We start from the raw sequence: 56793 nt of genomic DNA, 5'->3' as shown, positions 1-56793 counted from the left end.
CCGGCAAGCTGCCGCTGACGGCCGTCATCCTGGCGGCGGCGTCGGTGCTCATCGCCGGATGCGTACGACTGGCCCGCTTCGCCTGCGTCAAGACCAAGAGCGGCGACTTCATGGGCCTGCCGATCCCGATGGGCGCGATGACGGTCGTCTCGATCGTGCTGCTGTTCCAGCCCAACTGGTTCTCGCTGGCCGCCGTGCTCGGCGTCGCGTGGCTGATGGTCAGCCGCATCGAGTACCCCAAGCCCAAGGGCCAGCTCGCGGCCGTGGTGCTCGCCTGGATCATGATCAACGTGGCCTGCCTCACCGCGTGGGCCGCCTGGCCGCAGGGTGGCGACACGCTGATCCAGGTCGGCGCCACCATGCAGATCGCGCTGGTCGCCGCGATCCCGCTCCGGGTGTTGCTGTTCAAGCGGGAGCAGCGCAAGGAACGCAAGGAAGCCGCCCGCGTCGGCGACTGATCAAGGTCTGTCCCTCCTGCGGGTGGGCTCGCCCGGGTTTACTGGAACCATGCGCGAGCACACCCGCACCTATTTTCTCGGCCGGCTGGCCAGGGAGCTGGAGCGGCGCGGCCTGACGGCGCGCCTGCGCGCCGACCCGCCGTCCCTGCGGGTCGGCGGGGAGCAGGGCCCGGGTCTGCTGACCGAGACCGTTGACTGCGTCGCGCTGGCGGAGGGCTGGTTCTACCGGTGGTCGTGGGGCGAGGTGCTGGCCAGCACCGCCGACCCGGCCGTGGCGGCCGACAAGGTCGTCCGCATCCTGGCCACACCCGACGCCGGCTCTCCGTGACCTCGCTCCCGAGCGTGGGCGTCCGGCCGTGCGGCGGCCGCCCCGGTACGGCGGATGCTTGCCGTACCGGGAGAGCTCACCAGCCGCGGGCCTTCCACTCCTGCAGTGAGGGGCGCTCGGCGCCGAGCGTGGTGTCCTTGCCGTGGCCCGGGTACACCCACGTCTCGTCGGGCAGCCGGTCGAACAGGCGCTCCACGACGTCGGTGTAGAGCTGCTCGAAGCGCACCGGGTCCTTCCCCGTGTTGCCCACGCCGCCGGGGAACAGCGAGTCGCCGGTGAACAGGTGGTGGCCGTCCTCCTCGCCCCCGTCGTACAGCAACGCGACCGAGCCAGGCGTGTGGCCGCGCAGGTGGATCACCTCGAGCGTGAGCACGCCCACGGAGATGCGGTCACCGTGCTCCACCAGCCGGTCGACGGGCACCGGCAGCACGGGCGCGTCGAGCGGATGGGCGATCGTCGTCGCGCCCGTCACCTTGACCACCTGCTCCAGCGCCTGCCAGTGGTCGCCGTGCTGGTGCGTGGTGACCACGGCCGAGATCGGCTGGTCCGACATCAGCGCCAGGATCCGGTCGGCGTCGGCCGCCGCGTCGATGATCAGCCCGTCGCCGGTACGCGTGCACCGCAGCAGGTAGGCGTTGTTGTCGAACGGACCCACGGCGAGCTTGGTGATGGTCAGCCCGGACAGCTCACGTACGTCGGCTGGGCCGCCGACCTGGACATCGCCGGTGTAGCTCATGGGCTCTCCTCTGGATAGGTGTCAGGAGGCGCCGAAGGCAGATCCGCCGGAGCGGGCATGGTCAGCCACGGCGGCGGCGGAGGTACCTCCGCGGGGGCGGCGCCCGGCTCCTCCGGCACCACCCTAATGCCCTGCCCCGCCGACCGGCCGGTCAGCCAGGCGAGCACATCACGCGCCTCGCCTCGCACCACCGGCCCCTTCCCCAGGTCGCTCCACTCACCCACGGGGGCGGTCACCACGATGCCGCCGACCGTGCTCTCGCCGTACGGCCAGCAGGCCAGGCTGTCGTGCAGTTCCCTGCGCACGAACGCGTCCGGCCAGTCGGCGGGGGTGTATCCCGCCCCCAGGTCCACATGGTGGAGCTCCAGCTCTCGCACCCGCCGTACCAGGACGTACCAGGCGGGATGCGGGGGTGGCATGAGCGCCGAGACCCGTGCCGACCACGCCTGCTCTGGCAGCTCCTCGATGGCGGCGGCCAGTCGCGCGGCGCCGGCGGCCAGGTCGGCGCGCTGCTCGGCGGCGGGGCGGCCGGCACCCGCCTCGATGTCGGCCGTCCGCCTGGCGCGATCGGGGTACTGCGGTGTCTCGACGCCGGTTCTGGCCCAGGTCAGCAGGTTGCCGAGGCCGTCGGCGTTGCGGGCGACATGGGTGATGACGTGGCCTCTGCTCCAACCGGGCAGCAGGGACGGCGCGGCGACCTCGGCGTCGTCGAGCGCGCCGACCGTGGCGAGCAGACGGTCCGTGGCGGCGGCGAGCTCCGCGCGCAGCGCGGCGAGAACGGTCATGCGGGCATAATGCCGCAGCTCCCGTGGTTGACCATGCAAGGACCGGTACCGGCTCGGCAGAAAGCCGTACCCTGGTGAGGGAAGTTTCCGGCGGGGCAGAGCGGACCCCCGAAAATTGTCGGACCCTCCCTCTACCATCCCCCGTGGACCTATCAACACCTTCGACGTCGGGATCACCGTGGCAGACCGTTTGATCGTGCGTGGCGCACGAGAACACAACCTCAAGGACGTCTCGCTCGACCTTCCGCGAGACTCCCTGATCGTCTTCACCGGGTTGTCCGGCTCGGGCAAGTCGAGCCTGGCCTTCGACACGATCTTCGCCGAGGGCCAGCGCCGCTACGTGGAGTCCCTGTCCTCCTACGCCCGCCAGTTCCTGGGTCAGATGGACAAGCCCGACGTCGACTTCATCGAGGGTCTTTCCCCCGCGGTCTCCATCGACCAGAAGTCCACCAGCCGCAACCCCCGCTCCACGGTCGGCACGATCACCGAGGTCTACGACTACCTGCGACTGCTATGGGCGCGCATCGGCAAGCCCCACTGCCCGGCCTGCGCCCGCCCGATCGCCAGGCAGACGCCGCAGCAGATCGTCGACAGGGTGATGGAACTGGAAGAGGGCACCCGCTTCCAGGTGCTCGCCCCGGTCGTCAGGGGCCGCAAGGGCGAGTACGCCGAGCTGTTCCGCGAGCTGCAGACCAAGGGGTACGCCAGGGCCAGGGTCGACGGCACGGTGATCCGCCTGGAGGAGCCGCCGACGCTGAAGAAGTACGAGAAGCACGACATCGAGGTCATCGTCGACCGGCTGTCGGTGAAGGAGTCCGCGCGGCGGCGGCTCACCGACTCGGTGGAGACGGCGCTGCAGCTGTCCGGCGGCACGATCACGCTGGAGTTCGTCGACCTGCCCGACGACGACCCTGGTCGCGAGCGCTTCTACTCCGAGCACCTCTACTGCCCTTACGACGACCTGTCGTTCGAGGAGCTCGAGCCGCGCTCGTTCTCCTTCAACTCCCCCTTCGGCGCCTGCCCCGAGTGCACGGGGCTCGGCACGAAGATGGAGGTCGATCCCGACCTCGTCGTGCCCGACCCGGAGAAGACGCTGGGTGACGGCGCGCTCAACCCGTGGGCGGGCGGCCACACCAGCGAGTACTTCATCCGCCTCATCGAGGCGCTCGGGCTGGCCATGGGCTTCAACCTCGACACCCCGTGGGAGCGGCTGCCGAAGAAGGCGCAGAAGGCGCTGCTGTACGGCCACGACGAGCAGGTCCACGTCCGCTACAGCAACAGGTACGGCCGGCAGCGCTCGTACTACACCACCTACGAGGGCGTCATCCCGTGGGTGCAGCGCCGGCACGCCGAGGCCGAGAGCGACTCCATGCGCGAGCGCTTCGAGGGCTACATGCGGGAGATCCCGTGCCCGGCCTGCAAGGGCGCCAGGCTCAAGCCCGTCTCGCTGGCCGTCACGGTCGCCGACAGGTCCATCGCCGAGGTCTCGCGCATGTCGATCGGCGAGTGCGCCAAGTTCCTGGCGGGGCTGCGGCTGTCCGAGCGCGACATGCACATCGCCGAGCGGGTGGTCAAGGAGATCAACGCCCGCATGGGCTTCCTGCTCGACGTCGGCCTCGACTACCTCACCATGGACCGCGCCGCCGGCACGCTGGCCGGCGGTGAGGCGCAGCGCATCCGCCTGGCCACGCAGATCGGCTCGGGCCTGGTCGGCGTGCTCTACGTCCTCGACGAGCCGTCCATCGGCCTGCACCAGCGCGACAACATGCGGCTGCTCGACACCCTCATCAGGCTGCGCGACATGGGCAACACGCTGATCGTGGTCGAGCACGACGAGGACACGATCGCCGCCGCCGACTGGGTGGTCGACATCGGCCCCGGCGCGGGCGAGCACGGCGGCCAGGTCGTCGTCTCGGGCACCGTCCAGGACCTGCTCGCCAACGAGGAGTCGCTGACCGGCGCCTACCTGTCGGGCCGCAGGTCGATCGCGATCCCCGGCAAGCGCCGCCAGCGCGACAAGAAGCGGCAGATCACCGTGAAGGGCGCGCGCGAGCACAACCTGAAGGGCGTCGACATCGACTTCCCTCTCGGTGTGTTCACCGCCGTCACCGGCGTGTCGGGCTCGGGCAAGTCGACGCTGGTCAACGACATCCTCTACAACGCCCTGGCCAAGGAGCTCAACGGCGCCCGCACGGTGCCCGGCCGCCACTCCAGGGTCAACGGCATGGACCTGGTCGACAAGGTCGTCCACGTCGACCAGTCGCCGATCGGCCGTACGCCCCGCTCCAACCCGGCGACCTACACGGGCGTCTTCGACCACATCCGCAAGCTGTTCGCGGCCACCACCGAGGCGAAGGTGCGCGGCTACCAGCCCGGCCGTTTCAGCTTCAACGTCAAGGGCGGCCGCTGCGAGGCGTGCGCCGGCGACGGCACCATCAAGATCGAGATGAACTTCCTGCCGGACGTCTACGTCCCCTGCGAGGTCTGCCACGGCGCCCGCTACAACAGGGAGACGCTGGAGGTCCACTACAAGGGCAAGACCATCTCCGAGGTCCTCGACATGCCGATCGAGGAGGCGCTGTCGTTCTTCGAGGCCATCCCGGCGATCAAGCGGCACCTGCAGACACTCAACGACGTGGGCCTGGGCTACGTACGGCTCGGCCAGCCGGCCACCACGCTGTCGGGCGGTGAGGCGCAGCGCGTCAAGCTCGCCTCCGAGCTGCAGCGGCGCCAGACGGGTCGCACGATCTACGTCCTCGACGAGCCGACCACGGGCCTGCACTTCGAGGACATCAGGCGGCTGCTCGGCGTGCTCGGGCGACTGGTCGACGGCGGCAACACGGTGATCGTGATCGAGCACAACCTCGACGTCATCAAGACCGCCGACTGGATCATCGACATGGGCCCCGAGGGCGGCTCCCGCGGCGGCACGCTGGTCGCGTCGGGCACGCCAGAAGAGGTGGCGCTGGTGGACGAGAGCCACACCGGCCGCTTCCTGCGGAAGATCCTGTCCGTCTGACGGGACGGCGAGGCGAGGGGGCGGCGGGGCGCCGTCCCCTCCTCTCAGCGGGTGGCGCGCCTGGCGGTGCGGCCGCGCTGCAGCCACCATTCAGCGACCAGCAGCGGGATGGTCCAGCCCAGCCACGCGCCCAGGCCTGCGACCGTCTGCATGAGCTGCTCCTCGCCGCCCGCGGGGGCCGAGGGGAGCAGCAGCACCATCGCGACGAGTCCCCAGATCCGGTTCGTGATGATCGACATGGTGAGGGCGAAGCTGCGGATCATCCAGCGCCGATGCTCGGCGAACCGGCGCTGCCTGGCCATCCGCCATCCGGCGATCGTGCAGCCCAGCCACAGCGGCGCCATGAGCAGGGAGCTGGCCATCGCCACCGGCCCGAACGGTGTCACCCACGCCAGCACCAGCGCCAGCACGCCCGCCGGCAGTTGGGCCAGCACGTACACGCGGCCGACGATGCGGTGCGCGCGCCGGTACCGCTGCCGGAACCACGGCCACACCTGCAGGCAGCAGGCCAGCATCGCGATCGACCCGAGCACCACGTGCACGGACAGCACGGCGTAGTACCAGAGATGCGGTGAGGGCACCCGGGAGAGCGCGGGATCGAGCGAGACGTACGGCGGCAGCGAGAACGCGACGAACGTGAGGGCCACGACGCCGAGCGGCGCCACCCAGGGCCGCCGCCACCAGCGCGGCCGGGAGGCGTGCTCCCCGCGCGGGCGAGGAGTGGTTGTGATCGTCATGGCCACACCATCAGGGCAGCCGCTGACCATCGGCGCACCATCCGCTGACCGCTGACCGCTGACCGCAGTGCCACCTGCCCGCGGCCGGGGCCGGATGCGGGACCGAGGGGTGGTCTCAATAGGCTTAAGAACAGGTAAAGGCCCGGCCTGACATGGGCGACGGGGGAAGGTGGAGGGGGCACATGGCAGGCGAGGAGCAGGGCGGCGGCATGCCCGCGATCGGGCGGCGCGAGATGCTGGGCGTGACGGGCGTGGCCGTGTGCGGCGTCGCGCTGGCGGGCTGCGGCACCTCCGACGGGTCCGCGAAGGCGGTGGTGCCGCCGGGTATCAAGGGCAAGGTCATCGCCAAGAAGGCCGACGTGCCCGTGGGCAGCGGCAAGGTGATCCAGGAGTGGAAGATCGTGATCACCCAGCCCACGTCGGGGGTGTTCAAGGCCTTCACCGCCAGGTGCCCGCACCGCGGCTGCTCGGTGAACCGGCCCCAGGACGGCGTCATGACCTGCCCCTGCCACGGCAGCGAGTTCGCCGCCGACACGGGCAAGTGCCTGAAGGGCCCCGCGACGGGCCCGCTGGCGGAGTTCGCGGTCAAGGTCGAGGGTGACGGCATCGTCATTCTGTAGGGGAAAACGGTAAATGTGCATGGACCCGAGCGCTGGTTGAGGAGAGGCTGAACCGGTGCGGTCGCGCCGGCCGTACCTGACAGAGACAGCGATTCCCGGGAGGGTGACCATGGCAGAGACGACACGCCGCGCGGTGGTGCTGGGAGCCGGAGGGGCCGGCCTGGGGGTGTTGCTCACCGCGTGCGCGGGATACGGCCAGCCCTCGGGCGACGTGGTGGCCGAACCCGCGGCGAGCGGAGCGGGCCAGGAGCAGTCGGCCGAGCCGGGATCGGCCGCCTCGCCCGGCAAGAAGGCGGGCGGCGGCGAGCTCACCGGCACGGCCGACATCCCCGAGGGCGGCGGCAAGGTCTTCGCCGACAAGAAGGTCGTGGTCACGCAGCCCACGGCAGGCGAGTTCAAGTGCTTCACGGCCGTGTGCACCCACCAGGGATGCACGGTCGACGACGTCTCGGACGGCACGATCAACTGCCCGTGTCACGGCAGCAGGTACAACATCGCCGACGGCTCGGTCGCCAACGGCCCGGCGACCAAGCCTCTGGCCGAGAAGAAGATCACCGTCGACGGCGGCAGCATCTCGTTGGCATAACGCACCTTCTTTCACAATTTTCTCAGCAGTCTGCGGTTGGTTGGGCCGCATGGCAGAAGACCTTCACAGCCGCAGGACCGTCATCGCCGGCGTGGGAGCGGGCGGCCTCACCATGGTGCTCGCCGCGTGCGGTGGCGACGGCGGCGCGACCAGCGCGGCGCCCCAGGCGCAGGAAAGCTCGGCGGCCCCGTCGGCGTCGGCGTCGGCCTCGTCAGCGGCACCGGCGTCGGCACCGGCGTCGACCGGCTCGGGCGGCGGTGCCCTCACGACGGCCGCCGACGTCCCGGTCGGCGGAGGGGCGATCTTCAAGGAGCAGAAGGTCGTCGTCACCCAGCCGGCCGCCGGGCAGTTCAAGTGCTTCAGCGCGATCTGCACCCACAAGGGGTGCCCGGTGACGTCGGTGGGCAACGGGACGATCGACTGCGCCTGCCACGGCAGCAAGTTCAGCATCGAGGACGGGTCGGTCAAGAACGGTCCGGCGACCGAGCCGCTGGGCGAGGTGCCGATCAAGGTCGACGGGGACTCGATCGCGCTGGCGTGAGGTGTCGCCCGCCGTACCCGAAGGGCCTTCGGGTACGGCGGGCGCCGCGTCCGGCGCGCGGTGCCATTACGACGGTGAGCGGCACGCTCGGGGCGCGGCGGACCGGGCCGCTCCCTCGGCGGGGCGGCTGGACGCCAGGCCCCAAGACCGCGCCGTCGACGGGCCGCGGTTGACCGTCCGCTGGGCGGAGGCTGGATCGCGCTTGGTTGTCGGTGGCGGCCTATAGGCTCTTGAACGTGGCGAGCACCTTGAGTTTCCGTCCCAAGCCGGGATCGATCCCCGATTCCCCCGGGGTCTACCGGTTCCGGGACGCCAACGCCCGGGTGATCTACGTGGGCAAGGCCAAGAGCCTGCGCCAGCGGCTCAACTCCTACTTCGCCGACTTCGCCGGGCTCCATCCGCGCACGCAGACCATGCTCACCACCGCGGCGAGCGTCGACTGGACCATCGTCGGCACCGAGGTCGAGGCTCTCCAGCTCGAATACTCCTGGATCAAGGAGTTCGACCCGCGCTTCAACGTCAAGTACCGCGACGACAAGTCCTACCCCTATCTCGCGGTCACCATGGGCGAGGAGTTCCCGCGCGTGCAGGTGATGCGCGGCGCGAAGAAGAAGGGCACCCGCTACTTCGGCCCCTACTCCCACGCCTGGGCCATCCGCGAGACCGTCGACCTGCTGCTGCGGGTCTTCCCCGTGCGCACCTGCTCGGCCGGGGTCTTCAAGCGGGCCGGCCAGATCGGCAGGCCGTGCCTGCTCGGCTACATCGACAAGTGCTCGGCCCCCTGCGTCGGCAGGGTGAGCCCGCAGGAGCACCGCGATCTGGCCGAGGACTTCTGCGACTTCATGGCCGGCAACACCGGGCGCTTCATCAAACGGCTCGAACAGGAGATGCGCGCCGCGGCCGCCGAGCAGGAGTACGAGCGCGCCGCCCGCATCCGCGACGACATCCAGGCGCTGCAACGCGCGCTGGAGAAGCAGGCCGTCGTGCTCGGCGACGCCACCGACGCCGACGTGATCGCCCTGGCCGAGGATCCGCTGGAGGCGGCCGTCCAGGTGTTCTACGTACGCGGCGGGCGCATCAAGGGCCAGCGCGGCTGGGTCGTCGACAAGGTCGAGGAGACCACGCCAGGCGAGCTGGTCGAGCACTTCCTGCTGCAGATCTACGCCGAAGGCGACATCCCCAGGGAGGTGCTGGTGCCGGCGCTGCCGCCGGACGCCGCGGCCGTCACCGAGCTGCTGGGCGAGCAGCGCGGCGCCAGGGTGGAGCTGCGGGTGCCACAGCGGGGCGACAAGAAGTCGCTGATGGAGACCGTCGAGCGCAACGCCAAGGAGGCGCTGGCCCAGCACAAGCTGCGCAGGGCCGGCGACCTGACGACGCGCAGCCAGGCGCTGCAGGAGATCGCCGACGCGCTCGACCTCGACCAGGCGCCGCTGCGCATCGAGTGCTACGACGTCTCCCACCTGCAGGGGGAGAACGTCGTGGCGTCGATGGTGGTGTTCGAGGACGGCCTGGTCCGCAAGAGCGAGTACCGCCGCTTCGCCGTACGGACCAAGGAGGGCGACGTCGCCTCGATCCACGAGGTGATCACCCGCAGGTTCAAGCGCTACCTGGAGGAGCGTTCGGCCACCGGTGAGCTGACGGCGGAGGACGATCACGGGCACGGGCCGATCGACCCCGAAACCGGCAAGCCGCGCAAGTTCGCCTACCCGCCCAACCTGGTCGTGGTCGACGGCGCGGGCCCGCAGGCCGCGGCGGCGCAGCGGGCGCTCGACGAGCTCGGCATCGACGACGTCGCGGTGTGCGGCCTCGCCAAGCGGCTCGAGGAGGTCTGGCTGCCCGGAGACGACCAGCCGGTCATCCTGCCGCGCGCCAGCCAGGGTCTCTACCTGCTGCAACGGGTGCGTGACGAGGCGCATCGCTTCGCCATCACCTACCATCGATCCAAGCGGTCCAAGACGGTGAAGGAGAGCGCGCTCGACGGAGTGCCTGGCCTCGGCCCGGCGCGCAGGCAGGCGTTGCTCAAGCATTTCGGCTCCGTGAAGCGGCTACGTGAGGCCACCGTGGCCGAGATCTGCGAGGTCCCCGGCATCGGCCGCGCGACCGCAGAGGTGATCGTGTCAAGGTTTGCCCAGGAGTGAGGGTTATGAGCAGCCCAGAACATCAAGGACGCGCCGAGACCGCGTTCGTCATCGTGACCGGCATGTCAGGCGCCGGACGTAGCACCGCGGCCAAGGCGCTGGAGGATTTGGGCTGGTTCGTCATCGACAACCTGCCGCCTGGTCTGCTGTTCGCCATGGCGGAGGAGGCGGGCAGGGTGAAGCTGGCCGCCGACAAGGTGGCGGCCGTGGTCGATGTGCGGAGCCTCGCTTTCACCACCGACCTCAACGCCGCGATCGAGGAACTGGAGGCCCGCGGCGTGCGCGTCCGGGTCGTCTTCCTCGAGGCCAGCGACGAGGAGCTGGTGCGCAGGTTCGAGAACGTCCGCAGGCCGCACCCGCTGCAGGGCGAGGGCCGGCTGGTCGACGGCATCGCGCGCGAGCGCGGCATCCTGCGCGAGGTGCGCGCCAACGCCGACCTGGTGATCGACACCTCCGCCCACAACGTCCACGAACTGCGCAACAAGATCGTCGCCTACTTCGGCGGCGACGACCGGCCGGGGCTGCGGGTGAACGTCGTCTCCTTCGGTTTCAAGTACGGCCTGCCCGTCGACGCCGATCTCGTCGTCGACTGCCGCTTCCTGCCCAACCCGCACTGGGTGCCTGAGCTGCGGCCGATGAACGGCCTCGACGTCCCGGTGCGCGACTACGTCCTCGGGCAGGCGGGCGCCAAGGAGTTCCTCGACGCCTACGAGGAGGCCTTCAAGATCGTCGCGGCCGGATACGCGCGTGAGGGCAAGAGCTACGCGACGCTGGCGGTGGGCTGCACGGGCGGCAAGCACCGCAGCGTGGCCATGGCCGAGCAGTTCGGCGCCCGGTTGCGTGACCGCGGCATGGAGGTCCAGGTGAGTCACCGGGATGTGGGCCGGGAGTGACGGATGGGCGGGCGAGCGTAGCCGGTCGCGAGACCAGGGCCCCGGATGCCGGGGCCCGGCCGCCCTCGCGGGGGCCGGGTGGCCGTGCGGGGGTGTCCGCACGGGGTGAGGGCGACCTGGCGTCGCCGCCCCTGCGGGATCGCGGTGCTGGGACGGGGTCGTCCGTGGGTGATTCCGGTGGGCAGGTGTGGTCGTCCTGGTGGGGCTCCGGTGGCCGGGTGCGGTGGTGGCCTGCCCGGGATTCCGCCGGCCGGGTGCGGTCGTCCGGGTGGGGGCCCGGTGGCTGGACAAGGTGGTGTGCAGGGGATCCCGGTGGCCGGGCACGATGGTCCTTACGGGAGCACGGTGGTCGGGTGTGGTTGTCCCTGCGAGGTCCGGGTAGTGAGGTGCGGTTGGCGGCGCAAGGTACTGATGGCGAGGTTCGGGCGGATATGCGCGGTCCGGATGGTGACCTTCGAGAGGACCCGTGGGCTCCCGCCGCCGGGCGGGCGGGCCGCGGGCCGAAGGTGGTGGCACTCGGCGGCGGGCACGGCCTCTACGCCTCGCTCTCGGCGCTGCGGAGCGTGACCGACGAGCTGACCGCCGTCGTGACCGTCGCCGACGACGGCGGCTCCAGCGGCAGGCTCAGGCGTGAGCTCGGCGTGCTGCCGCCCGGAGACCTGCGCATGGCGCTGGCCGCGCTGTGCGGCGACGACGAGTGGGGCAGCACCTGGAGCGAGGTCGTCCAGCACCGGTTCAGGAGCGAGGGCGAGCTGCGCGGGCACGCCGTCGGCAACCTGCTGATCGTGGCGCTGTGGGAACTGCTCGGTGACCCCGTGGCGGGCCTCGACTGGGTGGGGCGGCTGCTCGGCGCGCACGGCAGGGTGCTGCCGATGGCCTCGGTACCGCTCGACATCGTCGCCGAGGTCGAGCTCGACGGCGTGATCTCGACCGTCCGCGGCCAGGTGGCGTGCGCGCTCACGCCCGGCAGGGTCCAGGCCATCTCGCTGGTCCCCGAGGATCCTCCCGCGCGTCCCGAGGCCGTCCGAGCGATCCGCGAGGCCGACTGGGTGGTCTTCGGCCCGGGGTCGTGGTTCACCAGCGTGCTGCCGCACCTGAAGGTCCCCGAGCTGGCCGAGGCGCTCCACGTGACCAGGGCCAAGCGGCTGGTGACGCTCAACCTAGCGCCGCAGCCCGGTGAGACCGACGACTTCTCCCCTCAGCAGCATCTGGAGGTGCTCAGGCAGCACGCGCCCGACCTCACGGTGGACGTGGTCCTGGCCGACACGGGCGTGGTCGACGACCGCGACGCGCTGGAGAAGGCCGCGGCCGCGCTCGGCGGAAGGCTCGTGACAGCCGTCGTGGCGGCCGAGGACGGCTCGCCGAGGCATGACCCACGACGTCTTGCCTCCGTCCTGGACGAGATTTTCCTCCAGAAGCGTTGATCCTGGTCGGCGCCGTGCGAAGGTGCGAGAGACTTCTTGGGAGCCGGTCTGTATGGGGGAGGACTAACGCTTATGGCAATGACAGGTGTGGTGAAGGACGAGCTGAGCCGACTGCCGGTGCTCAAGCCCTGCTGCCGCAAGGCCGAGGTGTCCACGCTGCTGCGCTTCGCGAGCGGGCTGCACCTCGTGGGCGGGCGCATCGTGATCGAGGCCGAGCTCGACACCAACGCCACCGCACGCCGGCTGATCAAGGACATCGGCGAGGTCTTCGGCCACAAGGCCGAGGTGCTGGTGCTCGCCCCCGCCGGGCTGCGCAAGGGCTCGCGCTACGTCGTGCGCGTCTACCGCGACGGCGAGGCGCTGGCCAGGCAGACCGGCCTGATCGACAACCACGGCCGCCCGGTACGGGGTCTGCCGCGCCAGGTGGTGGCCGGTGCCTCCTGCGACGCGGAGGCAGCCTGGCGCGGGGCCTTCCTCGCCCACGGCTCGCTGACCGAGCCCGGCCGTTCGATGTCGCTGGAGGTCACCTGCCCGGGGCCCGAGGCGGCGCTCGCGCTGGTGGGCTCGGCGCGACGGCTCAAGATCCACGCCAAGGCGCGCGAGGTGCGCGGTGTCGACAGGGTGGTGGTGCGGGACGGCGACGCGATCAGCGCGCTGCTGACCAGGCTGGGCGCCCACGACAGCGTGCTGGCGTGGGAGGAGCGGCGGATGCGCCGCGAGGTGCGGGCCACCGCCAACCGGCTCGCCAACTTCGACGACGCCAACCTGCGGCGTTCGGCGCGCGCGGCCGTGGCCGCCGGCGCGCGGGTGCAGCGGGCACTGGAGATCCTCGGTGACGACGCCCCCGAGCACCTGGTCGTCGCGGGACGGCTCCGCGTCGAGCACAAGCAGGCCTCGCTCGAGGAACTGGGCCAGATCGCCGACCCGCCGCTGACCAAGGACGCCATCGCGGGCCGCATCAGGCGGTTGCTGGCGATGGCCGACAAGCGCGCCTCCGACCTGGGGATCCCCAACACCGAGGCCAACCTCACGGTGGAGATGATGGCTCCGTGACCCGGGGGCGCCGCGGGTCGGCGTCCGCGGTTTGCCGGTCTCCACGGCGCGGTGAGACTGCTCGCTGGGCGTGACCTGCCCGTCCGGAGGCGACGTGTGAGGTGCCAGGTCGCGTCGAGGGTGTCGCGGGGGCCCTCAGGTCACGGGGTGAGGCCGGCCGCCGATGGCCGTGTGGACGTGTGGCACTGTGGCCGCGGCGCAGGATGCCCAGCTTGAAAGCGCCTCCTGTCCGCGCTGGAGGGCCGTGCGTCGGGGGTCAGGCATGCCCGGGCCTGGGAGCGGGCTGGGGCCACGCACATGGGCCGGCGGGTTTCGGAGTGGGGCGTTCACCTGGAGGCCGGCGGGCTTCGGTGGCGGGGCCGGCGACGTGGAGGTCCGTGGGGTTCGGATTGGGGCGTTCACCTGGAGGCCGGCGGGCTTCGGGAGCGGAGTCGCTCACGTGCAGGCCAGCGGGCTTCGGGGTGGGCGTTCACCTGGAGGCCGGCGGGCTTCGGGAGTGGAGTCGCTCACGTGCAGGTCCGTGGGCTTCGGGGTGGGGCGGCGGTGGCCGGTGGTGTCGGGGCTCCGGGTGGAGCTTCGCGATCCGGGGTGACTTCGGCGGTTCTGGGGTGAAGCGGGCGGAGCCTCCCCGGACCGGGGCGAAACCGGGCGGAGGAGCTCAGCGGTTCCGCGGCGTGAACAGGTCGACCGGCTCCTCGGCGGGTACGGCGGGCGGCTGCGACGCGGCGGCCTCCCGGGCCGCCCTGACCGCCTTGACCCGCTTGTGCACGAACGCGAAGGCCGCCACCGCGCTGATCACCCAGAACAGCGCGATCACCGGGTCCTTCTGGATCACCTGGTCGAACCGCGTGACGACCGTGCGGGCGGCGGCCAGGTAGCCGGTGCCGGGGGCGGCCTTCACGGTGAGCACGGTCACGCCGATCGTGGTGCCGAGGGCGGCTCCGGCGGCGCCGTACAGGGCGGCCAGGACGGGCAGGACCGCGCTGGACGGTTGGACGGCCGTCATGCCGAGCCCGACGAGCACGCCTACCAGCACCGCGACGACGCCGAGGTTGTACTCGGTGATGCCGATGACCGTCCCGTGGAGACCGGCACCGACGAGCATGGCCATCAGGCCCATGAGGGTGCCGGGTACCAGGCCTGACTTCTGCTGGCTCATGGTGATGAGGTCCTAGGAAATGAGGGGATTTGACGGTAACGAGTCGGGCACTTTACTCGACCGGGGCAAATGACGTGTGGTGATCGAGGAAAAACCGGACGGGACCTCACGTGGTCTAAACCAATTTGGGTCCGATAGTGTTTGCAGAGGTTTCAGCCCGCCATTCATGTACGAGGAGACGGTTCCGTGAGCATCCGCGTAGGCGTCAACGGCTTCGGTCGCATCGGCCGCAATTTCTGGCGCGCGGTCGCCGCCAGCGGCAAGGACATCGAGATCGTCGCGGTCAACGACCTGACCGACAACGCGACGCTCGCCCACCTGCTGAAGTACGACAGCATCCTGGGCCGCCTGCCGTACGAGGTGAAGGCCAGCAGTGACGAGATCACCGTTGATGGCAAGGCCATCAAGGTCTTCGAGGAGCGCGACCCCGCCAAGCTGCCCTGGGGCGACCTTGGCGTCGACGTCGTGGTGGAGTCGACCGGCCTGTTCACCGACGCCGCCAAGGCCAAGGTGCACGCCGACAACGGCGCCAAGAAGGTGATCATCTCCGCGCCCGCCAAGGGCGAGGACATCACCATCGTGATGGGTGTCAACCACGACAAGTACGACCCCGCCGCGCACACGATCATCTCCAACGCCTCCTGCACCACCAACTGCCTGGCCCCGATGGCCAAGGTCATCCACGACTCCTTCACCATCGAGAAGGGCCTGATGACCACCATCCACGCCTACACGCAGGACCAGAACCTGCAGGACGGCCCGCACAAGGACCTGCGCCGCGCCCGCGCCGCCGCGCTCAACGTGGTCCCGACCTCGACCGGCGCCGCCAAGGCCATCGGCCTGGTGCTGCCCGAGCTGAAGGGCAAGCTCGACGGTTTCGCGATGCGCGTGCCGATCCCCACGGGCTCGGCCACCGACCTGACCGTCGACCTGGCTCGCGAGGTCACCGTCGAGGAGGTCAACGCCGCCGTCAAGGCCGCCGCCGAGGGCCCACTCAAGGGCATCCTGACCTACACCGAGGACGAGATCGTCTCCAGCGACATCGTCACCGACCCGGCCTCCTGCATCTTCGACGCCGGCCTGACCAAGGTCATCGGCAACCAGGTGAAGGTCGTCGGCTGGTACGACAACGAGTGGGGCTACTCCAACCGCCTCGCCGACCTGATCCAGCTGGTGGGCGCTGACCTCTGATGCGCACGCTCGACGATCTCGACGTGAAGGGCCGGCGCGTCCTGGTGCGCGCCGACCTCAACGTCCCCCTCGACGGGGAGACGATCACCGACGACGGCCGCATCCGCGCGTCGGTGCCGACGATCAGCACCCTGGTGGAGCGCGGCGCGAAGGTCGTCGTCTGCGCCCACCTGGGCCGTCCGAAGGGTGAGCCGAACCCCAAGTACTCCCTCGGGCCGGTCGCCAAGCGCCTGGGCGAGCTGCTGGGCCAGGAGGTCGCCTTCTCGCCCGAGGTGATCGGCACCGAGACGGTCGAGCGTCTCCAGGACGGCCAGGTGGCCCTGCTGGAGAACCTCCGCTTCGACCCGGGCGAGGAGTCCAAGGACGACGCGGTCAGGCGCGCCTTCGCCGAGCGGCTGGCCGCCCTGGCCGAGCTGTATGTCGGCGACGGCTTCGGCGCCGTGCACCGCAAGCACGCCAGCGTCTACGACGTGCCGCAGCTGCTGCCGCACGCGGCGGGCAGGCTCATCGTGGCCGAGGTCGAGGTGCTCAGGAGGCTCACCGAGGACGTGGCGCGGCCCTACGTGGTCGTGCTGGGCGGCGCAAAGGTCTCCGACAAGCTCGGCGTCATCGCCAACCTGCTCACCAAGGTCGACAGGCTGCTCATCGGCGGCGGCATGGCCTACACCTTCCTCAAGGCCCAGGGTCACGAGGTCGGGGCGTCGCTGCTGCAGGAGGACCAGCTCGACCAGGTGCGCGGCTTCCTCGACGAGGCGGCCAAGCGCGGCGTCGAGCTGCTGCTGCCCGTCGACGTGCTGGCCGCCACCCACTTCGCCGAGGACGCCGGCCACGAGGTGGTCGACGACGACAAGATCCCCGCCGACCGGCAGGGGCTCGACATCGGCCCGCGCAGCCGCGAGCTGTTCGCGAGCAGGCTGGCCGACGCGCGCACGGTCTTCTGGAACGGCCCCATGGGCGTGTTCGAGTTCGACGCGTTCGCCGGCGGAACTCGTGCGGTGGCCGAGGCGTTGGTCGCTTCCGAGGCCTTCACCGTGGTGGGCGGCGGCGACTCGGCGGCAGCCGTACGCCGGCTCGGCTTGCCGGAGGACGGCTTCTCCCACATTTCCACCGGTGGTGGGGCTAGCCTCGAGTATCTCGAAGGCAAGACCCTGCCCGGTCTGGCCGTCCTGGAGGACTGACGTGCAGCGAAACCGACGCGCCGAGAGCGGATGCGTGGTGAGCGGGCGTTGACCACACGCAAGCCGCTCATCGCCGGCAACTGGAAGATGAACCTCAACCACCTCGAGGCCATCGCGCTGGTCCAGAAGCTCGCCTTCGCGCTGAACGACAAGGACTTCGACAAGGTCGAGGTGGCGGTGCTGCCGCCGTTCACCGACCTGCGCAGCGTGCAGACGCTGGTCGACGGCGACAAGCTGCGCATCGTGTACGGCGCGCAGGACCTCTCCCAGCATGAGGCCGGCGCCTACACCGGCGACGTGTCCGGCGCGATGCTGGCCAAGCTCGGCTGCACGTACGTGACGGTCGGCCACTCCGAGCGCCGCCAGTACCACGACGAGGGCGACGGCGTCGTCAACGCCAAGGTCCTGGCCGCCTACCGGCACTCCCTGACGCCGATCCTGTGCGTCGGCGAGGACCTCGGGGTACGGCACGCGCAGGGCCAGGTGGCCCACTGCGTGTCACAACTTGAAGCCGCTCTGCGCAGAGTCACCGAAGAGCAGGCAAAATCGATAGTGGTGGCCTACGAGCCGGTCTGGGCGATCGGTACCGGCGAGGTGGCCACCCCGCAGGACGCACAGGAGGTGTGCAGCGCGCTCCGAGCACGACTCGCCGCGCTCTACACGCCCGAAGTGGCCGCCGGCATCCGTATCCTTTACGGAGGCTCGGTCAAGTCTGACAACATCGCCGGGATCATGGCTCAGCCCGACATCGACGGCGCCCTCGTGGGCGGCGCCAGCATCGATGCAGGGGAGTACGTCAAGATCTGCCGTTTCGGCGAAATGTCTGGCTAACTGGAGCGTTCGGAGGGTGCGACTTGACAGCAGGTCGTACCCTCTAGAAGCAAGTTTGAATCGTCGCGCGAACTGAGCATTGAAAGAACGGGTCTACGGTGATTATCGGAATCTCCATCGCCCTCATCCTGGCGAGCTGCCTGATGATCCTGCTGGTGCTGCTCCACAAGGGTAAGGGCGGAGGTCTGTCCGACATGTTCGGCGGCGGCTTCTCGTCGAGCTTCGGCGGTTCCTCGGTGGTGGAGCGCAACCTCGACCGGCTGACAATCATCACCGGCATCGTCTGGTTCGTCTGCATCATCGCCCTTGGCCTGCTGCTCAAACCTTGACAGCACGTCAACGCGTGACAGTGATTCTCCCCCCGCCGCACGCGGGGCGATCGAGCGAGGAGTTCATCCGTGGGTAGTGGCAACGCGATCCGTGGCAGCCGAGTCGGCGCCGGCCCTATGGGGGAGGCCGAGCGCGGCGAGGCAGCTCCGAGAGTGCGGGTCTCGTTCTGGTGCGCCAACATGCATGAGACGCGCCCCAGCTTCGCCAGTGACGCGGCGGTCCCCGAGACGTGGGACTGCCCCCGTTGCGGGCTCCCTGCCGGCCAGGATGAGGCCGCGCCGCCGGCTCCCCCGAAGAACGAGCCGTACAAGACGCACCTGGCCTACGTGAAGGAGCGCAGGAGCGACAAGGACGGCAAGGCGATCCTCGAGGAGGCCCTCGAGCGCCTGCGCGCCAACAGGTCCCCCTGGTAGAACTTCGGTCAACGCGAAGACCCCGGCCCGTACGGGCCGGGGTCTTCGTGCTCTGCGGGGCTGAGCGCCCCGCTGCGGGCCTCGCGCGGAAGAGGGCGACCTCCCCCTCGGCGGGAAGCGCGGAAGCGGCGCGTCCGGGGCTCGCGCCCCGGACAGGCCCGAACGGGTCAGCGCTGGTAGACCGGTTCTCCGTCGACGAAGGTCAGCCGCACCCGCGTGGTCCAGATCTCCGCGGCGGGCAGGGCGAACGGGTCGCGGTCGAGAACGACCAGGTCGGCGGGACGGCCCGGCTCGATGGAGCCCGCCGGCGACCGGTTGACCCACGCCGAGCCGGCCGTGTAGGCGGTCATGACGGTGGCCAGGTCGATCCGCTCGCCCGGCAGGAACGGCGTCTGCGCGGTCGGGTAGTCCGCGTGGACGGATCCGCCCGGCTCGGTACGGTTGACCGCCACGTGCATGCCCTGGATCGGGTCGGCGTTCGACACCGGCCAGTCGCTGCCCGCGCACAGCCGGGTGCCGTGCGACAGCAGCGCCGCGAACGGGTACTGCCAGGCCGAGCGTTCCTCGCCGAGGAAGGGCAGCGTCAGCTCGTCCATCTGCGCGTGGTGGGTGGCCCACAGCGGCTGCAGGTTCGCGGTCACGCCGAGCGCGGCGAAGCGCGGCACGTCGGAGGGCTCGATGATCTGCAGGTGCGCGATGTGGTGCCGGTTGGCCGGCGCGGTCCCCTCGAGGCTGTCCAGGGCCTCCCGTACGGCCCGCTCGCCGATGGCGTGGAAGTGCACCTGGAAGCCGTGCCGGTCGAGCTCGGCGACGTGACCGCGCAGCTTGACGGGGTCGATGTAGGACAGGCCGGTCCCGCCGCACCTGCAGTACGGCTCGATCACCGCGGCGGTGAAGTTCTCGGTGATGCCGTCCTGCATGATCTTCACCGCGCCGGCGCGGAACCTGTCCAGGCCCTCGGCCATGGCCCGGCGCTCGATCAGCGACTCGATCTGCTCGGCGCCCTGGGTGCGGTCCCACCACAGCGCGCCGACCACGCGGGCCTTCAGCCGCCCCGCCTTGGCCGCCGACAGGTAGGTGGGCAGCTGGTCGTCGGAGCCGGCGTAGGAGCCGACGATCGCGTCCTGCCAGCCGGTGATGCCCAGGGAGAACAGGTGCCGCTGGGCGGTCAGCAGCGCCGCGTCGAGGTCGTCGGCGGTCGGGCGCGGCGTGAGCAGGCCCACCAGGTCCATCGCGCCCTCGTGCAGCACGCCGCTCGGGGTGCCGTCGGCGTCACGCTCGATCCTGCCGTCGGCCGGGTCGGGGGTGTCGCGGGTGATGCCGGCCAGCTCCAGCGCGCGCGTGTTGACCCAGGCCGCGTGGTGGTCGCGCTGGATCAGGTAGGCGGGCCGGTCGAGGAAGTCGAGCTGGGAGCGGTGCGGCAGGCCGCCGGGGAAGGCGGACATGTCCCAGCCGCCGCCGTCGATCCACTCCTTGTCGCAGCCCGCCGCGTACTCGGCGATCCTCGCCAGGTAGGCGTCCAGCCCGTAGATCTCCGACAGGTCGCACTTGGCGTGCTCGAGCCCCGCCTGGACCGGATGGATGTGCGCGTCGGTGACGCCGGGCATGAGCAGGCCGCCGTCGAGGTCGACCGTCTCGTGCGCGGGCGCCTGCCGTACCAGGTCGGCCTCGGCGCCGACGGCGACGATCACGCCGTCGCGCACGAGCACGGCGTCGTCGGTGGGGGCGGATCCGGTGGCGGTGAAGACGCGTCCGCCGCGGAAGAGGGTGTGCAACGGGACTCCTTAGTGACCGGTGATGAGATCGGCGAAGCGCGCCAGAGCGGACGTGCGGGACATGGAGCGCTCGCGGGCGTCGGCCGCGCGGTACAGGCGGTACATGGAGTGGACGCCGAGCCAGCGCAGCGGCTCGGGCTCCCACGCGCGCACCTCACGGCCCACCCACGGCAGGGCCGTGAGCTCGCCGGGCTCGTCCAGGATCAGGTCCCTGAGGGTACGGCCGGCCAGGTTGGTCGTGGTGACGCCGTGCCCGGTGTAGCCGCCGGCCCAGCCGAGGCCCGTGGCGTGGTCCACGTGGACGGTCGAGCACCAGTCGCGCGGCACGCCCAGGACGCCCGACCAGGCGTGGGCGATCCTGGCGGAGGCGGCGGCGGGGAAGAAGTCGACCAGCAGCGCCCACAGCGCCTCGACGGTCCACTCGTGGGTGTGCCCCCTGGCGTCGACGCGCGAGCCGTACAGGTAGGGCCTGCCCCGGCCGCCGAAGGCGATGCGGCCGTCGGCGGTGCGCTGGGCGTACATGTAGTAGTGGGCCAGGTCGCCGAGCAGTTCGGCGCCCTCCCAGCCGACCTGGTCCCAGAAGGCGTCGGGAAGCGGCTCGGTGACGATCATGGAGCTGTTCATGGGCAGCCACTGCCGCCGCAGCCCCTTGATGGTGGCGGTGAAGCCCTCGGTGGCCCTGATCACGTAGTCGGCGCGGACCGTGCCGTACGGCGTGACGGCCCGGTGCGGCGCGATCTCCTCGACCGGTGTGCGTTCGAAGATCTCGACCCCCGACTCCCTCACCGCCCTCGCCAGCCCCCGCACCAGCTTGCCCGGATGGATCCTGGCACAGTGCGGGCTCCACGAGGCCTGGACCGCGCCCGCCACGCGCAACCTGGCCTCGCGCTCCTCGGCGCTCAGCAGGCTCGCCTCGACGCCCCATGCGGCGCCCGCGGCGACCGAGGCGCGCAGCCTGGCCGCCTGCGCGCTGCCTCTGGCCACGTTGAGCACGCCGCCCTTGACGATGTCGGCGTCGATGCCCTCCTTGTCGCAGACGGCGATCACCTCGTCGATGGAGGAGTACATCTCGCGCTGCAGCAGCCTGGTGGCCTCCGCGCCGTGCGTCTTGGCGTAGCGCTCGTGGCTGCCGGCCAGGTCGCCGGTCAGCCAGCCGCCGTTGCGCCCGGAGGCGCCGAATCCGGCGAACTCCTTCTCCAGCACCACGACGTCGAGCGAGGGTCTGGCCCGCTTGAGGTAGTACGCCGTCCAGAGCCCGGTGTAGCCGGCGCCCACGATCGCCACGTCCGCTTTGCGGTCGCCGTCGAGGGCGGGTCCGATGGACGGCTCACCGAGGGAACGATGCCAGTAGGAGACGTCTCCGTTGACGAAGCCGTCGCTGAACGAAGGAACACGCGTGCTCATGGGGCACATCCTGCTATATCCGTATATCTTCATGCATCTCGCCACGGAATTCGCGATGAAACACTTTCAGCCGTTGGTTGTAACAAACGGGGCGCATCCTGGCGGCATGGGATTTCTGCGCATCCGTACCACCGTTGACGAGCGGCCCGGAAGGCTGGCCTCGCTGGCCGCCGCCCTCGCCGAGCGGGGTGGCAACATCCTCGGGCTGAGCGTCCAGCCCGACACCGACGGCACGGTCGACGAGTTCGTCGCGGACATTCCCGCTAGTCCCGACGTGGTCAAGGCGGCGCTGGAGTCGGCGGGCGGCCGCCGCGTCCAGGTCGTCGCGGCCAACGCGCACGAGCTGACCGACGAGCCCACCAGGGCGCTGCTGCTGGCCTCGCGACTGCGCGCGGCGCCGTGGCGGCTGCCCGACCTGCTGGTCGAGCTCCTACGCGCGGACGACGCCCGCTGGGTCTATGGTGACGCCGTGCACGATCTTCCCGACCCGACCCTCCTGGTCGTCCCCGTGGCCGCCAAGCGGGCCATCAAGGTGCGCAGGAGCCGGCTGCCGTTCACGCTCACCGAGGCCGCCCGCGCCGCCTCCTTCGTACGGCTGGCCCAGCCGCCCGCCGACCCGGCAGGCGGCGAGCGCGAGATCAGGCTGTCCGACGGCACCGAGGTCGTGGTCAGGCCGCTGACCGCCATCTACCGCGAGGCCGTCAAGGACCTGCACGACAGATGCTCGCCCGAGAGCCGCAGGTTCCGCTACTTCACCTCCATGCCCGCGCTGCCTCCCCGGGTGTTCGACCGGCTGTGCGACCGCGGCAGGGGGCACTCCCTGGTGGCGGGTCACGACGGCCAGGTGGTGGCGCTGGCCAACCTGATGTTCACCCCGGATCCGGGCATCGCCGAGATGGCCGTGCTGGTCGAGGACCGCTGGCAGGGGCGCGGTCTGGGCGCGGCACTGGCCAGGATGCTGGTGGAGGGGGCGCGGGACCTCGGTTACGCCGAGGTCCGGGCCACCCTGCTGTCGGACAACACGCGCATGCGGCGGCTGATGGTCTCGCTGGGCGCCACGCTCGGCTACACCGAGGACCCCGGCGTCGTCGAGGCCCGGCTCGCGGTGGGCGCCCTGGTCTAGGCGTCCTGGTCTAGGCGTCCTGCGCCTCGTCGCCGCCGGGGGTGTCTCTGGTATCGCCGGCGGCCTTCGGGTCGGCAGGTGCGCCCAGGGCGTCCAGGCGGCGTTCGATCCTTTCGAGGCTCTCCTGGATCTGGCGGAGCCGGAGGTCGAGCTGCAGCCGTTCCCTCGGCGATCCCGGGCGGAGCCGACGCACGACCCGGTGCCTGAGCCTGTTCAGGTCGAGCCCCCGGCCCACGAGCACCTGGGCGGCCACGCCCTCACCCTCGTGGATCAGCCCGAGCAGGATGTGCTCGGTGCCGATGTGGTGGTGCCCGAGCTGCAGCGCCTCGCGCAGCGACAGCTCGAGCACCTTCTTGGCGCGCGGGGTGAAGGGGATGTGGCCGGCCGGCGGCGCGAGGCCCGGCTCGACGACCTCCTCGATCGCCGACCGCAGCTCGTGAAGGTCGGCGCCGCAGTCGCGCAGCACCATCGCCGCGAGGCCGTCGTCCTCGCGGAGCAGGCCCAGGAGCAGATGCTCGGTGCCGATGTAGTCGTGGTTGAGCGTCCTCGCCTCTTCCTGGGCCAGGACGACCACGCGGCGGGCATGGTCGGTGAAGCGCTCGAACACGGGGCCTCCGTTCGAGTGGGCTGCTTCCACTATGCGCTACAACTCCCGCCCTGCGGGGTAGGTGTCAAGTGTGGATCTTGACGAGATCGCCGACCGGCTCTACGCGCTGCCCGTGGCCGAGTTCATGGCCGCGCGTGAGGCGGAGGCCCGCGCGGCCAAACAGGCGGGACAGCCGCAGCTCGCCCGCCAGGTGGCCGCGCTGCGCAAGCCCACGGTCGCCGCGTGGGCGGTCAACCAGCTCGCCCGCGCCCATCCTGACGAGCTGGCCGAACTGCTGGAGCTGGGTGAGGACCTGCGCGCCGCGTGGGCGGCCCAGGACAGGGCGGCGTTGAGCGAGCTCACCGACCGGCGCGCCAGGCTCTCCCAGCGGCTGCTCCGGCTGGTCCCCTCGGCGGGGCCCGAGGTGGAGCAGACGCTCGACGCCGCGACGGTGAACGCCGAGGCGGCCGAGCAGGTACGGCGCGGCCGTCTGGCCAAGCCGCTCAGCTACAGCGGCTTCGCCCCCGCGCCCGCGCCCAAGGCGCCTCCCGCGCGCAAACCCTCGCAGGAGGAGCAGCGGGCGGCGGAGGAGCGCAAGGCCAGGCAGCTGGCCGAGGCGACCGCGGTCTACGAGGAGTGGCGCGAGACGCTGGCGCAGGCCGTACGGGAGAGGGACGAGCGGGCCGCCAAGGTGGCGACGCTGGAGAAGAAGCTGGCCAAGGCCCGCCGGAAGCTCGCCGAGGCCGACCAGCGGGCCGAGGTGGCCCGGCGGGAGGAGGCGCACGCGCGGGCGCGACTGCGGGATTGAGGAACCGCGGCCGGCGACGCTGAGCGGAACCGTCGCGCGCATGGCTCCCAGATGGTCGCGCGAATATTCGCATGACGGCCCGCGTGAAGATCGGCTAGGGATGTCTCATGCCGATTCATGTGCGCCTCGACGACCTGTGCCCGGAGACCTGGGAGGAGGTGGCCGACCTGACGGTGGCCGACGACCAGCGTGACCTCGTCGCGTCGAACCTGTACTCGATCGCGGAGAGTCGCTTCTTGCCGGGCTTCATGACCCGGGCGGTGGTGCACGACGAGCGCGCCGTGGGCTTCGCGATGTACGGTCCCGATCCCGACGACGGTCAGATGTGGCTGTACCGGTTGATGATCGACCAGGCTCACCAGGGAAAGGGTCTGGGCCGAGCCGCTCTCGAGCAGGTCATCACACATGTGCGGGACGAGCTCGGCGCCCCTGTGCTGCGGCTGGGCGTACGCGCCGACAACGTCGCGGCCAAGGCCCTCTACCTCTCCGCCGGATTCGTCCCCACCGGGCAGACCTTCGGCCAGGAGGACATCCTGGAACTCCGCCTGTCCGCCGGCCCGGCCGTCATTCGGCGGTGATGTTCGGGCACTTGTCTCACCTTCCATGCCGGGCATCGGGATTAACGGGGATTTGTGTCGGCGTCGCGTTGTTCCAGGCTGTCTTCCGTGTCGACACAATCCCCTTGCGCGACAGGTTTCGATAATTCCACGGCGTCGCCTGACCCTCGCGCCTTCCGCTTGGCTCGCCATGAGACCCCTGCGACGCGCCTGTGCAGGTCAAGCGCGTGTCCGCCAAGGGCGAGCCGGGAGGTGAGGTGGTTCCGATGTCCTGGCCATTCAACGGGTGGGACGAAAACGCGGTGAAACATGACCGATAAAGAGGGTGGCGGCCCTTTTTGGGTGGGAAACAGGCGTTAACCTCGCATTCAATTGATTTCCCATTCATTTGCAAGAGTCCTCCACCACTGTCGGTTCCGCAGGGAAGAGCGGCGACGGCTGGAAGGGGGATCACGTGGGTGGGCGTTCGGGAGACCCGGCTGTTCTGCGCGACATCGTGACCGCCGAACTCGGGCGCGCGGGCGCGCAGGGCTGGTCGATCGCCGAGGACGACCTCTGGTGCAAGGTCACGCCGGACGCGTACGCGATGCCCGACCAGGGATGGAAGCTGCACGTCTCCGCGACGATGCTCTCCGCGCCGGTGGTGCTCTCCCGCGTCTCGCGGGTGCTCGCCGAGGCCGGTTGCGCCTTCAAGTTTCCCGCCCGGCTGGGCGACTACTGGAAGTTCCTCGAACCGCACTGCAGCCGCGCGCAGGCCGGGAAGTTCATCACCGTCTATCCGCTGGACGACGCCGAGTCGGTGCGCCTGGCGGCCCTGCTCGACGAGGCCACCCGTGGGCTTCCAGGGCCGGTGATCCTTTCCGACCGTCCGTACCGGCAGGGCGGGATCGTGCACTACCGCTACGGCGCCTTCAGCGGGCATCGCGTGCTCGGCAACGACGGGTTCTACGAGATCCGGTTGCGTTCGCCGGAGGGCCGGCTCGTTCCCGACGAGCGGCGGCCGCGCTTCTCCCCGCCGCCGTTCGCGGCCTGCCCGTTCGAGGTTCCGGCGGCGAGCCGGCGTCCCGGGGCGGCCGCGGTCATGCTGAACGACCGGTTCGTCGTCCGCGAGGCCGTACGGCACGCGAACCGTGGCGGCGTCTACCTCGCCGAGGACACCAAGACCGGTCACGACGTGGTCGTCAAGGAGGGGCGTCCGCACGCGTGCGCCGATCTGAGCGGCAGGGACGCGCGGGATCGGATCGCGATGGAACGTTCCTGCCTGGAGGCTCTCGCGCCGGCCGGGATCGCGCCGGCCGTGGTGGACTTCTTCGAGCAGGGCGGCCACGCCTTCCTCGTCGAGGAGTTCGTCCAGGGTGTCACGCTGCAGCGCTGGTCGGACGGGAACGCCGGGCCGCTGGGTGAGGACGGGTTCGGCAACGGGGCGGCGGAGGTGCTGCCCCTCGTCAGCCGCCTGATCGCGGTGCTGAAGGCGCTGCACGGCCGAGGCTACGTGTTCGGCGACCTTTCGCCGAACAACGTGATGGTCTCGCCCGGTGGCGACCTACGCCTCATCGACCTGGAGCACACGGCCGTGCCGGGCACCACCGTCATGGTGGGCGGGACCCCGGGTTACCTGGCCCCGGAGCTGGCGGGCCACACAGGGGAGTTCCTGACCGCGCCGGAGGCGGGCGCCGACCTCTACAGCCTCGGCGCGATGGTGTACTTCCTGGCGGTCGGCGCCCACCTGGACCCGCCGGGCCCCGGCCGGGTCGCCGCGGTGGCCGGCGTGGCCGGGGTGGCCGCGGCCAACCCCACGCTCGCGCTGCTGCGGCCGCTCGTGGAAGGCCTGCTGGCGGCGGAACCGGAGCGGCGCTGGTCGCTGGACAGGTGCGAGCGGTTCCTCACCGCGCTCACACCGGAGCAGGCCGCCCCCCACCTCGAGGTCAGGCTACCGGAGCGCGCCGCCGACCGGGAGGTCGCGCCGCCGGAGCGCGCCACGGCCGACCGGGAGGTCAGGTCACCGGAGCGCGCTAACGCCAACCGCGGAAACCGGCCACCGGAGCGGATCGACCGGCTGATCGATGACGGGATCGCCCACCTGGTGGGGACGGCGGACACGGGCGAAGGCGCCTCGTCGCCGTGGCCCAACGTCGCCGACGGCATGGAGGTCGATCCGTGCTCGGTGAACGGTGGCGCGCCGGGGATCCTCGGCGTCCTGACGCGGGCCGCGCCGCAGGCGAAGGCGGTCGCCGAACTCGCCCGCTGGCTGCGGGAGCGGTTGGTGGCCGAGGACGTCTGGCGGCCCGGCCTTCACTTCGGACGCTCCGGCGCGGTGTGGGCGCTGTACGACGCGGCGACGGTCATGGGCGACGCCGACCTGGAACGGTTCGCGGTGCGGGCGGCGCGGCTGCTGCCCACGGACCATCCCAGCTCCGACGTGACGCACGGGCTGGCCGGATGCGGCATGGCGGTCCTGCACATCGCGCTGGGCTCGGGCGATCTCGCGCTGCGAGACCGTGCCGCCGGGATCTTCCAGAACCTGCACGAGGCGCGCTCGTACAGCGACGGCCACCCGCAGTGGCCGACGCCGGAGACGTTCGACTCCGGCCTGGCAGGGGCCAACCACTTCGGTTTCGCGCACGGCATCGCCGGGATCGGGACCGCGTTGCTCCACGCAGGCCAGGCCCTCGACCGGCCGGACTGGACAGCGACCGTCCACGAGATCGCCCGCGCCCTCCACGAACACGCCGAGGTGGACGGGGACACCGCCTGGTGGCCGACCCTGCGCGGCGACCTGGGGACGGTGCGCCCGCGCCGGCCGCACTGGTGCAGCGGCTCCTCCGGGATCGGCTCCTTCCTCGTGAGGTACTGGCGCGTCACCGGCGACCCGACCGCGCTGGACCTGGCGCGCAAGGCGGCGGCGGCCGTGCACCGTACCCGATGGCAGTCGGGACCGGTGCCGTGTCACGGGCTGCCGGGCGACGGTGAGTTCCTGCTCGACATGGCCGAGTTCACCGGCGACGACCGCTACCGGCGGTGGGCGCGGGACCTGGCCGGCTGCCTGGAGACCCGCGCGACCGAACATCGCGGTCGCCTGCTGGTCCCCGGCCCTCATGGAGACTTCCCCCCGACTTTCCTCGCCGGCACGGCGGGGATCGTCGCCTTCCTTCTCCGGCTGCGCGACCGGTCCGCCCGGTTGTGGATGCCGGAAGAGGAGACCCCCAGGCTCGCCGTACCCACATGGGGACGGCGATGACAGGCGGCCGCGGCACAGGCGGCCCCGGCATTCACAAGGAGGTGAACGACCATGTCCTTCGACGTTCAGGACCTGCAGGCGCTCCAGGAGCTTGAGCCCGGTGCCAACGAGGCGCTCCGGCTGACCCACTGCATCAAGCACTTCGGCTGCACCGACAACTGATAGCGGAACCCGCCCGCCCGTTCCCGGGTGGGCGGGGCTCTTTTCGATCCCAGGACAGGCGTTCGACCACCAGGACGGACGTCCGATCGCCAGACAAGGACAGGCCCGGCCACGTGCACGATCGCCCCCTCTCCGCTTCGGAGGAGCCTCCCGCGCCCGGGACCTGGCGCAGGGTCGCGCGGCTGTTCATGCCGCACCGGCTCGCCATCTGCTTCGTCGTCCTGCTCGTCGCGGCCTACTCCGCGCTGAACGCCGCCGTCCCGCTGCTGACCCAGTTGGTCTTCGATCGGGCGCTGTTCGGCGCCGGCGGCCCCGACCTGCCGCTGCTCGCCCTGATCGCCGGGCTGGCGGCGGCCACCGCCTGCGCGGTCGGTGTGGTGGACCTCGGGCAGACGTGGGTGTCGGCGCGCGTCGCGCAGCGGGTGGTGCATGCGCTGCGCGTGGAGTTGTTCGGCCGCCTCCAGCGCATGCCGCTGGCCTTCTTCGCCGCGACGCGCGGCGGTGAGATCCAGTCGCGGCTGGCCAACGACACCGCGCAGATCGAGCACGCCGTCAAGGACACCCTGCCCAGCACGCTTTCCGGCGTCATCGGATTCGTGGTGGCGGCCGGTGCGATGGTGATGCTGTCACCCCTGCTCGCGGGCGCCGCACTGATCCTCACGCCGATCGTCGTCTGGGTGGCCTCCCGGTCGGGGCGAGCGCTCAAGAACCTGTCGGAGGTCAGCCAGCGCTCTCGCGCGGAACTGTCGTCCATCGTGGCGGAGCGTCTGTGCCTGGGCGGCGTCATCCTGGCCAGGGTCCACGGCAGGGGCGCGGAGGAGGCCACCAGGTTCGGCGCCGAGAGCGAGCGGCTGGCCCGGCTGGGGGTACGCTCCGGGCTGGTGGCCCAGGGGGTGCTGAGCGCGGGACACGTCTTCTTCGTGCTGACCCCCTACCTGGTGTTCGTGGCGGCGGGCCTGACCGACGGGATCACCCCTGGCACGCTGGTCGCCTTCACCGTGCTGCAGGCGAGGCTCTACCAGCCTCTGTGGCAGCTCCTGCACGTCTCCACCGAGTTCCGCTCCGCCCAGGGAGCCTTCGAGAGGGTCTTCGACTACCTCGACCTGAAGCCGGAGCCGGAGTCCGAGCCTGGTCCGCGACCGGGTCCCGCCCCCGGGCCCGGCGCGCTCACCGTCCGCGGGGCCACGTTCAGGTACGCGGGCGCGGGGCGGCAGGACCGTCCGGCGTTGTCCGGCGTGAGCCTCGCCATCCCGGCCGGGTCCACCACGCTGGTCGTCGGCCCGAGCGGCTCGGGCAAGACGACGCTCGGCCACCTCCTCGCCGGGCTGCACGCGCCCACCGAGGGATCGGTCCGGATCGACGGGGCGGAGGTCGGGCAGCCGTCTCCCGGGCGGGTCTGCATCGCCACGCAGGAGCCTTTCCTCTTCCAGGGGTCGGTCGCCGACAACCTCAGGTACGCCGCCTCCGACGCGTCGCTGGACGATCTCGTGCGCGCCTGCCGGATCACCCGGATCCACGAGCGGATCACGGCGCTCCCTGACGGCTACGACTCGCTCGTGGGAGAGCGGGGGGCGCTGCTGTCCGGTGGCGAGCGGCAGCGCGTCGCCCTGGCCCGCGCGCTCCTGGCCGACGCGTCCGTGCTCGTGCTCGACGAGGCGACCTCCGCGCTCGACCCGCTGACCGAGCTGGAGGTCGTCGAGGCGATCCTGGCCGAACGGGCGGGACGGACCACGGTGATGATCACTCACCGGTTCGGCGTGTTCGAGTCCTTCGACACCGTCGTGGCCCTGGACGGGGGCCGCGTGGCGGAGCACGGGGCTCGCCTCGACCTGCTCGGCGACCGGCACGGGTGGTACGCGCGGATGGTCCGCGCCCAGACCGGCGCCGCCTAGCTCCTGCCGTCGCTCTCGGCAAGGAGGGTCGGCGAGGAGGGTCGGCGAGGAGGGCGGTACCGCTGTTCCGCGACCCAGGTCCCGGGCGGTAGATTGGTGTACGAAACGGTTTCGTACACCTGGAGGCTCCATGCCCGAGCTCGCAGCGATCGTCACGGGCGCCAACAGCGGGATCGGCCTGCCCACGGCGCGTGAACTGGCCAGGCGCGGCGCGCGGGTGACCGTCGCCGCCCGCGACCCGGAACGCGGCGGCGCCGCCGTGGCGGGCATCCTGCGCGACGTGCCGGGCGCCGACGTGGTCTTCCGCCGGCTGGATCTGGCCGACCTGTCCTCGGTACGGGAGTTCGCCGCGGGCGTCGACCGCGTCGACCTGCTGATCAACAACGCGGGCGTCGGCATGATCCCGCGCACGCTCACCAAGGACGGCTTCGAGCTGCAGTTCGGCACCAACCACCTGGGCCACTTCGCGCTCACCGGCCTGCTGCTGCCGCGCCTGCTGGCCGCTCCCGCCCCGCGCGTGGTCACCGTCGCCAGCGACGCCCACAAGGTCGGCAGGCTCGACTTCGACGATCTCGCCCTCGAACGCGGCTACGGCAAGACGAGCTCCTACGGCCGCTCCAAGCTGGCCAACCTGCTGTTCACCTTCGAACTGCAGCGCAGGGCCCGACGGGCCGGCTCGGCCCTGCGCGCGGTGGCCACCCATCCGGGCGCCACGGCCACGAACTTCTTCTCCGTGGGCCCCTTCCAGCCGCTGCTGAAGCTGTTCCTGCGCAGTGCCGAGGACGGCGCGGCGCCCTCCCTGTACGCCGCCACCTCGCCGCTCATCAGGGGAGGGGAGTACCTCGGGCCCAGGTCCCAGCCGCTGACTCCCAGTAAGGCCGCCAGGGACGAGGCGCTGGCCGCGCGGTTGTGGGACGTCTCGGCCGAGCTCACCGGCGTACGATTCGGTGAGTTCGCCGACACGTAAGGACACCGCGTGGCACCACTGGATCCCGGCAGGGAGAAGGCCATCCTCGACGCCACCTTCGACCTGCTGTCGGAGATGGGCTACGACCGGATGTCCGTCGACCAGATCGCCCGGCGGGCCAAGGCCAGCAAGGCGACGATCTACCGGCGCTGGGCGGGCAAGCCCGAGCTCGTCGTCGAGGTCATCTGCCGTCGCTTCGACATGGAGGTGCCTGCCGTCCCCGACACCGGGTCGCTGCGCGGTGATCTCGTGGAGGTGGTCAGGGGGCTGGCGGCGGCGGCCGAACGCAAGCACGGGCTCATCATGGGCCTGTCCTCGACCCTCGTCTCCCACCAGGAGCTGGCCAGGACCCTGCGCGAACGCATGCCCGTGCGCGACCTGGCGGGCGCCACGCTGCTCGTGGAGCGGGCGGTGGCGCGGGGCGAGCTGCCGTCCGCCGTCGATGCCGGACGGCTGTTCGAGGTCGTGGAGGCGCTCGTCTGGCACCGCCTGATCTTCATCGGGCCGCCGCTGGACGACGCTTTCGCCGCGCAGGCCGTCGATGGCGTCCTCCTGCCGCTCACCCGTGCCTGGGCGGGCTGAATCTCACCAGTTGTTGTCAGATTCGCGGCCAAAGCCTTTCTGGCGGCGGTGACGCCCGCCTAGGGTCGTCGCCATGACGATCGACGAGTTCATCGACCGGCTGCCCAAGGTCGAACTGCACGTGCACCTGGTCGGCTCCGCCTCGGTGCCCACCGTGCTCGAACTGTCCCGCCGCCATCCCGGCAGCGGCGTGCCCACCAGCGAGGAGGAGCTGCGGGCCTTCTACACCTTCCGCGACTTCCCGCACTTCGCCCAGGTCTACCAGGCGGTCAACGAGCTGGTGCGCGAGCCCGAGGACGTCGCCTCCCTGGTGGTCGGGCTGGCCCGCGACCTCGCCCCGCAGAACTGCCGCTACGTCGAACTGCAGGTGACGCCCTACGCGCACTGGATGCGCGGCCTGCCGATGCGCGCCGTCACCGAGGCGCTCGACGTGGCCGCCCGCCGCTCGCTCGACGAGCACGGCGTCGAGATGGCCTACATCTTCGACATCCCCGGCGAGTTCGGCGAGGAGGCCGCCCGCGTCACCGTGGACCACGCGCTGAAAGAACCTCCCGCCGCGTTGGTAGGTTTCGGCATCGGTGGCATCGAACAGGATCGGCTCGCCTACCGCGACGCCTACCGTGACGCCTTCAGCGCCGCCCGCGCGGCCGGGCTGCACAGCGTCCCGCACGGCGGGGAGATGACGGGTCCCGAGACGGTGTGGGAGGTCATCGAGGGCTACGGCGCCGAGCGGATCGGGCACGGCATCAACTCCCTCCAGGACCCCCGCCTGGTGGCCTACCTGCGGGAGACGCAGCTGCCGCTGGACGTCTGCCCGACCTCCAACGTCTGCACGGGGCAGGTCGGGCGGATCGAGGACCACCCGCTGCCCCGCATGCTGGAGGAGGGGCTGTTCGTCACGCTCAACAGCGACGACCCGCCGATGTTCGCCACGACGCTGGCCGCCGAGTACCGCGTCGCCGCGCACGTGTTCGGGATGGGGCAGGCCGAGCTGGCGCAGCTGGCGCGCAACGCCGTCCAGGCCTCGTACCTGGCCGAGGACCGCAAGCGGGGGCTGCTGGCCGAGATCGACGCCCTGGCCTGAGCCCGGGGCGCCCCGCGGACCGGGGGAGAGCGTCCGCGGGGCAGGGGATGCCGGGCAGGCTACAGACCCGGGATGTACAGCAGGCGGTTGGGCGAGCCGCTGCCGGGGCTCTTGACGACGCCGGTCGTGGCGTTGTTCACGATCGCGTCGCGCACCTGCTGCGGTGTCGCACCGGAGTGGCCCTGCAGGTAGAGGGCCGCGGCGCCGGTCACGTGCGGGGTGGACATCGACGTGCCGCTGATGGTGTTCGTCGAGGTGTCGGAGTCCTTCCAGGTCGAGGTGATGTTGTAGCCGGGGGCGAACAGGTCGACACAGGGGCCGCGGTTGCCCCACGACGGCTTGGCGTCGGAGTTGTTGGTGATCGAGACGGTGATCGCCTCGGGGACGCGGGCCGGCGACTGGGTGCAGGCGTCCAGCGCGAACAGCCCGAGGAAGCCGTTGCCCGCCGCGATCGCGTAGGAGACGCCCGAGGCGATGGAGTTCTTGACGGCGGTGTCGAGCGCGGCGTCGGCGCTGCCGCCGAGGCTCATGTTGGCGACCGCCGGCTTGACCGCGTTCGCGGTCACCCAGTCGATGCCCGCCACGACCTGGTCGGTGGTGCCCGACCCTTCGCAGTTGAGCACCCTGACACCCACCAGCGTCACGCCCTTGGCCACGCCGTGGGCCGTGCCGCCGGTGGTCCCGGCGACGTGCGTGCCGTGGCCGTGGCAGTCGTTGCCGTTCTGGCCGTCGCCGATCGCGTCGAACCCGATGGAGGCGCGCCCGCCGAAGTCGCCGTGGGAGGGCCTGATGCCGGTGTCGACGATGTAGGCGTGCACGCCCGCACCGGTGGGCCCGTAGGTGTAGGAGCTGTTCAGCGGCAGGTTGCGCTGGTCGATGCGGTCAAGGCCCCACGAGGGCGGGTTCGGCTGGGTGTCGGAGGCGCGGTGCACCACCACCTGCTGCACGTACTCGACCGACGGGTCGCCGGCCAGCCGCCTGGCCTGCCGTTCGCTGGCGTGGACGGCGAAGCCGCGCAGCGCGTGCCGGTACTCCCTGAACGTCGTGCCGCCGTGCCTGGCGGTCAGGTCGGTGGCGGCCCGCGACACCTCGGGCCGGTTCTTCAGCACCACGATGTAGCTGCCGGGGACGAGATCCTGCGGCTCGGCGGTGGGGATGATCAGCTTGCCGGACGGCTCGGGGTCGGCGAGGGCGGGAGTGGAGCTCGCGACTACGGCGACGGCCGCGGCGATGACCGCGGCCCAGCGGCGTAAGGCCATGGGGGGTTGTCCCTTCGTAGGTCGATGACCAAGAAGGTAAAAAACACACCCCGGGCTGACAAGACCTAAGATTTGGTGTCAAATCCGCTTATGGACCGGTGGATCTCCGGGATGACCGCCCGCGTCAGGGTGAAGCGATCCTGCCCAGCTCCGGCGGGATCTTCGCCGCGGCCGCCCTGTCGAGCAGGAAGAGCGTGCGCTGCCGCCCTCTGGCACCCGCCGCGGGCACCTGCACCGGGCCCGAGTCCTCGGCCAGCGCCAGCCGTACGGCACCCGCCTTCTCCTCGCCGGCCGCCACCACCCACACCTCGCGCGCGGACCGGATCGACGGGAAGGTGAGCGAGATCCGCACCGGCGGCGGCTTCGGCGAGCCGTGCACGGCCACCACCGAGCGGGTGTCGTACACGGCCGGGTTGCCGGGGAACAGCGAGGCGACGTGGGAGTCGGGCCCCATGCCGAGCAGCATGACGTCGAACGACGGGACGGGACCGTGATCCTCGGGGCGGGCCGCCTGGCGCAGCTCCTCGGCGTAGGCCGCGGCCGACTCCTCCGGCGACATGCCGGAGTCGGGCCCCCGCATGACATGGACCCGCTCGGGGTCGACGTCGACCTGGTCGAGCAGCGCCTTGCGGGCACCGGTCTCGTTGCGCTCGTCGTCACCGGTGGGCAGGAAACGCTCGTCACCCCACCAGATGTCCAGCCTGCGCCAGTCGACTGCGTCACGCGCGGGCGTCTCGGCGATCGCGGCCAGGGTGGCGATGCCGACCGTGCCGCCGGTCAGGACCAGCGACGCGGAACCCCGCGCCGACTGCACGTCGACCAGGCGGGTGATGATCCGCGCGGCGACGGCCTTGGCCAGCACGTCGGCGTTGCGGTGCACGACTACGTTGGGAACGCTCACGATCACACCCTATCGAGGCGCGGGCGTCCGGCCGCCGACCGGCTCCCGGCGGGCCCGGCCGGGGGAGATCCCCGAAGGGGCGCCGACGCCGAGGGCCCCGGGTTCCGTCGAACCCGGGGCCCTCGGACGGCACCCTCAGCCCTTGTGCGTGCGGGCCAGCCGCTTCAGCGCCGCCTCGTAGGTCTCGTCGGGGTCGAGCCTGCGCAGCTCCTCGGCCAGCAGCTCGGCCGTGCTCCGCCGGGCCAGCGCCACGTGCCGGTCCGGCTGCCCTGGACGCGAGAGCGTGGCCAGGCGGGCGTCGCTGCGGGTGACGGCGACCTCCCCGCCGTCGAGCGACAGCCGTACCGAGGTCAGGCCGGGACCCGCCGAGTCGGCCGTCTTCACCGGCGCGCCCAGCCGGTCGGCCAGCCACGCCGCCAGCAGCGGCGCGCTGGTGTTGCCGGCGGCCCCGTCGACGAAGCCCTTCTTCACCCTGCCCACCGGCTGGTCGAAGGCGGCGGCCAGCAGGCTGCGCCACGGCGTCAGCCGCGCCCACGCCAGGTCGGTGTCGCCCGGCGCGTAGCCCTTGGCCCGGCCGGCCAGCGCCCTGATGCCCTCGCGGGCCGCCTTGGCGTCGGTGATCCGGCGCTGGGCCAGCGTCCCGATCGGGTCCTCGGCGGGCACGTCGGGCGCCTCACCCGGCCACCACGCCACCACCGGGGTGTCGGGCAGCAGCAGCGGGCTGACCACCGAGTCGGCGTGCTCGGTCAGCTCGCCGTACAGGCGCAGCACCACGACCTCTCCGGGCGCCGACTCGCCGACGCGCAGCTCCGCGTCGAGCCTGTTGGACTCGTCGCGCTCCCGGTTGATCACCACGAGGATCCGCGAGGGGTGCTCGCGGGCGGCCTCGGTGGCGGCCCGTACGCTGTCGTACTGGTCGCGCTCGTCGCAGATCACCACCAGCGTCAGCACCATGCCGATCGCCGGCACGCCCATCTGGTGACGCAGCCGGGTGAGCTGTCCTGAGATCTTCCCGGCCGTGGTGTCCGTCAGCATGAACGACGTCATGAGCCCTCCTTCACCGGTCTCATGGCATCCCGCCTACGCTCGTTCACAGTCGCCTCCACACCCGGCCGTCACGGGCCATCATCTCGTCCGCCGACGGCGGGCCCCAGGTACCGGACGGATACGGCTCGGGCTGGCCCTGGGTGGCCCAGTGCTCCTCGATCGGGTCGAGGATCATCCACGACAGCTCCACCTCGCGCTGGTGCGGGAAGAGCGGCGGGTCGCCGATCATCACGTCCAGCAGCAACCGCTCGTACGCCTCGGGCGACGACTCCAGGAACGACTCGCCGTAGGCGAAGTCCATGGACACGTCGCGCACCTCCATCGCGGTGCCCGGCACCTTCGAGCCGAACCGCACGGTGATGCCCTCGTCCGGCTGCACCCTGATGACCAGGGCGTTGTGGCCGAGGATCTCGGTGTCGTCCTTGCTGAAGGGCAGGTGCGGCGCCTTCTGGAAGACGACCGCCACCTCGGTGACGCGGCGGCCCAGCCGCTTGCCCGTGCGCAGGTAGAACGGCACGCCCGCCCAGCGCCTGTTGGCGATCTCCAGCTTGATGGCGGCGTAGGTCTCGGTCGTCGAGGTCGGCGAGATGCCGTCCTCCTCCAGGTAGCCGACCACCTTCTCGCCGCCCTGCCAGCCGGCCGCGTACTGGCCGCGCGCGGTGTAGTGGGCCAGGTCGGCGGGCAGCCGTACCGCCTTGAGGACCTTCTCCTTCTCCCTGCGCAGGGAGTTGGCCTCGAAGGAGGTCGGGTCCTCCATCGCCACCAGCGCCAGCAGCTGGAGCAGGTGGTTCTGGATCACGTCGCGGGCCGCGCCGATGCCGTCGTAGTAGCCGGCGCGGCCGGCCAGGCCGATGTCCTCGGCCATGGTGATCTGCACGTGGTCGACGTAGCCGCGGTTCCAGATCGGCTCGTAGAGGTTGTTGGCGAACCTCAGCGCCATGATGTTCTGGACCGTCTCCTTGCCCAGGTAGTGGTCGATCCTGAAGATCGAGCTCTCCGGGAAGGCCTCGGTGGTGATCTCGTTCAGCTCGTGGGCGCTGCGCAGGTCGTGCCCGAACGGCTTCTCGATCACCACGCGCCGCCACGAGCCCTCGGGCGCCTCGGCCAGGCCCGTGCGCTTGAGCTGCTTGACCACGGTGGGGAAGAACTTCGGCGGCACCGACAGGTAGAACGCGTAGTTGCCCCCGGTGCCCCTGGTCTGGTCGATCTCCTTCAACGCCATCGCCAGCGCGTCGAAGGCGCCGTCGTCGGAGAACTCGCCGGGCACGAAGTGGATGCCCTCGGCCAGCTGCTTCCAGACCTCCTCACGGAACGGCGTGCGCGCGTGCTCCTTCACCGCGTCATGGGTGAGCTGCGCGAAATCCTGGTTTGCCCAGTCGCGGCGGGCGAAACCGACGAGGGAGAAACCGGGTGGCAGCAGCCCCCTGTTGCCCAGGTCGTAAATCGCCGGCAGCAGCTTGCGCTTGGCCAGGTCTCCGGTCACGCCGAAAAGTACCAGCACGCATGGGCCCGCGACCCTGGGCAGCCGCTTGTCCCGCAGGTCACGCAGCGGGTTGGCGGCGGCCGCCTCGAGGGTGGTGGCCGTGCTCGCGGCGGCGGCCGCCGCGGTGGCGGCCTCCTCCACGGGCGCTGCCGGATCAGTCATCTCAGACCTCCTGTGCGGCCGCGAGCAGGTGGGCGATTCCCGCCACGCGGTCGGTCAAATGCAGTCGTATGGCGGGCCGTCCTCGCCCGGCGAGGGCCCGCTGGTCGCCCAATGCCTGGGCGAGCTGCAGCTCACCCAGCGTGTACGGCTTGCCGGGGACCTGGACGTCGGCCGTCACGGCGCCGGTGATCTGCAGGAACACCCCGTTCGGCGGCCCGCCCTTGTGGTACTGCCCCGTCGAGTGCAGGAAGCGGGGGCCCCAGCCGAACGTCACGGGCCGCTCGGTCCGTACGGCCAGCTGCGCCCGCAGCGTGTGGGCGTCGGCCGCCATCCACGCCTCGGTCATCTGCTCGAAGTCGGCGTTCTCGGGCACCGGCGCGTCGAAGGCGGCCAGCCGGTCGAGGTAGGCCATGACGGCCAGGTAGCCGTCGGCGGGGACGGCGTGCAGCAGCTCGGTGAACACCCCCGACAGGTCCTTGGCGTGGGTCTCGCCGTACACCTCGACGGGCCCGTCGACCAGCGCCGGGGCGGCGAGGGCCGGCCCCTCGGCCAGGACGCGCGCGGTGTTGTCCTTCGCCTCGGCTACGTCGGGCTGGTCGAAGGGGTTGACCTCCAGCAGCAGCCCGGCCACGGCCGTGGCGTACTCCCACACCAGGAACTGCGCGCCGAGCGAACCGTCGACCCTGATGTCGCCGTCGTCGGAGGCGATCGTGACGACCAGCTCGTCGCGCGCGCCCGTCGGCTCGGCGACGACCGGCAGGATGCCCTTGCCGTGCTTGCCGGTGGACTCGGCCACCAGTTGCTCGATCCAGTCGGGCAGGCCGTTGATCTCGCTGAGCTGGTCCTCGAGGATCAGCTTGTCCTGCCCGGCCAGGGCGGCGCCGCCGAGCGCGGCGCCCAGCGCGAGGCCGGGATTGCCCTCCACCCGCCCCAGCAGGGGCAGCACGTCCTCGGCCTCGTCGAGCAGGTACTCGACGTCGGCTCCCGCCAGCGCGCTCGGCACCAGGCCGAAGGCCGACAGCGCCGAGTAGCGGCCGCCGACGTCGGGATCGCCCAGGAAGACCGGGTAGCCCGCCTCGATCGCGGCCTGCTCAAGGGGCGAGCCGGGGTCGGTGACGACCACGATCCGCCCGGCCGGGTCGATGCCCGCCGCCCGGAAGGCCTCCTCGTAGATCCTGCGGTGGCTGTCGGTCTCGACGGTCGAGCCGCTCTTGCTGGCCACCACCACGATCGTGCGGTCGAGCCGGTCGTCGAGCGCCCGCCGTACCTGCTGGGGGTCGGTGGTGTCGAGGACGGTCAGCGCCACGTCGGCGGTGTTGCAGATGACTTCGGGGGCCAGCGAGGAGCCGCCCATGCCGGCCAGCACCACGTGGTCGAGCTCCTCCGCGCGAGCCCGCTCCACGAGCTTGCCGAGCTCGGGGAGCAGCTCGCGCGAGGTGCGCGGCAGGGTGAGCCAGCCGAGGCGCGCGGCCGCCTCGGCCTCGGCCGCCGGCCCCCACAGAGCGGCGTCGCCCGCCGCGAGGCGGGCGGGCACGCCGGCCAGCCGCTCCGCGACGGAGGCGGCGGCCTCGGCCACCCCCTCCTCGCGGTAGGTCACCTCCATCGTCAGCCGGCCAGCTTCTTCTTGACGCTGTCGAGCAGGTCGTTCCAGGAGGCCTCGAACTTGTCGACGCCTTCCTCCTCCAGCACCTTCACGACGTCGTCGTAGTCGATGCCCGCGTCCTTGAGCGCGGCCATCGTGTTCCAGGCCTGCTCGTAGAAGGGACGGATGGTGTCACCCGTGATGCGGCCGTGGTCGGCGACGGCGTCGAGGGTCTTCTCCGGCATGGTGTTGACCGTGCCGGGGGCCACCAGCTCGTCGACGTACATCGTGTCGGCGTAGTTGGGGTCCTTGACGCCGGTGGAGGCCCACAGCGGGCGCTGCGGGCGGGCGCCCGCGGCGCGCAGCCGCTGCCAGCGCTCGGAGCTCGTGACCTCCTCGAAGGCGGCGTAGGCCAGGCGCGCGTTGGCCACGCCCGCCTTGCCCTTGAGCTCCGGCCTGCCCAGCTTGTCGAGCCGCTTGTCGATCTCGGTGTCGACGCGGCTGACGAAGAAGGAGGCCACCGACTCGATGCCCGCCAGGTCCAGGCCCTTGGCCTGCGCGGCCTCGAGGCCGGCCAGCCAGGCGTCCATGACCGCGCGGTAGCGCTCGAGGGAGAAGATCAGCGTGACGTTGACGCTGATGCCCTCGGAGATCGCCTGCGTGATCGCGGGCAGGCCCTCGACCGTCGCGGGGATCTTGATGAGCAGGTTGGGCCGGTCGACCGCCCACCACAGGAAGCGAGCCTCGGCGATCGTCTTGTCCGTCTCCCGCGCCAGGCGCGGGTCGACCTCGAGCGACACCCGGCCGTCCACGCCGCCCGTGGCGTCGTAGATCGGGCGCAGCACGTCGGCGGCCCAGCGGATGTCGTAGGTGGTGATGGCGCGTACGGCCTCGCCGACGTCGACCCCGCGCACGGCGAGGTCGTGCAGCTGGGCGTCGTAGGCGTCGCCCTTGCTGAGCGCGTTGGCGAAGATCGTCGGGTTGGAGGTCACACCCACGACGCTCTTCTCGCGGATCAGCTGCTCCAGGTTGCCGCTGCGCAGGCGCTCGCGGCTGATGTCATCGAGCCAGATGGAGACGCCCTGGCTCGTGAGCTTCTTCAGGATTTCCGACATTTCCTAGTTTCCCGTCGTCTCGCCCTTGTCGTACCCCAGCTTGGCGAGGCTGGCCTTGGCCGCGGCCGCGACCCGCTCGGCGGTGAGTCCGAACTGCTGGTACAGCGTCCGGTACGGCGCCGACGCGCCGAAGTGCTCAAGGCTGACCACTTCGCCCGCCTCTCCAACGAACTCCCGCCAGCCCAGCGCGATTCCCGCTTCGACGGCGACGCGGGCCTTGACCGTCGGCGGCAGCACCCGCTCCCGGTAAGCGGAATCCTGCCCGTTGAACCATTCGACACACGGCATCGAGACAACCCGCGTCGGAATTCCCTCGGACTCCAGCAAGTCGCGCGCCGCGACGGCGATCTCGACCTCGCTGCCGGTGGCGATCAGCACCGCCTGCGGCTGCCGGGTGGAGGCCTCGCGCAGCACGTAGCCGCCCCTGGCCACGCCCTCGGCGCTGGTGCCCTCGAACACCGGCAGGTTCTGCCGCGTCAGGGCCAGCCCGGCCGGGCGGTCGGTGTGCTTGAGCACCGTCTTCCAGGCCGCCGCGGTCTCGTTGGCGTCGGCCGGCCGGACGATGTCGAGGCCGGGGATGGCGCGCAGCGACCACAGGTGCTCGACCGGCTGGTGCGTGGGGCCGTCCTCGCCCAGGCCGATGGAGTCGTGCGTCCAGACGTAGATGACCGGCAGCTTCATCAGCGCCGCCAGCCGTACGGCGGGCCGCATGTAGTCGGAGAACACCAGGAAGGTGCCGCCGTAGGGGCGGGTGCCGCCGTGCAGGGCGATGCCGTTGAGGATGGCGCCCATGCCGTGCTCGCGGATGCCGAAGTGGAGCGTGCGGCCGTAGGGGTTACCGGGGAACTCCTTGGTCTGGTACTCCTCCGGGATGAAGGACGGCTCGCCCTTCATCGTGGTGTTGTTCGACTCGGCCAGGTCGGCCGAGCCGCCCCACAGCTCGGGCAGCACCCTGGCCAGCGCGCCGAGCACCTCGCCCGAGGCCTTGCGGGTCGAGATCGACGCGCCGGTCTCGAAGGTCGGCAGCGCCTGGGCCCAGCCGTTGGGCAGCTCCCGCTCGGAGATGCGGTCGAACTCGGCGGCCCGCTCCGGGTTGGCCTGGCGCCAGTCGATGTAGGACTTCTCCCACTCGGCGTGGGTGGCGCGGCCGCGCTCGGCCACCTGGCGGGCGTGCTCCAGCACCTCGGCGGGCACGTCGAAGGTCCTGGAGGGGTCCATCCCGAGGATCGTCTTGGTGGCGGCCACCTCCGCATCGCCGAGGGCGGCCCCGTGGATCTTGCCGGTGTTCTGCTTGTTGGGCGCCGGCCAGCCGATGATCGTGCGCAGCCTGATGAACGACGGCCGCTCGGTCTCGGCGCGGGTCGCCTCGAGCGCCTCGTGCAGCGCCTTGACGTCCTCGACGTACTCGCCGGTCTGGGTCCAGTCGACGGTCTGGACGTGCCAGCCGTAGGCCTCGTAGCGCCTGACCACGTCCTCCGACAGGGCGATCTGGGTGTCGTCCTCGATGGAGATGTGGTTGGAGTCGAACAGCACCGTCAGGTTGCCCAGCTTCTGGTGCGCGGCCAGGGCGCTGACCTCGTGGCTGATGCCCTCCTCGATGTCGCCCTCGGAGGCGAAGCACCAGATGTGGTGGTCGAAGGGGCTGGTGCCGGGCGCGGCGTCCGGGTCGAAAAGGCCGCGCTCGCGGCGGGCGGCCATCGCCATGCCGACCGCGTTGCCGATGCCCTGGCCGAGCGGGCCGGTGGTGGTCTCCACGCCGACGGTGTGGCCGTGCTCGGGGTGACCGGGCGTGCGGCTGCCCCAGCTGCGCAGCCGCTCGATGTCCTCGAGGGTCAGGCCGTAGCCCGACAGGAAGAGCTGGATGTAGAGCGTCAGGCTGGAGTGGCCGCACGACAGGACGAAACGGTCACGGCCCACCCAGGTCGCGTCCGTCGGGTCGTGGCGCATCGTCCGCTGGAAGAGCAGGTACGCCGCCGGCGCAAGGCTCATCGCGGTGCCCGGGTGCCCGGAGCCCGCCTTCTCGACCGCGTCCATGGCCAAAGCTCGGACGATGTCGACCGCCTTCTTGTCGAGGTCGGTCCATTCAAAGGTGCTCAACTGCTCGATCTCCGGAATCTCGTTGTCATGGCGGTGCTGGTGGCTTTTTCCGCCCACACCGACCCTAACTGAGTGGACCTTGGTGAAGAGGACCAACCCGCCCCCCGGTGCCCCCATTGGCCGGACCGGCTCACCCTGCGACTACAGTTTGTTTGTTCGCAAGGACGTCTGGTGCCCGGCGTCCACGGTTCCGCTCTCTTCAGAGGTTACGCGTTGACTCCGCACTCGCTGGAAGCGCCTTGACGGTGCTCACGAACAGGCAATCGCCGGCCGCGGCCCCCGTGGCGGCCGCGGCGCCGCAACGGGGGACGCGCTCCTTCGCCGCGGTCGTCAAGGCGTACGTCGCGCTGACCAAGCCGCGGGTCATCGAGCTGCTCCTGATCACGACGCTGCCGGTCATGTTCCTGGCCGCCGACGGCCTGCCGCCGCTGTGGAAGGCCCTGTCGGTCATGGTGTTCGGCACGCTGTCGGCGGGCAGCGCCAACGCGCTCAACTGCTACATCGACCGCGACATCGACGTGAAGATGCGCCGCACGCGCAAGCGGCCGCTGGCCAGGCACCAGGTCACGCCACGCGCTGCGCTCGTCTTCGGCATCGTCCTCGGCGTCCTGTCCGTCGCGGGCATGTGGATCACCACCAACCTGGTGGCGGCGGCGCTCAACCTGTCGGCGATCCTGTTCTACGTCTTCGTCTACTCGATGATCCTCAAGCGGCGCACGTCGCAGAACATCGTGTGGGGCGGCCTGGCCGGCTGCATGCCCGTCGTCATCGGCTGGGCCGGCATCACCGGCGGCCTCGACTGGACGCCGCTGGTCCTGTTCGGCGTGGTGTTCTTCTGGACGCCGCCGCACACCTGGACGCTGGCGATGCGCTACAAGGAGGACTACGCGGCGGCCTCGATCCCCATGCTGCCCGTCGTGGCCACCGAGCGCAGGGTCGTGCTGGAGTCCATCGCCTACACCTGGGCGACGGTGGCCTGCTCGCTGCTGCTGTGGCCGGTGGCGGGCACCACGCTGCTCTACCCGATCGTCGCGGTGGTGCTCGGCGCGTTCTGCCTGGTGGAGATCTACCGTCTGCTCGGCCGGCTCAACGCCGGCAAGAGCGGTGTCGACCTGCGGCCGATGCGCTTCTTCCACTGGTCCAACGCCTACCTGGCGCTGCTGTTCCTCGCGGTCGCGATCGATCCGCTGCTGGCCTGACCCCCTCCCCGCGGGGGAAGGACAGCGCCATGGGCATCCGTTACAGTCACCGTATGAAGACCCGTGATCCACGCTGGGTGTTCAAGGACCGGCCGTCCTTCGCGTTGATCGCGGGCCTGGTGCTGGCGGGCATCTGCGCCCTGGTGTCGTTCTCCTTCGATGTGCTCAACGGCGCGCCCGTGCAGTTCCTCGTGGCGCTCGTCCTGGCCATGGCGCCGGTGCCGCTGCTGCTGGCGGCCGTGCTCGCCCTCGACCGGATGGAGCCGGAGCCGCGCAGCAACCTGATCTTCGCCTACGCCTGGGGCGCGGGCATCGCCGTACTGGTGGCCGGCGTGATCAACTCGCTCAACCTGCACTACATCACCGACACCGTCGGCCTGTCGGCGGCCAGCGCGCGCAACATCGCCGCCACCTTCGGCGCGCCCGTGGTCGAGGAGACCATGAAGGGCCTGGTGCTGCTCGGCCTGCTCAGGTTCAGGCGCGCCGAGCTTGACGGGCCCACCGACGGCGTCATCTACGCCAGCATGGTCGGGCTCGGCTTCGCGATGTCCGAGAACGTCAGCTACTACATCGCCGCCCAGGACCAGCTCGGCGTGCAGGGGCTGGCCGTGACGGTCGTGCTGCGCGGCATCCTGTCGCCGTTCGCCCATCCGCTGTTCACCTCGATGACGGGCGTGGCCGTCGCCTACGCCGCCCGCCGGACGGGCCCCGACCGGGCCCTGGTCATCCTGGCCGGCTGGATCGCCGCCATGCTCCTGCACGGCATGTGGAACGGTCTGGCCTCCTACGGCGGCTTCGCCGGGCTGGTGACCGCCTACCTGGTGCTGATGGTCGTGCTGCTGGTCCTCATCGGGGTGGTGGTCCGCGACCGGCGCCGCATCGTGGCGCTGCTGCAGCGCTACCTTCCGCCCTACGAGCCGACCAGGCTGGTCGACGTGGCCGACATCTACATGCTGTCGGCGCTGTCGCGGCGCAGGCAGGCCCGGCAGTGGGCCAAGGCGCACGGCGGCAAGGAGGGGCTGCGCGCGATGAGCGACTACCAGCTGGCCGCCACCGAGCTGGGGCTGCTGCACGAGCGGGCGGCCCGCCACATCGTCGACGACCAGACCTTCCACGAGGAGCAGCGGGCGCTGCTGGAATGCATGAGCGCGGCCAGGGCGCGGTTCCCGATCCCCGAGCGTCACGCCAGGGCCGCCGCCCAGGGCACCCCGCCGCCCGGCTACGCGCCCGGCGCCCCCGCTCCGTCCAGCGAGGGTCAGTGGCCGCTCTGAGCCTCGTGGAGTGAGGTCTCCCGTGGCCCGGGGAAGACCGGCTTCGTGCCGAGCACGACGTCGCCGAGCGCCTTCGCCGCGGCGAAGAACTCCCGGCTGGCCGAGGCGTAGGTGGTCACCGCCCACTGCCGGGAGGAGTCGTCGCCCACGCCGAAGGTCTCCAGACCGGCCGTACGGCACAGCGTGACGGCCCGCGGCAGGTGGAAGACCTGCGTGACCACGGTGACGTCCCTCGCGCCGAAGACCTGGCGGGCCCGCACGCAGGAGTCCCAGGTGTCGAAGCCGGCGTAGTCGCGGACGATGACGGCGTCGGGCACGCCCCTGGCCAGCAGGTAGTCGCGCATCGCCGAGGGCTCGTCGTAGTCCTTGCGGCTGTTGTCGCCCGACAGCAGCAGCGCCTTGACCTTGCCCGCCCGGTAGAGCTCCGCGGCGATGTCCAGCCGCCTGGCCAGGAACGGGCTGGGCCGGCCGGAGAAGAGGCCGGCGCCCAGGACCAGCGCGGTGCCGGAGGAGGGCACCTCGTCGAGCCATCCCGGCGGGCCGGCGACCACGCGGCGGTGGTCGCTGCTCAGCCAGACCCACGTCAAGGGGGTGATCGCCAGCACGCTCAGCGCCACCGCGACCTGGTAGGCGCGGCGCAGCGCCGTACGGGAGCAGCGGATGTTCCTGGCAAACGGCACGAAAATCCACCTTCCACCGGTGGGGGAGTGGCGGACTTATCGTGCCATACGCCTCACGTCGGGGGCGGGCGGTCAGTGGGGGAGGGTGACCGGCCGCGCCGGGACACCGGCGGGCAGCTCCTCGCGGACGCGGAGGCTGGTGACCACCCGCAGCGCGCCGATCCACACCAGCGTCGAGCCGAGCACGTGGAGGGCGACGAGGGCGGCGGGCACGGCGAGGAAGTACTGGATGTAGCCGATGGCGCCCTGGGCCAGCTCGATCAGCAGCAGCGCGAGCGCCGCCCTGCGGGCCGGCTGGGGCGCGCGGGTGACGTGGAGCGCGAACAGCAGGGCGAAGGTGAGGCCGACGACGACGTAGACGACGTCGGCGTGCAGCCGCGCCACGGCCTCGATGTCGAAGGCGAATCGGCTGGCCAGCTCGTCGCCCGAGTGGGGGCCGGTGCCCGTGACCACGACGCCGGCCACCAGCAGCACGGCCACGGCGGCCACCAGCACGTTGCCGAGCCTGCGGATGTCGCGGTGCACCACGGCCCTGGCCGGGCCCCGGCCCTCGCGGGAGCGGGCGTAGAGGGCCCAGCAGCCCGCCATCAGGCCGACGGAGATCAGGAAGTGCACGCTGACCGTGACGGGGTGGAGCATGCTGCGCACCACCAGGCCGCCCCACAGCGCCTGGGCGAGGACCCCGGCGGGCTGCAGCCACGCCAGCTTCACCAGGTCGGGGCGGTGCGGCCGCAGCCGCCAGGCCGTCACCAGGCACATGGCGCCCACCGCGAGCACGGCGAAGGTGAACAGCCGGTTGCCGAACTCCACCGACATGTTGAACCAGCTGTGCTCGGGATGCGCGACGGGGATGAAGCTGTCCGGCGTGCACCTGGGCCAGGTCGGGCAGCCGAGCCCGGAGCCCGTGACCCGCACGGCCACGCCCGTGACGGTGATGCCGGCGTTGGCGATCACGCCGAGCAGGGCCCACAGGGTCATGGAGCGGGCGGTCGGCGGCCAGAGAGATTTCACGCCATCGATGGTATGGGGCGGGGTGCGCGGTCCCTCCATCGAGTCGCCGCGCAGGTCGGGGTAGTGATCCACTGGAGGGGCCGCTGGACGGCGCTAATAGCTATGTGACATATTACTGACCGGAGGTGAGAGCGGACGATGTCCGACGTGATCGTCATCGGCGCCGGCGTCGTCGGCGCGGCGTGCGCCTACTACGCGGCCGCCGCGGGCATGGACGTGACAGTCCTGGACCGCGGCCCCGTGGCGGGCGGCACCACGGGCGCGGGCGAGGGGAACGTGCTGGTCTCCGACAAGGAGCCGGGCCCCGAGCTCGACCTGGCGCTGCTGTCCAACCGCCTGTGGCGGGAACTGGCCGCGCACGGCGGGTTCGAGTACGAGGCCAAGGGCGGCCTCGTCGTCGCCGAGACCGAGCAGATCCAGCGGCAGCTGGTCGCGCTGGCCGGTAAGCAGGGCGTGGAGCACACGGTGGTGCCCGGCGGCGCGCTGCACGACTACGAGCCGCACCTGGCCCAGGGCCTGGCCGGCGGCGTCTTCTACCCGCAGGACGCCCAGGTGCAGCCCATGCTGGCCGCCGCCCGGCTCATCAGGCACGGCGCCGAGAGCTTCGGACACGGAGCGCTGCGCCTGCGCACGGGCGTCACCGTCACCGGCTTCCTGCGCGAGGGCGGCGACGGCGGCAGAGTCACGGGCGTGCGCACCGACCACGGCGACATCATCGGCGGCGCGGTGGTCAACGCGGCGGGCACGTGGGGCGGTGAGATCGCCGCCATGGCGGGCATCGAGCTGCCGATCCTGCCCAGGCGCGGATTCATCCTGGTCACCGAGCCCATCGCCGAGCCGCTGATCAGGCACAAGGTCTACACGGCCGCCTACGTGACGAACGTCGCGAGCGACTCGGCCGACCTGGAGACCTCAGGCGTGGTCGAGGGCACGCCGTCGGGCACCGTCCTCATCGGGGCCAGCAGGGAGCGCGTCGGCTTCGACCGCACCATCTCGATCCCCGTGCTGCGCAGGCTGGCCGCCCAGGCCACCGCGCTCTTCCCCGTGCTGCGGGACAAGCGGGTGATCAGGTCCTACTGCGGCTTCCGGCCGTACTGCCCGGACCACCTGCCCGTCATCGGCGCCGACCCGCGCGTGCCCGGCCTGCTGCACGCCTGCGGTCACGAGGGCGCGGGCATCGGACTGGCGCCGGCCACCGGACACCTGCTCGCCCAGCTGCTGGCCGGCGAGCGCACCGACCTCGACCTCACCCCGTTCAGCCCAGGGAGATTCGCGTGAGCTTCGAGATCACCGTCGACGGCAGGCCGGTGAGGGTCACCCCCGGCCAGTCCGTCGGCGCCGCCCTGCACGCGGCCGGGATCACCTCCTGGCGCACCACCAGGCACGGCGGGCGGCCGCGCGGCCTGTTCTGCGGGATCGGGGTGTGCTTCGACTGCCTCGTCACCGTCAACGGACGCGAATCCCAGCGCGCCTGCCTGGTCGAGGCCATGCCGGGAGACGAGGTGACGACCTCATGACCCACGAGACCAGCCACGACACCGCTCACGACACCCGTCACGACTCCGGCTACGACGTCGTCGTGATCGGCGGCGGCCCCGCGGGCGTCGCCGGCGCGCTGAGCGCCGCCCAGGCCGGAGCGTCCGTCGTCCTGATCGACGCGGGCGCGCGCCTGGGCGGCCAGTACTTCCGCCACCAGGCGGGCGGGCGGCCCACCGGTCACGGCGCCGAGCGGTTCGCCCGGCAGTGCCGTGCCCTGGAGTCCAGGGCCACCCTCCTGCTCGGCCACAAGGTGTGGGCCGTCGAGCAGGACGGCGACGGCTCGATCACCGTCCACTGCCTGGAGGGGCGGGACGAGCGGCCCGTCTCCGTCACCGCCCGCGCCGTGCTCGTCGCCACCGGCGCCCACGACAGGCCGCTGCCCTTCCCCGGATGGGACCTGCCGGGCGTCTTCACCGCCGGCGGCGCGCAGGCGCTGCTCAAGGGCAACGGTGTGACGGCGGGGCGGCGCGTGGTGGTCTCCGGCACCGGGCCCTTCCTGCTGCCCGTGGCCGCGGGGCTGGCCGCGGCGGGCGCCTCGGTCGCCGGGGTCTTCGAGGCCAACGGCCTGTTCGGGCTGGCCCGCCACCCGCTGCTGGCGGCCGGCAAGGCGGGGGAGGCGGTGGGCTACGGGGCCGCGCTGGCCAGGCGGCGCGTGCCGTACCGGACGCGGCACGCGGTCGTGGCTGCGCACGGCACCACCTCCGTCACGCACGTGACGGTCGCCCGCCTGGACCCCGCCTGGCGGATCCTGTCGACCCGTACCGTCGAGTGCGACGCCGTCGCGGCGGGTTACGGCTTCGTCCCGCAGATCGAGCTGGCCGTCCAGCTCGGCTGCGCCACGGGCCACTCGCCCGACGGCAGCCCCGTCGTGGCCGTCGACGCCGCCCAGCGCACCACCGTCGCAGGCGTGTACGCCGCGGGCGAGCCCACCGGCGTCGGCGGCGCCGCCCTGTCGGAGCTGGAGGGCCGCATCGCCGGCCTCACCATCGCCCGCGACCTGGCCGCCCCCGGCGGATCCCTCGACCACGTGCCGGGCGTGCTGCGTAGGCGCGCCGAACGCCTGCGGGCCTTCGGCGAGGCGCTCCAGCACGCCTATCCCGTCCAACCCGGCTGGCAGGACTGGCTGGCCGACGACACCCTCATCTGCCGCTGCGAGGAGGTGCCCCTGGCCGCGGTCCGCGAGGCCATGACGCTGGGGGCGACCGACGCGCGGTCGGTCAAGCTGCTCGCCCGCCCGGGCATGGGCTGGTGCCAGGGCCGCGTCTGCGGCTACGCCGTCTCATGCCTGTCGGGCGAGCCGACCACCCAAGCCCCCCGCCGTCCCATTGCCCAGCCGATCCCCCTCGGCTGTCTGGAGAGGATTGATGATGAGCAACCGCGTTGAGCCTTGGCACGGAATCATGGTCGCCACGGCCCTGCCCCTGCGCGAGGACCTGTCGGTCGACTTCGACGGGTTCGCCGAGCACTGCCGCTGGCTGGTCGAGAACGGCTGTGACGGCGTGGCCGTCAACGGCTCGCTCGGCGAGTACCAGACGCTGACGGCGGAGGAGCGTGCCAAGGCCGTCGAGACGGCGGTGAAGGCCATCGGCGGCCGGAACGTGATGCCCGGCATCGCCGCCTACGGCGCCGCCGAGTCGCGCCGGTGGGCCGAGCAGGCGCGTGAGGCCGGCTGCGAGAGCGTGATGCTGCTGCCGCCCAACGCCTACCGGGCCGACGAGCGGATCGTGATCGACCACTACCGGGAGGTCGCCAAGGCCGGCCTGCCGATCGTGGCCTACAACAACCCCTACGACACCAAGGTCGACCTCACGCCCGCGCTGCTGGCGAAGCTGTTCGACGAGGGCCTGATCGTGGGCGTCAAGGAGTTCACCGGCGACGTGCGGCGCGCCTACGAGATCGCCGAGCTCGCGCCGGAGCTCGACGTGCTCATCGGCTCCGACGACGTGGTGGTCGAGCTGGCGCTGGCGGGCGCGAAGGGCTGGGTCGCCGGCTACCCCAACGCGCTGCCCGTCGCCAGCGTCGCCCTCTACCGGGCCGCCATGGCCCACGACCTGGAGACCGCGCTGCCGCTGTACCGCCAGCTGCACCCGCTGCTGCGCTGGGACTCCAAGACCGAGTTCGTGCAGGCCATCAAGCTGTCCATGGACGTGGCGGGCCGCCACGGCGGCCCCTGCAGGGCGCCCAGGCTGCCGCTGACCGACGAGCAGGCCGCCGTGGTCAGGGCCGCCACCGAGAAGGCGCTCGCCGAGGGCCTGCGCTGAGAGAGAAGGTGCGATGAGAGAGGCTGGACCACCATGAGATCCAAGCGCGTCTTCCACGCCGTCGACTCCCACACCGAGGGCATGCCGACCAGGGTCATCGTCGGCGGCGTCGGCGTGATCCCCGGCAACAGCATGGCCGAGCGGCGCGTGTACTTCCGCGAGCACCTCGACCCGATCAAGCAGCTGCTGATGAACGAGCCGCGCGGCCACTCGGCCATGAGCGGCGCCATCCTGCAGCCGCCCACCAGGCCCGACGCGGACTGGGGGGTGCTGTTCATCGAGGTCTCCGGCTACCTGCCGATGTGCGGCCACGGCACGATCGGCGTGGCCACCGTGCTGGTGGAGACGGGGATGGTGGAGGTCGTCGAACCGGTGACCACCGTCCGCCTCGAGGTGCCCGCGGGCCTGGTCGTCGTGGACGTGGCCGTCAAGGACGGCGCCGCCGAGTCGGTGACGCTGCGCAACGTGCCGGCCTACAGCGAACGGCTGGACGCGGTGGTGGAAGTACCTGGCTTCGGCGAGGTCCGCTACGACCTGGCCTACGGCGGCAACTTCTACGCCGTCGTCGACCTCGACTCCTACAAGCTGCCCTTCGACCGGGCCGCGAAGAACGAGATCCTGGCCGCGGGCCTGGCCACGATGGCGGCGATCAACGAGTCCGACGAGCCGGTGCACCGGGAGGACGACCGGATCAGGGGCTGCCACCACGTGTACTTCGCCGCTCCCGGCTCGACGGCCGCCCACTCCAGGCACGCCATGGCGATCTACCCCGGCTGGTTCGACCGGTCGCCGTGCGGTACCGGTACCAGCGCCAGGATGGCCCAGCTGCACGCCAGAGGCGAACTGGCGCTGGGCGCGGACTTCGTCAACGAGTCCTTCATCGGCACGCGCTTCGTGGGGCGGCTGGTGGAGGAGACGAGCGTCGGCGGGCGGCCCGCCGTGGTGCCGACCATCACCGGCAGAGCGTGGGTCACCGGGACCGCGCAGTACTTCCTCGACCCTCGTGACCCGTTCCCCGAGGGTTTCATCCTCTGACGCGCCCGCCGCGCCGCTTCCCGGTGGGGGAGCGGCGCCACGCGCCCTTCGCCCGTTTCCGCAGGGGAGCGGCGTCGCGCGGCCTTCCGCCCGGTTTCCAGCCGGGGTGGCGTCGCGTGGCCTTCCGCCCGATTTTCGGCCGGGAGCGGTGCCGCGCGCCCTTTCCGTCCCGCTGCGCGTGTGGCCGGGGCGCGGCCTTCCCACGGCGGTCAGCCGTACAACTGAAAGGCGGTTTCGGCGCGCCCGAAATCACCGCCTCTTCGATGTGAGGTCCGGGATGCTCACCGCGATCTCTCTTGACGTTCCACCTGCGTGTTAGGACGCTAACGGTCTGGTCTCGGCGCTTGACCTGCCCCTGAGCGCGTCGGTGTGATGTCACACATCACTCACGTGAGGAGAGTCTCAATGCGCAAGACGCACGTCGTCTCCCTGGTCGCGACCGCAATGATGCTGGCGGGTTGCGGACAGGGCCTCCTTGGCGATGGAGGTGGCGCCCAGCAGGAGGCCAAGGGCCCCATCCGCCTGGGCATGCTCGTCCCCCAGTCGGGCAGCGAGGCCGCGATCGGCCCCTACATGACCAACGCGGCCCAGCTCGCCATCGACGAGATCAACGCCAAGGGTGGCGTCCTCGGCCGGCAGCTCGAGCTCAAGGCCGCCGACGACGCCTGTGACGCCCAGACGGCCGTCGCCGCCGCCAACAAGGTGGTCACCGAGGGCGTCGAGGCGTCCATCGGCGGCTACTGCTCTGGCGCCACGCTGCCCACGCTGCCGGTGTTCGGCAAGTCGAACATACCCATGATCATCCCTGCCGCCAACTCGCAGGAACTGGTCGACCAGAAGCTCAAGCACGTCTTCCTGATCAACGGCACCGGCACCCAGCAGGCCGAGTCGGCCAGCCAGTGGATCACCAAGCAGGGTGCCACCAGGGTCGCGCTGATGCACGACAACACCAGCTACTCCAAGGACATCGCGGTCCGCACCCAGCCGCTGCTGGGCGACAAGGCGGTCATCACCGAGGCGGTCACGCCCAAGGAGAGCGACTACAGCGCCAACATCCACAACGTCCTGGAGAAGAAGCCCGACTTCGTCTACTGGACGGGCTACTTCCAGGAGGGCGGCCTGATCACCAGGCAGCTGCGCCAGGCGGGCTACAAGGGCGCGATCATGGTCGCCGACGGTTCGGTCTCCGCCAAGCTCGGCGAGATCGCCGGCGCCGAGGCCGAGGGCGTCTTCGCCACCATGACCCCGATCCCCGACACGCTGCCCAACGCCAAGGGCTGGATCGACAACTACACCAAGAAGTTCGGGTCCGCTCCCGGCCCCTACTCCAACCAGGCCTACGACGCCGTGCGCCTGGCCGCCGAGGCGATCACCAAGGCGGGCTCCACCGACGGCGCCAAGGTCATCACCGCGCTCGAGGGCATCAACGGGTTCCAGATGTTCTCCGGCCCGCTGAAGTTCACCCCCGAGCACACCCTGTCCACCGGCGGTTTCCAGATCCTCGTGTGGAAGGGTGACAAGTTCGCCCTACAGGATGCTCTCTCATGACACAGCTCGTCTGGAACGGCCTGTTCGTCGGCTCGTTCTACGCTCTGGTGGCGCTGGGCTACAGCATGGTCTACGGCATCATCAAGCTGCTCAACTTCGCCCACGGTGACCTCTACATGCTCGGCGCGTTCAGCGGCTTCGCCGTCCTGTCCGCGCTGGGCGGGGTCTCCGCGGCGATGACGCTGCCGGTGCTGCTGGCCGTCCTGCTGCTGACCATGGTGAGCACCGGCCTGGCGGGCGTGGTCCTGGAGCGGGTGGCCTACCGCCCGCTCCGCGGCGCCCCCCGCCTGTCGCTGCTCATCACCGCCGTCGGCGCGTCCTTCGCCATCGAGTACGGCATGCGGGCCGTCTCCGGTCCCGACCCCCGGGTCTACCCCGTCCGGCTCAGCGGCACCACGCTGGAGGTGTTCGGCGCCCGGCTCACCCTGCAGCAGCTCGTGCTCATCGGGGTCGCCGTGGTCCTCATGGTCGGCCTCAACCTGCTGGTGACCAAGACGCGCGAGGGCAGGGCCATGCGGGCCATCGCCCTCGACCCGAGCACCAGCTCGCTGATGGGCATCGACGTCAACGCCGTCATCTCCAGGACCTTCTTCCTGGGCTCGGCCCTGGCCGGCGCCGCCGGCGTGATGGCCGGCGCCTACTACGGAAAGATCGACTTCCTGATGGGCTTCCTCATCGGGCTGAAGGCCTTCACCGCGGCCGTCATCGGCGGCATCGGCAACATCCCCGGCACCATGCTCGGCGGCCTCGTGCTCGGCCTGCTGGAGTCGTTCGGCACCTACTGGCTCGGCGGCGAGTGGCGTGACGTGTTCGCCTTCGGCGTGCTGATCCTGTTCCTGACCGTGAGACCCACCGGTCTGCTCGGCGAACGTGTGACGGAGCGGGTGTGAACCAGACCAAAGCCCCCGAAGCCCCCCGCAAGATCGGCGCCAAGCAACCGCAGACGCGCCTGTCCAAGCTGTTCGACAACCGCTGGGTCGGCCTGGCGGGCCTGCTGATCGCGTTGCTCGTGCCGTTCGTCAACGCGACCGACTACACGATGTCCATCATGACCACGGCCGCCATCTTCGTGATGCTGGCCTCGGGACTGAACATCGTGGTCGGGTTCACCGGCCTGCTCGACCTGGGCTACGCCGCCTTCTTCGCGGTGGGCGCCTACACCAGCGGCATCCTGTCGACCCGGTTCGACCTGCCGCTGGTCGCCACCGTGCCCGCCGTCATCGTGGTCACCGTCATCGCCGGCGTCATCATCGGCGCGCCGACGCTGCGGCTGCGCAGCGACTACCTGGCCATCGTCACGCTGGGCTTCGGCGAGATCATCCGTATCACCGCCAACAACCTGCCCATCACCGGCGGCCCCTCGGGCATCTACGGCATCCCCGGTCTGACCGACGGACCGGTGAGCCTGTACTTCGTCACGGTGCTGATCGTCGCGATCGCCGTGATCGGCGCCTCCCGCCTGGGCAGGTCGCGGCTCGGCCGGGCCATGCGCTTCGTGCGCGAGGACGAGGACGCCGCCGAGGCGACCGGCGTGCACACCTACCGGGTCAAGCTGGCCGCCTACATCGCGGGCGCGGTGTGGGGCGGGCTGGCGGGCGTGCTGTTCGCCGGCCAGGTGTCGGCCATCTCGCCCAACAGCTTCACCTTCCTGTACTCGGCGACGGTCCTGATGGCCGTGGTGCTCGGCGGCATGGGCTCGGTGCCCGGCGTCGTGCTCGGCGCGATCATCATCAGCCTGCTGCCCGAGCTGCTGCGCGACGCCGCCGACTACCGGTTCTTCATCTTCGGCGTGCTGCTGATCATCGTGATGATCGTCCGGCCGCAGGGTCTGTGGCCCGCCCGTTCGAGGGAGGCGCTCAAGTGACACTCCTCCAGGTGAGCGAGCTGCGCCTGGCCTTCGGCGGCCTGGTGGCCATCGACGGGCTCAGCTTCTCGGTGAACGAGGCCGAGATCGTCTCGGTCATCGGCCCGAACGGCGCCGGCAAGACCTCCGCCTTCAACTGCGTGACCGGCTTCTACCGGCCCACGGCCGGCCAGATCACCTTCGACGGGCGTTCGCTGCTGGGCCTGCGGCCCTCGGCCGTGGCGGGGGCGGGCATCAGCCGTACCTTCCAGAACCTGCGGCTGTTCGGCGAGTTGTCGGTGCTGGAGAACGTCCGCGCGGGCAGCCACCTGTGGCTCAAGCAGAACGTGTTCGACGCGCTGCTGCACACCCCGCGCTACCGCCGCACCGAGCGCGAGTGCACCGACGCGGCCAACCACTGGCTCGACTTCGTGGGCCTGCGCGGCGACCGCTACTCGGCCGCCCGCAACCTGCCCTACGGCGAGCAGCGCCGCGTCGAGATCGCCCGTGCCCTCGCCCGCAAGCCGCGCCTGCTGCTGCTCGACGAGCCGGCCGCCGGTCTCAACCACGCCGAGAAGGCCGAGATGCTCGACCTGATCAGGCGTATCCGCGAGCTGGGCATCGCCATCGTGCTGATCGAGCACGACATGGGCCTGGTCATGCAGGTCTCCGAACGCATCGTGGTCCTCAACTTCGGCAAGGAGATCGCCGACGGCCGCCCCGAAGAGGTGCGCCGCGACCCCGCCGTCATCGAGGCCTACCTGGGGAGCGACGCCCATGCTTGAGATCAGCGACCTCGACGTCCACTACGACGGCGTGCACGCGCTGCGCGGCCTGTCGCTGACCGTCGGCGAGGGCGAGATCGTCACCCTGCTCGGCAACAACGGCGCGGGCAAGACGACCACCATGTCGGCCATCTCGGGCCTGGTACGGCCCAGCGGCGGCAAGGTCGTCTTCGAGGGCCAGGACATCACCGGCGTGGCCGCGCACAAGATCACCAACCTCGGCCTGGTCCACTGCCCCGAGGGGCGCAGGGTCTTCAGCACCCTGACCGTGCACGACAACCTGCTGCTCGGCGGCTACCTCGTGCGCGACCAGGCGGAGATCAGGCGGCGGGTCGACCACGTGTACAGCCTGCTGCCCCGACTGGCCGAGCGTCGCGCCCAGCAGGGCGGCACGCTGTCCGGCGGCGAGCAGCAGATGCTCGCCATCGGCCGCGCGCTGGTGACCGGGCCGCGCCTGCTGCTGCTCGACGAGCCGTCCATGGGCCTGGCGCCGCTGATCGTCGCCCAGGTCATGGACCTCATCGCCGACATCAACGCCTCCGGCACCGCCGTGCTGCTCGTCGAGCAGAACGCCTCCGCCGCGCTGAAGATCGCGCACCGGGGTTACGTGCTGGAGAGCGGACAAGGGACGCTGTCGGGCAGCGCGGACGCGCTCCGCTCCGACCCGCGCGTCGTCGAGGCCTACCTGGGAGGGGCATGATCCAGACCATCGACTACCACACCGGCGGCGAGCCGTTCAGGATCGTCGTCGGCGGGGTCGGCGAGATCAAGGGCTCGTCCGTCCTCGAACGCCGTGCCACGGCCTTCGCGGACGAGGAGATCGACAGGGTGCGGCGGCTGCTGTGCCACGAGCCGCGCGGGCACGCCGACATGTACGGCTGCTTCCTGGTGCCGCCCGACTCTCCCGGCGCCGACCTGGGCGTGCTGTTCTGGCACAAGGACGGCTACTCCACCGCCTGCGGGCACGGGACGATCGCGCTCGGCGTGCACGCCGTCCAGGAGGGGCTGGTCGAGGCCGACCCCGACGGCACCACCGACGTGGTCATCGACGTGCCCTCCGGGAGGGTGACGGCCACGGTGGCCATGACCGGCGGTGAGATCACCTCGGTGACCTTCAGGAACGTGCCGTCCTACGTGATCGCCCGGTCCGTGCCCGCGGCCGGCGTCCAGGTCGACGTGTCGTACGGCGGGGCCATCTACGCCTCGCTGCCCGCCGCCTCGCTGGGGCTGTCGGTGCGGCCCGAGGACCTGACCGAGCTGATCGCCCACGGGCGGCGGATCAAGGCGGCGCTCGCCGACCACCCCGCCGCCAGGCACCCGTCGGACGAGCGGCTGTCGGGCATCTACGGCGTGATCTTCTACGACGAGGTCGGGCCC

At 71.2% G+C, this 56793-nt stretch carries 51 protein-coding genes and 1 pseudogene (2 of these 52 only partly in view); 36 read left to right on the top strand and 16 right to left on the bottom strand.

Annotated features, from left to right (window positions below):
* Both pssA and ABZX22_RS09505 read left to right on the top strand, forming a co-directional pair.
* A protein-coding gene (gene pssA / locus ABZX22_RS09510) for a CDP-diacylglycerol--serine O-phosphatidyltransferase (RefSeq protein ID WP_354907149.1) crosses the window boundary here: on the top strand, nucleotides 1-458 show its 3' portion. Its footprint begins 373 nt before the window's first position; 458 of the gene's 831 nt are visible here — the last part of the coding sequence; its start codon lies off the left edge, out of view; it ends in the stop codon at nucleotides 456-458.
* A gap of 49 nt (nucleotides 459-507) precedes the next feature.
* Nucleotides 508-786, top strand: a complete 279-nt coding sequence (locus ABZX22_RS09505) for a hypothetical protein (RefSeq protein WP_354907148.1) — start codon at nucleotides 508-510, stop codon at nucleotides 784-786.
* 76 nt (nucleotides 787-862) lie between these two features.
* On the opposite strand, the gene ABZX22_RS09500 is transcribed toward ABZX22_RS09505, so the two are convergent.
* Both ABZX22_RS09500 and ABZX22_RS09495 read right to left on the bottom strand, forming a co-directional pair.
* Nucleotides 863-1522, bottom strand: coding sequence for an MBL fold metallo-hydrolase (locus ABZX22_RS09500; protein ID WP_354907147.1), 660 nt, complete (start codon nucleotides 1520-1522; stop codon nucleotides 863-865).
* Nucleotides 1519-2307 (bottom strand): maleylpyruvate isomerase family mycothiol-dependent enzyme, encoded by a 789-nt coding sequence (locus tag ABZX22_RS09495; protein WP_354907146.1) that lies wholly within the window; start codon nucleotides 2305-2307, stop codon nucleotides 1519-1521. The genes ABZX22_RS09500 and ABZX22_RS09495 overlap by 4 nt, the downstream gene beginning before the upstream one ends.
* A 178-nt stretch (nucleotides 2308-2485) precedes the next feature.
* On the opposite strand from ABZX22_RS09495, the gene uvrA reads away from it, so the two are divergent.
* Nucleotides 2486-5326, top strand: coding sequence for an excinuclease ABC subunit UvrA (gene uvrA, locus ABZX22_RS09490; protein WP_354907145.1), 2841 nt, complete (start codon nucleotides 2486-2488; stop codon nucleotides 5324-5326).
* Nucleotides 5327-5370: 44 nt separating this feature from the next.
* On the opposite strand, the gene ABZX22_RS09485 is transcribed toward uvrA, so the two are convergent.
* Entirely contained in the window at nucleotides 5371-6063 is a 693-nt protein-coding gene (locus ABZX22_RS09485; protein WP_354907144.1) for a DUF2306 domain-containing protein, read from the bottom strand.
* A gap of 182 nt (nucleotides 6064-6245) precedes the next feature.
* On the opposite strand from ABZX22_RS09485, the gene ABZX22_RS09480 reads away from it, so the two are divergent.
* The 7 genes from ABZX22_RS09480 to whiA all read left to right on the top strand — a co-directional run bounded on the left by ABZX22_RS09480 (nucleotide 6246) and on the right by whiA (nucleotide 13318).
* The gene (locus ABZX22_RS09480) at nucleotides 6246-6683 is read left to right on the top strand and encodes a Rieske (2Fe-2S) protein (RefSeq protein ID WP_354907143.1); all 438 of its coding nucleotides are present in this window, start codon (nucleotides 6246-6248) and stop codon (nucleotides 6681-6683) included.
* Between the two features lie 109 nt (nucleotides 6684-6792).
* On the top strand, nucleotides 6793-7269 hold the full coding sequence (locus ABZX22_RS09475) for a Rieske (2Fe-2S) protein (protein ID WP_354907142.1): 477 nt from the start codon (nucleotides 6793-6795) through the stop codon (nucleotides 7267-7269).
* A gap of 49 nt (nucleotides 7270-7318) precedes the next feature.
* Nucleotides 7319-7810 carry a Rieske (2Fe-2S) protein gene (locus tag ABZX22_RS09470; protein ID WP_354907141.1) on the top strand — a complete coding sequence of 164 codons (492 nt, stop codon included), beginning with the start codon at nucleotides 7319-7321 and terminating at the stop codon, nucleotides 7808-7810.
* Nucleotides 7811-8040: 230 nt separating this feature from the next.
* Nucleotides 8041-9948: an excinuclease ABC subunit UvrC gene (uvrC, locus tag ABZX22_RS09465; RefSeq protein WP_354907140.1), complete on the top strand. Its 1908-nt coding sequence runs from the start codon at nucleotides 8041-8043 to the stop codon at nucleotides 9946-9948.
* Nucleotides 9949-9953: 5 nt separating this feature from the next.
* A complete protein-coding gene (rapZ, locus tag ABZX22_RS09460; protein WP_354907139.1) occupies nucleotides 9954-10841 on the top strand; it encodes an RNase adapter RapZ in 888 nt (295 codons plus the stop codon).
* A gap of 431 nt (nucleotides 10842-11272) precedes the next feature.
* The gene (gene yvcK, locus ABZX22_RS09455) at nucleotides 11273-12265 is read left to right on the top strand and encodes a uridine diphosphate-N-acetylglucosamine-binding protein YvcK (RefSeq protein ID WP_354907138.1); all 993 of its coding nucleotides are present in this window, start codon (nucleotides 11273-11275) and stop codon (nucleotides 12263-12265) included.
* Between the two features lie 72 nt (nucleotides 12266-12337).
* On the top strand, nucleotides 12338-13318 hold the full coding sequence (whiA, locus tag ABZX22_RS09450; RefSeq protein ID WP_354907137.1) for a DNA-binding protein WhiA: 981 nt from the start codon (nucleotides 12338-12340) through the stop codon (nucleotides 13316-13318).
* Between the two features lie 658 nt (nucleotides 13319-13976).
* Here the strand turns inward: whiA and ABZX22_RS09445 are convergent.
* Nucleotides 13977-14477, bottom strand: a complete 501-nt coding sequence (locus ABZX22_RS09445) for a hypothetical protein (RefSeq protein ID WP_354907136.1) — start codon at nucleotides 14475-14477, stop codon at nucleotides 13977-13979.
* A 186-nt stretch (nucleotides 14478-14663) separates the two neighbouring features.
* On the opposite strand from ABZX22_RS09445, the gene gap reads away from it, so the two are divergent.
* From gap to ABZX22_RS09420, 5 genes are all read left to right on the top strand, one after another.
* Nucleotides 14664-15668, top strand: coding sequence for a type I glyceraldehyde-3-phosphate dehydrogenase (gene gap, locus ABZX22_RS09440; RefSeq protein WP_354907135.1), 1005 nt, complete (start codon nucleotides 14664-14666; stop codon nucleotides 15666-15668).
* Entirely contained in the window at nucleotides 15668-16846 is a 1179-nt protein-coding gene (locus tag ABZX22_RS09435; RefSeq protein ID WP_354907134.1) for a phosphoglycerate kinase, read from the top strand. Before gap ends, ABZX22_RS09435 begins: the two co-directional genes overlap by 1 nt.
* Nucleotides 16847-16894: 48 nt before the next feature.
* A complete protein-coding gene (gene tpiA, locus ABZX22_RS09430) occupies nucleotides 16895-17677 on the top strand; it encodes a triose-phosphate isomerase (protein ID WP_354907133.1) in 783 nt (260 codons plus the stop codon).
* A gap of 98 nt (nucleotides 17678-17775) precedes the next feature.
* Complete coding sequence (gene secG / locus ABZX22_RS09425; RefSeq protein WP_354907132.1) at nucleotides 17776-18006, top strand: preprotein translocase subunit SecG; 231 nt, start codon at nucleotides 17776-17778, stop codon at nucleotides 18004-18006.
* Between the two features lie 69 nt (nucleotides 18007-18075).
* A complete protein-coding gene (locus tag ABZX22_RS09420; RefSeq protein ID WP_354907131.1) occupies nucleotides 18076-18420 on the top strand; it encodes an RNA polymerase-binding protein RbpA in 345 nt (114 codons plus the stop codon).
* Between the two features lie 167 nt (nucleotides 18421-18587).
* On the opposite strand, the gene ABZX22_RS09415 is transcribed toward ABZX22_RS09420, so the two are convergent.
* On the bottom strand, nucleotides 18588-20195 hold the full coding sequence (locus ABZX22_RS09415; protein WP_354907130.1) for an amidohydrolase: 1608 nt from the start codon (nucleotides 20193-20195) through the stop codon (nucleotides 18588-18590).
* Nucleotides 20196-20204: 9 nt separating this feature from the next.
* Nucleotides 20205-21599, bottom strand: coding sequence for an FAD-dependent oxidoreductase (locus tag ABZX22_RS09410; protein ID WP_354907129.1), 1395 nt, complete (start codon nucleotides 21597-21599; stop codon nucleotides 20205-20207).
* 106 nt (nucleotides 21600-21705) lie between these two features.
* Here ABZX22_RS09410 and ABZX22_RS09405 point away from each other — a divergent pair, with 106 nt between their 5' ends.
* Entirely contained in the window at nucleotides 21706-22722 is a 1017-nt protein-coding gene (locus ABZX22_RS09405) for a GNAT family N-acetyltransferase (protein WP_354907128.1), read from the top strand.
* A gap of 187 nt (nucleotides 22723-22909) precedes the next feature.
* On the opposite strand, the pseudogene ABZX22_RS09400 reads toward ABZX22_RS09405, so the two are convergent.
* Nucleotides 22910-23329 (bottom strand): annotated as a pseudogene (locus ABZX22_RS09400) (Clp protease N-terminal domain-containing protein); the annotation flags it as partial.
* Nucleotides 23330-23399: 70 nt separating this feature from the next.
* Here ABZX22_RS09400 and ABZX22_RS09395 point away from each other — a divergent pair.
* From ABZX22_RS09395 to add, 7 genes are all read left to right on the top strand, one after another.
* Nucleotides 23400-24116, top strand: a complete 717-nt coding sequence (locus tag ABZX22_RS09395) for a hypothetical protein (protein WP_354907127.1) — start codon at nucleotides 23400-23402, stop codon at nucleotides 24114-24116.
* A gap of 107 nt (nucleotides 24117-24223) precedes the next feature.
* Nucleotides 24224-24694 carry a GNAT family N-acetyltransferase gene (locus ABZX22_RS09390; protein WP_354907126.1) on the top strand — a complete coding sequence of 157 codons (471 nt, stop codon included), beginning with the start codon at nucleotides 24224-24226 and terminating at the stop codon, nucleotides 24692-24694.
* 433 nt (nucleotides 24695-25127) lie between these two features.
* Nucleotides 25128-27911 (top strand): class IV lanthionine synthetase LanL, encoded by a 2784-nt coding sequence (gene lanL / locus ABZX22_RS09385; RefSeq protein ID WP_354907125.1) that lies wholly within the window; start codon nucleotides 25128-25130, stop codon nucleotides 27909-27911.
* 275 nt (nucleotides 27912-28186) lie between these two features.
* Nucleotides 28187-29965 (top strand): ABC transporter ATP-binding protein, encoded by a 1779-nt coding sequence (locus ABZX22_RS09380; protein WP_354907124.1) that lies wholly within the window; start codon nucleotides 28187-28189, stop codon nucleotides 29963-29965.
* A gap of 130 nt (nucleotides 29966-30095) precedes the next feature.
* Entirely contained in the window at nucleotides 30096-30932 is an 837-nt protein-coding gene (locus tag ABZX22_RS09375; RefSeq protein WP_354907123.1) for an oxidoreductase, read from the top strand.
* A gap of 9 nt (nucleotides 30933-30941) precedes the next feature.
* On the top strand, nucleotides 30942-31514 hold the full coding sequence (locus ABZX22_RS09370; RefSeq protein WP_354907122.1) for a TetR/AcrR family transcriptional regulator: 573 nt from the start codon (nucleotides 30942-30944) through the stop codon (nucleotides 31512-31514).
* A gap of 73 nt (nucleotides 31515-31587) precedes the next feature.
* Complete coding sequence (gene add, locus ABZX22_RS09365) at nucleotides 31588-32598, top strand: adenosine deaminase (RefSeq protein ID WP_354907121.1); 1011 nt, start codon at nucleotides 31588-31590, stop codon at nucleotides 32596-32598.
* Between the two features lie 59 nt (nucleotides 32599-32657).
* Here the strand turns inward: add and ABZX22_RS09360 are convergent, their stop codons facing one another.
* The 7 genes from ABZX22_RS09360 to tkt all read right to left on the bottom strand — a co-directional run bounded on the left by ABZX22_RS09360 (nucleotide 32658) and on the right by tkt (nucleotide 42244).
* On the bottom strand, nucleotides 32658-33857 hold the full coding sequence (locus tag ABZX22_RS09360; protein WP_354907120.1) for a S8 family peptidase: 1200 nt from the start codon (nucleotides 33855-33857) through the stop codon (nucleotides 32658-32660).
* Between the two features lie 124 nt (nucleotides 33858-33981).
* Nucleotides 33982-34758, bottom strand: a complete 777-nt coding sequence (gene pgl / locus ABZX22_RS09355; RefSeq protein ID WP_354907119.1) for a 6-phosphogluconolactonase — start codon at nucleotides 34756-34758, stop codon at nucleotides 33982-33984.
* Nucleotides 34759-34893: 135 nt separating this feature from the next.
* A complete protein-coding gene (locus tag ABZX22_RS09350) occupies nucleotides 34894-35805 on the bottom strand; it encodes a glucose-6-phosphate dehydrogenase assembly protein OpcA (RefSeq protein WP_354907118.1) in 912 nt (303 codons plus the stop codon).
* Between the two features lie 43 nt (nucleotides 35806-35848).
* On the bottom strand, nucleotides 35849-37450 hold the full coding sequence (zwf, locus tag ABZX22_RS09345; RefSeq protein WP_354907117.1) for a glucose-6-phosphate dehydrogenase: 1602 nt from the start codon (nucleotides 37448-37450) through the stop codon (nucleotides 35849-35851).
* 1 nt (nucleotide 37451) lies between these two features.
* Nucleotides 37452-39053 (bottom strand): glucose-6-phosphate isomerase, encoded by a 1602-nt coding sequence (locus ABZX22_RS09340; protein WP_354907116.1) that lies wholly within the window; start codon nucleotides 39051-39053, stop codon nucleotides 37452-37454.
* A gap of 2 nt (nucleotides 39054-39055) precedes the next feature.
* Nucleotides 39056-40147, bottom strand: a complete 1092-nt coding sequence (gene tal, locus ABZX22_RS09335; protein WP_354907115.1) for a transaldolase — start codon at nucleotides 40145-40147, stop codon at nucleotides 39056-39058.
* A 3-nt stretch (nucleotides 40148-40150) separates the two neighbouring features.
* Complete coding sequence (gene tkt / locus ABZX22_RS09330; RefSeq protein WP_354907114.1) at nucleotides 40151-42244, bottom strand: transketolase; 2094 nt, start codon at nucleotides 42242-42244, stop codon at nucleotides 40151-40153.
* Nucleotides 42245-42483: 239 nt separating this feature from the next.
* On the opposite strand from tkt, the gene ABZX22_RS09325 reads away from it, so the two are divergent.
* Together ABZX22_RS09325 and ABZX22_RS09320 are read left to right on the top strand one after the other, a co-directional pair.
* Nucleotides 42484-43443, top strand: coding sequence for a heme o synthase (locus ABZX22_RS09325; protein ID WP_354907113.1), 960 nt, complete (start codon nucleotides 42484-42486; stop codon nucleotides 43441-43443).
* Nucleotides 43444-43496: 53 nt separating this feature from the next.
* Nucleotides 43497-44714, top strand: a complete 1218-nt coding sequence (locus tag ABZX22_RS09320) for a PrsW family intramembrane metalloprotease (RefSeq protein ID WP_354907112.1) — start codon at nucleotides 43497-43499, stop codon at nucleotides 44712-44714.
* Here the strand turns inward: ABZX22_RS09320 and ABZX22_RS09315 are convergent.
* On the bottom strand, nucleotides 44699-45394 hold the full coding sequence (locus ABZX22_RS09315; RefSeq protein WP_354907111.1) for an ElyC/SanA/YdcF family protein: 696 nt from the start codon (nucleotides 45392-45394) through the stop codon (nucleotides 44699-44701). The two genes, ABZX22_RS09320 and ABZX22_RS09315, sit on opposite strands and share 16 nt — an antisense overlap.
* A gap of 72 nt (nucleotides 45395-45466) precedes the next feature.
* Entirely contained in the window at nucleotides 45467-46405 is a 939-nt protein-coding gene (locus tag ABZX22_RS09310) for a COX15/CtaA family protein (RefSeq protein ID WP_354907110.1), read from the bottom strand.
* A gap of 138 nt (nucleotides 46406-46543) precedes the next feature.
* Between ABZX22_RS09310 and ABZX22_RS09305 the strand changes: the two genes are divergently transcribed.
* The 11 genes from ABZX22_RS09305 to ABZX22_RS09255 all read left to right on the top strand — a co-directional run.
* Nucleotides 46544-47683 carry an FAD-dependent oxidoreductase gene (locus ABZX22_RS09305; RefSeq protein ID WP_354907109.1) on the top strand — a complete coding sequence of 380 codons (1140 nt, stop codon included), beginning with the start codon at nucleotides 46544-46546 and terminating at the stop codon, nucleotides 47681-47683.
* Nucleotides 47680-47922 (top strand): (2Fe-2S)-binding protein, encoded by a 243-nt coding sequence (locus ABZX22_RS09300; protein ID WP_354907108.1) that lies wholly within the window; start codon nucleotides 47680-47682, stop codon nucleotides 47920-47922. Before ABZX22_RS09305 ends, ABZX22_RS09300 begins: the two co-directional genes overlap by 4 nt.
* Entirely contained in the window at nucleotides 47919-49328 is a 1410-nt protein-coding gene (locus ABZX22_RS09295) for an NAD(P)/FAD-dependent oxidoreductase (protein WP_354907107.1), read from the top strand. The genes ABZX22_RS09300 and ABZX22_RS09295 overlap by 4 nt, the downstream gene beginning before the upstream one ends.
* A gap of 16 nt (nucleotides 49329-49344) precedes the next feature.
* A complete protein-coding gene (locus ABZX22_RS09290; RefSeq protein WP_354907106.1) occupies nucleotides 49345-50205 on the top strand; it encodes a dihydrodipicolinate synthase family protein in 861 nt (286 codons plus the stop codon).
* Between the two features lie 33 nt (nucleotides 50206-50238).
* A complete protein-coding gene (locus tag ABZX22_RS09285) occupies nucleotides 50239-51240 on the top strand; it encodes a proline racemase family protein (protein ID WP_354907105.1) in 1002 nt (333 codons plus the stop codon).
* 405 nt (nucleotides 51241-51645) lie between these two features.
* Nucleotides 51646-52788 (top strand): branched-chain amino acid ABC transporter substrate-binding protein, encoded by a 1143-nt coding sequence (locus ABZX22_RS09280; RefSeq protein WP_354907104.1) that lies wholly within the window; start codon nucleotides 51646-51648, stop codon nucleotides 52786-52788.
* Complete coding sequence (locus ABZX22_RS09275) at nucleotides 52785-53678, top strand: branched-chain amino acid ABC transporter permease (protein ID WP_354907103.1); 894 nt, start codon at nucleotides 52785-52787, stop codon at nucleotides 53676-53678. The genes ABZX22_RS09280 and ABZX22_RS09275 overlap by 4 nt, the downstream gene beginning before the upstream one ends.
* Nucleotides 53675-54652, top strand: coding sequence for a branched-chain amino acid ABC transporter permease (locus ABZX22_RS09270; RefSeq protein WP_354907102.1), 978 nt, complete (start codon nucleotides 53675-53677; stop codon nucleotides 54650-54652). The genes ABZX22_RS09275 and ABZX22_RS09270 overlap by 4 nt, the downstream gene beginning before the upstream one ends.
* Nucleotides 54649-55416 (top strand): ABC transporter ATP-binding protein, encoded by a 768-nt coding sequence (locus tag ABZX22_RS09265; RefSeq protein ID WP_354907101.1) that lies wholly within the window; start codon nucleotides 54649-54651, stop codon nucleotides 55414-55416. Before ABZX22_RS09270 ends, ABZX22_RS09265 begins: the two co-directional genes overlap by 4 nt.
* Nucleotides 55409-56116 carry an ABC transporter ATP-binding protein gene (locus ABZX22_RS09260; RefSeq protein ID WP_354907100.1) on the top strand — a complete coding sequence of 236 codons (708 nt, stop codon included), beginning with the start codon at nucleotides 55409-55411 and terminating at the stop codon, nucleotides 56114-56116. Before ABZX22_RS09265 ends, ABZX22_RS09260 begins: the two co-directional genes overlap by 8 nt.
* Nucleotides 56113-56793 carry the 5' portion of a proline racemase family protein gene (locus ABZX22_RS09255; protein ID WP_354907099.1) on the top strand. It continues 282 nt past the right edge of the window, so 681 of the gene's 963 nt are visible here — the first part of the coding sequence; the start codon lies at nucleotides 56113-56115; its stop codon lies off the right edge, out of view. Before ABZX22_RS09260 ends, ABZX22_RS09255 begins: the two co-directional genes overlap by 4 nt.

Origin of the sequence: Nonomuraea sp. NPDC003804, from assembly GCF_040610675.1 — a bacterium.
Classification (GTDB): Bacteria; Actinomycetota; Actinomycetes; order Streptosporangiales; family Streptosporangiaceae; genus Nonomuraea.
Note: the sequence above shows the minus strand (reverse complement) of the source record. Positions and strands in the feature narration are given on the sequence as shown.

Coding starts and splice junctions, on each gene's coding strand:
- rapZ (WP_354907139.1), top strand. CDS start 9,954: ATGAGCAGCCCAGAACATCAAGGACGCGCCGAGACCGCGTTCGTCATC.
- ABZX22_RS09285 (WP_354907105.1), top strand. CDS start 50,239: ATGAGATCCAAGCGCGTCTTCCACGCCGTCGACTCCCACACCGAGGGC.
- ABZX22_RS09475 (WP_354907142.1), top strand. CDS start 6,793: ATGGCAGAGACGACACGCCGCGCGGTGGTGCTGGGAGCCGGAGGGGCC.
- ABZX22_RS09500 (WP_354907147.1), bottom strand. CDS start 1,522: ATGAGCTACACCGGCGATGTCCAGGTCGGCGGCCCAGCCGACGTACGT.
- ABZX22_RS09280 (WP_354907104.1), top strand. CDS start 51,646: ATGCGCAAGACGCACGTCGTCTCCCTGGTCGCGACCGCAATGATGCTG.
- ABZX22_RS09295 (WP_354907107.1), top strand. CDS start 47,919: ATGACCCACGAGACCAGCCACGACACCGCTCACGACACCCGTCACGAC.
- add (WP_354907121.1), top strand. CDS start 31,588: ATGACGATCGACGAGTTCATCGACCGGCTGCCCAAGGTCGAACTGCAC.
- tal (WP_354907115.1), bottom strand. CDS start 40,147: ATGTCGGAAATCCTGAAGAAGCTCACGAGCCAGGGCGTCTCCATCTGG.
- ABZX22_RS09360 (WP_354907120.1), bottom strand. CDS start 33,857: ATGGCCTTACGCCGCTGGGCCGCGGTCATCGCCGCGGCCGTCGCCGTA.
- ABZX22_RS09495 (WP_354907146.1), bottom strand. CDS start 2,307: ATGACCGTTCTCGCCGCGCTGCGCGCGGAGCTCGCCGCCGCCACGGAC.
- ABZX22_RS09410 (WP_354907129.1), bottom strand. CDS start 21,599: ATGAGCACGCGTGTTCCTTCGTTCAGCGACGGCTTCGTCAACGGAGAC.
- ABZX22_RS09275 (WP_354907103.1), top strand. CDS start 52,785: ATGACACAGCTCGTCTGGAACGGCCTGTTCGTCGGCTCGTTCTACGCT.
- ABZX22_RS09445 (WP_354907136.1), bottom strand. CDS start 14,477: ATGAGCCAGCAGAAGTCAGGCCTGGTACCCGGCACCCTCATGGGCCTG.
- ABZX22_RS09290 (WP_354907106.1), top strand. CDS start 49,345: ATGGTCGCCACGGCCCTGCCCCTGCGCGAGGACCTGTCGGTCGACTTC.
- ABZX22_RS09405 (WP_354907128.1), top strand. CDS start 21,706: ATGGGATTTCTGCGCATCCGTACCACCGTTGACGAGCGGCCCGGAAGG.
- ABZX22_RS09480 (WP_354907143.1), top strand. CDS start 6,246: ATGGCAGGCGAGGAGCAGGGCGGCGGCATGCCCGCGATCGGGCGGCGC.
- ABZX22_RS09470 (WP_354907141.1), top strand. CDS start 7,319: ATGGCAGAAGACCTTCACAGCCGCAGGACCGTCATCGCCGGCGTGGGA.
- ABZX22_RS09375 (WP_354907123.1), top strand. CDS start 30,096: ATGCCCGAGCTCGCAGCGATCGTCACGGGCGCCAACAGCGGGATCGGC.
- ABZX22_RS09260 (WP_354907100.1), top strand. CDS start 55,409: ATGCTTGAGATCAGCGACCTCGACGTCCACTACGACGGCGTGCACGCG.
- ABZX22_RS09435 (WP_354907134.1), top strand. CDS start 15,668: ATGCGCACGCTCGACGATCTCGACGTGAAGGGCCGGCGCGTCCTGGTG.
- ABZX22_RS09485 (WP_354907144.1), bottom strand. CDS start 6,063: ATGACGATCACAACCACTCCTCGCCCGCGCGGGGAGCACGCCTCCCGG.
- ABZX22_RS09505 (WP_354907148.1), top strand. CDS start 508: ATGCGCGAGCACACCCGCACCTATTTTCTCGGCCGGCTGGCCAGGGAG.
- ABZX22_RS09340 (WP_354907116.1), bottom strand. CDS start 39,053: ATGGAGGTGACCTACCGCGAGGAGGGGGTGGCCGAGGCCGCCGCCTCC.
- ABZX22_RS09320 (WP_354907112.1), top strand. CDS start 43,497: ATGAAGACCCGTGATCCACGCTGGGTGTTCAAGGACCGGCCGTCCTTC.
- yvcK (WP_354907138.1), top strand. CDS start 11,273: ATGCGCGGTCCGGATGGTGACCTTCGAGAGGACCCGTGGGCTCCCGCC.
- ABZX22_RS09390 (WP_354907126.1), top strand. CDS start 24,224: ATGCCGATTCATGTGCGCCTCGACGACCTGTGCCCGGAGACCTGGGAG.
- ABZX22_RS09350 (WP_354907118.1), bottom strand. CDS start 35,805: ATGACGTCGTTCATGCTGACGGACACCACGGCCGGGAAGATCTCAGGA.
- whiA (WP_354907137.1), top strand. CDS start 12,338: ATGGCAATGACAGGTGTGGTGAAGGACGAGCTGAGCCGACTGCCGGTG.
- zwf (WP_354907117.1), bottom strand. CDS start 37,450: ATGACTGATCCGGCAGCGCCCGTGGAGGAGGCCGCCACCGCGGCGGCC.
- ABZX22_RS09305 (WP_354907109.1), top strand. CDS start 46,544: ATGTCCGACGTGATCGTCATCGGCGCCGGCGTCGTCGGCGCGGCGTGC.